At 39.6% G+C, this 57,671-nt stretch carries 47 protein-coding genes and 1 riboswitch (1 of these 48 running past the window's edge); of the genes, 14 read left to right on the top strand and 33 right to left on the bottom strand.

Going from position 1 to position 57,671, the window contains the following annotated elements:
* On the bottom strand, nucleotides 1–232 hold the beginning of the coding sequence (locus MSG95_RS11295; protein ID WP_077165903.1) for a GGDEF domain-containing protein. Its footprint begins 1,475 nt before the window's first position; only the first 232 of its 1,707 coding nucleotides appear in the window; it begins with the start codon at nucleotides 230–232; its stop codon lies off the left edge, out of view.
* Nucleotides 233–1,227: 995 nt separating this feature from the next.
* Here MSG95_RS11295 and omp33-36 point away from each other — a divergent pair.
* A complete protein-coding gene (gene omp33-36 / locus MSG95_RS11290; protein WP_004704985.1) occupies nucleotides 1,228–2,130 on the top strand; it encodes a porin Omp33-36 in 903 nt (300 codons plus the stop codon).
* Between the two features lie 58 nt (nucleotides 2,131–2,188).
* On the opposite strand, the gene MSG95_RS11285 is transcribed toward omp33-36, so the two are convergent.
* From MSG95_RS11285 to MSG95_RS11270, 4 genes are all read right to left on the bottom strand, one after another.
* Nucleotides 2,189–4,156: a choline BCCT transporter BetT gene (locus MSG95_RS11285; RefSeq protein ID WP_324624804.1), complete on the bottom strand. Its 1,968-nt coding sequence runs from the start codon at nucleotides 4,154–4,156 to the stop codon at nucleotides 2,189–2,191.
* A 166-nt stretch (nucleotides 4,157–4,322) separates the two neighbouring features.
* The gene (locus MSG95_RS11280; RefSeq protein WP_213033577.1) at nucleotides 4,323–5,015 is read right to left on the bottom strand and encodes an ion channel; all 693 of its coding nucleotides are present in this window, start codon (nucleotides 5,013–5,015) and stop codon (nucleotides 4,323–4,325) included.
* Nucleotides 5,016–5,185: 170 nt separating this feature from the next.
* Entirely contained in the window at nucleotides 5,186–6,901 is a 1,716-nt protein-coding gene (locus tag MSG95_RS11275; protein ID WP_068935262.1) for a cation acetate symporter, read from the bottom strand.
* A 1-nt stretch (nucleotide 6,902) separates the two neighbouring features.
* Nucleotides 6,903–7,235: a DUF485 domain-containing protein gene (locus MSG95_RS11270; protein ID WP_000372818.1), complete on the bottom strand. Its 333-nt coding sequence runs from the start codon at nucleotides 7,233–7,235 to the stop codon at nucleotides 6,903–6,905.
* Nucleotides 7,236–7,418: 183 nt separating this feature from the next.
* Here MSG95_RS11270 and MSG95_RS11265 point away from each other — a divergent pair, with 183 nt between their 5' ends.
* Together MSG95_RS11265 and MSG95_RS11260 are read left to right on the top strand one after the other, a co-directional pair.
* A complete protein-coding gene (locus MSG95_RS11265) occupies nucleotides 7,419–10,916 on the top strand; it encodes a PAS domain-containing hybrid sensor histidine kinase/response regulator (RefSeq protein ID WP_039251860.1) in 3,498 nt (1,165 codons plus the stop codon).
* Between the two features lie 371 nt (nucleotides 10,917–11,287).
* Nucleotides 11,288–12,055: a hypothetical protein gene (locus MSG95_RS11260; RefSeq protein WP_324624803.1), complete on the top strand. Its 768-nt coding sequence runs from the start codon at nucleotides 11,288–11,290 to the stop codon at nucleotides 12,053–12,055.
* A 43-nt stretch (nucleotides 12,056–12,098) separates the two neighbouring features.
* Here MSG95_RS11260 and MSG95_RS11255 read toward each other — a convergent pair whose 3' ends face one another.
* Nucleotides 12,099–12,749, bottom strand: a complete 651-nt coding sequence (locus tag MSG95_RS11255) for a response regulator (protein WP_004704978.1) — start codon at nucleotides 12,747–12,749, stop codon at nucleotides 12,099–12,101.
* Nucleotides 12,750–13,125: 376 nt separating this feature from the next.
* On the opposite strand from MSG95_RS11255, the gene msuE reads away from it, so the two are divergent.
* Together msuE and sfnG are read left to right on the top strand one after the other, a co-directional pair.
* A complete protein-coding gene (gene msuE, locus MSG95_RS11250; RefSeq protein ID WP_004704976.1) occupies nucleotides 13,126–13,863 on the top strand; it encodes an FMN reductase in 738 nt (245 codons plus the stop codon).
* Between the two features lie 43 nt (nucleotides 13,864–13,906).
* Nucleotides 13,907–15,019, top strand: coding sequence for a dimethylsulfone monooxygenase SfnG (gene sfnG / locus MSG95_RS11245; RefSeq protein ID WP_077165906.1), 1,113 nt, complete (start codon nucleotides 13,907–13,909; stop codon nucleotides 15,017–15,019).
* A gap of 92 nt (nucleotides 15,020–15,111) precedes the next feature.
* Here the strand turns inward: sfnG and MSG95_RS11240 are convergent, their stop codons facing one another.
* On the bottom strand, nucleotides 15,112–15,525 hold the full coding sequence (locus MSG95_RS11240; protein ID WP_077165907.1) for an Lrp/AsnC family transcriptional regulator: 414 nt from the start codon (nucleotides 15,523–15,525) through the stop codon (nucleotides 15,112–15,114).
* A 105-nt stretch (nucleotides 15,526–15,630) separates the two neighbouring features.
* Between MSG95_RS11240 and MSG95_RS11235 the strand changes: the two genes are divergently transcribed.
* Nucleotides 15,631–16,173 (top strand): cysteine hydrolase family protein, encoded by a 543-nt coding sequence (locus tag MSG95_RS11235; RefSeq protein ID WP_077165908.1) that lies wholly within the window; start codon nucleotides 15,631–15,633, stop codon nucleotides 16,171–16,173.
* 39 nt (nucleotides 16,174–16,212) lie between these two features.
* Here the strand turns inward: MSG95_RS11235 and acs are convergent, their stop codons facing one another.
* On the bottom strand, nucleotides 16,213–18,162 hold the full coding sequence (acs, locus tag MSG95_RS11230; RefSeq protein WP_077165909.1) for an acetate--CoA ligase: 1,950 nt from the start codon (nucleotides 18,160–18,162) through the stop codon (nucleotides 16,213–16,215).
* A gap of 294 nt (nucleotides 18,163–18,456) precedes the next feature.
* Between acs and MSG95_RS11225 the strand changes: the two genes are divergently transcribed.
* Both MSG95_RS11225 and MSG95_RS11220 read left to right on the top strand, forming a co-directional pair.
* Nucleotides 18,457–19,032 (top strand): DUF805 domain-containing protein, encoded by a 576-nt coding sequence (locus MSG95_RS11225; protein ID WP_077165910.1) that lies wholly within the window; start codon nucleotides 18,457–18,459, stop codon nucleotides 19,030–19,032.
* 112 nt (nucleotides 19,033–19,144) lie between these two features.
* Entirely contained in the window at nucleotides 19,145–20,116 is a 972-nt protein-coding gene (locus tag MSG95_RS11220; protein ID WP_077165911.1) for a mechanosensitive ion channel family protein, read from the top strand.
* Here MSG95_RS11220 and MSG95_RS11215 read toward each other — a convergent pair.
* The 5 genes from MSG95_RS11215 to prfB form a co-directional block, all read right to left on the bottom strand.
* The gene (locus MSG95_RS11215; RefSeq protein ID WP_077165912.1) at nucleotides 20,105–20,812 is read right to left on the bottom strand and encodes a 16S rRNA (uracil(1498)-N(3))-methyltransferase; all 708 of its coding nucleotides are present in this window, start codon (nucleotides 20,810–20,812) and stop codon (nucleotides 20,105–20,107) included. The genes MSG95_RS11220 and MSG95_RS11215 overlap by 12 nt on opposite strands.
* Nucleotides 20,809–22,101 carry a 3-deoxy-D-manno-octulosonic acid transferase gene (locus tag MSG95_RS11210; protein ID WP_077165913.1) on the bottom strand — a complete coding sequence of 431 codons (1,293 nt, stop codon included), beginning with the start codon at nucleotides 22,099–22,101 and terminating at the stop codon, nucleotides 20,809–20,811. Before MSG95_RS11210 ends, MSG95_RS11215 begins: the two co-directional genes overlap by 4 nt.
* 168 nt (nucleotides 22,102–22,269) lie before the next feature.
* The gene (locus tag MSG95_RS11205) at nucleotides 22,270–23,328 is read right to left on the bottom strand and encodes an alkene reductase (RefSeq protein WP_077165914.1); all 1,059 of its coding nucleotides are present in this window, start codon (nucleotides 23,326–23,328) and stop codon (nucleotides 22,270–22,272) included.
* A gap of 28 nt (nucleotides 23,329–23,356) precedes the next feature.
* Nucleotides 23,357–23,659: an ArsR/SmtB family transcription factor gene (locus MSG95_RS11200; protein ID WP_002053977.1), complete on the bottom strand. Its 303-nt coding sequence runs from the start codon at nucleotides 23,657–23,659 to the stop codon at nucleotides 23,357–23,359.
* Between the two features lie 199 nt (nucleotides 23,660–23,858).
* A protein-coding gene (prfB, locus tag MSG95_RS11195) for a peptide chain release factor 2 (protein WP_099143691.1) occupies nucleotides 23,859–24,954 on the bottom strand; the annotation gives its coding sequence in 2 pieces (ribosomal slippage) (nucleotides 23,859–24,881 and nucleotides 24,883–24,954; 1,095 coding nt in all).
* 391 nt (nucleotides 24,955–25,345) lie between these two features.
* On the opposite strand from prfB, the gene MSG95_RS11190 reads away from it, so the two are divergent.
* Complete coding sequence (locus tag MSG95_RS11190) at nucleotides 25,346–26,113, top strand: putative porin (protein WP_077165915.1); 768 nt, start codon at nucleotides 25,346–25,348, stop codon at nucleotides 26,111–26,113.
* A gap of 43 nt (nucleotides 26,114–26,156) precedes the next feature.
* Here MSG95_RS11190 and recJ read toward each other — a convergent pair whose 3' ends face one another.
* The 6 genes from recJ to MSG95_RS11160 all read right to left on the bottom strand — a co-directional run bounded on the left by recJ (nucleotide 26,157) and on the right by MSG95_RS11160 (nucleotide 32,865).
* Nucleotides 26,157–27,857, bottom strand: coding sequence for a single-stranded-DNA-specific exonuclease RecJ (gene recJ / locus MSG95_RS11185; RefSeq protein WP_324624801.1), 1,701 nt, complete (start codon nucleotides 27,855–27,857; stop codon nucleotides 26,157–26,159).
* Nucleotides 27,858–28,514, bottom strand: a complete 657-nt coding sequence (pdxH, locus tag MSG95_RS11180) for a pyridoxamine 5'-phosphate oxidase (RefSeq protein ID WP_077165917.1) — start codon at nucleotides 28,512–28,514, stop codon at nucleotides 27,858–27,860.
* Between the two features lie 10 nt (nucleotides 28,515–28,524).
* Nucleotides 28,525–29,862 carry a phosphoglucosamine mutase gene (gene glmM, locus MSG95_RS11175; protein ID WP_077165918.1) on the bottom strand — a complete coding sequence of 446 codons (1,338 nt, stop codon included), beginning with the start codon at nucleotides 29,860–29,862 and terminating at the stop codon, nucleotides 28,525–28,527.
* Nucleotides 29,863–30,011: 149 nt separating this feature from the next.
* Nucleotides 30,012–31,478 (bottom strand): IMP dehydrogenase, encoded by a 1,467-nt coding sequence (gene guaB, locus MSG95_RS11170; RefSeq protein WP_002121951.1) that lies wholly within the window; start codon nucleotides 31,476–31,478, stop codon nucleotides 30,012–30,014.
* 135 nt (nucleotides 31,479–31,613) lie between these two features.
* The gene (locus MSG95_RS11165) at nucleotides 31,614–31,979 is read right to left on the bottom strand and encodes a YkgJ family cysteine cluster protein (protein WP_077165919.1); all 366 of its coding nucleotides are present in this window, start codon (nucleotides 31,977–31,979) and stop codon (nucleotides 31,614–31,616) included.
* Between the two features lie 88 nt (nucleotides 31,980–32,067).
* Entirely contained in the window at nucleotides 32,068–32,865 is a 798-nt protein-coding gene (locus MSG95_RS11160) for an MBL fold metallo-hydrolase (protein ID WP_004704946.1), read from the bottom strand.
* 227 nt (nucleotides 32,866–33,092) lie between these two features.
* Between MSG95_RS11160 and MSG95_RS11155 the strand changes: the two genes are divergently transcribed.
* Entirely contained in the window at nucleotides 33,093–35,231 is a 2,139-nt protein-coding gene (locus MSG95_RS11155; protein ID WP_077165920.1) for a TonB-dependent siderophore receptor, read from the top strand.
* 59 nt (nucleotides 35,232–35,290) lie between these two features.
* On the opposite strand, the gene MSG95_RS11150 is transcribed toward MSG95_RS11155, so the two are convergent.
* The 5 genes from MSG95_RS11150 to MSG95_RS11130 all read right to left on the bottom strand — a co-directional run bounded on the left by MSG95_RS11150 (nucleotide 35,291) and on the right by MSG95_RS11130 (nucleotide 42,160).
* Nucleotides 35,291–35,866 (bottom strand): TMEM165/GDT1 family protein, encoded by a 576-nt coding sequence (locus MSG95_RS11150; protein ID WP_004704943.1) that lies wholly within the window; start codon nucleotides 35,864–35,866, stop codon nucleotides 35,291–35,293.
* 15 nt (nucleotides 35,867–35,881) lie between these two features.
* Nucleotides 35,882–36,068, bottom strand: a riboswitch (yybP-ykoY riboswitch).
* 28 nt (nucleotides 36,069–36,096) lie between these two features.
* Nucleotides 36,097–36,375: a hypothetical protein gene (locus MSG95_RS11145; protein ID WP_077165921.1), complete on the bottom strand. Its 279-nt coding sequence runs from the start codon at nucleotides 36,373–36,375 to the stop codon at nucleotides 36,097–36,099.
* A gap of 148 nt (nucleotides 36,376–36,523) precedes the next feature.
* Nucleotides 36,524–38,497, bottom strand: a complete 1,974-nt coding sequence (locus tag MSG95_RS11140; protein WP_077165922.1) for a 2-oxo acid dehydrogenase subunit E2 — start codon at nucleotides 38,495–38,497, stop codon at nucleotides 36,524–36,526.
* Between the two features lie 2 nt (nucleotides 38,498–38,499).
* Nucleotides 38,500–41,217 (bottom strand): pyruvate dehydrogenase (acetyl-transferring), homodimeric type, encoded by a 2,718-nt coding sequence (gene aceE, locus MSG95_RS11135; RefSeq protein WP_004704938.1) that lies wholly within the window; start codon nucleotides 41,215–41,217, stop codon nucleotides 38,500–38,502.
* A 250-nt stretch (nucleotides 41,218–41,467) separates the two neighbouring features.
* Nucleotides 41,468–42,160 carry a M23 family metallopeptidase gene (locus MSG95_RS11130; protein WP_004704936.1) on the bottom strand — a complete coding sequence of 231 codons (693 nt, stop codon included), beginning with the start codon at nucleotides 42,158–42,160 and terminating at the stop codon, nucleotides 41,468–41,470.
* A gap of 107 nt (nucleotides 42,161–42,267) precedes the next feature.
* Between MSG95_RS11130 and MSG95_RS11125 the strand changes: the two genes are divergently transcribed.
* Nucleotides 42,268–42,711 carry a DciA family protein gene (locus MSG95_RS11125; RefSeq protein WP_077165923.1) on the top strand — a complete coding sequence of 148 codons (444 nt, stop codon included), beginning with the start codon at nucleotides 42,268–42,270 and terminating at the stop codon, nucleotides 42,709–42,711.
* A gap of 97 nt (nucleotides 42,712–42,808) precedes the next feature.
* Here the strand turns inward: MSG95_RS11125 and lpxC are convergent, their stop codons facing one another.
* The 8 genes from lpxC to gshB form a co-directional block, all read right to left on the bottom strand.
* Nucleotides 42,809–43,711 (bottom strand): UDP-3-O-acyl-N-acetylglucosamine deacetylase, encoded by a 903-nt coding sequence (gene lpxC, locus MSG95_RS11120; protein ID WP_019458528.1) that lies wholly within the window; start codon nucleotides 43,709–43,711, stop codon nucleotides 42,809–42,811.
* A 110-nt stretch (nucleotides 43,712–43,821) separates the two neighbouring features.
* Entirely contained in the window at nucleotides 43,822–44,997 is a 1,176-nt protein-coding gene (gene ftsZ, locus MSG95_RS11115; protein WP_004704930.1) for a cell division protein FtsZ, read from the bottom strand.
* Nucleotides 44,998–45,161: 164 nt separating this feature from the next.
* Nucleotides 45,162–46,424 carry a cell division protein FtsA gene (gene ftsA, locus MSG95_RS11110; RefSeq protein ID WP_004704928.1) on the bottom strand — a complete coding sequence of 421 codons (1,263 nt, stop codon included), beginning with the start codon at nucleotides 46,422–46,424 and terminating at the stop codon, nucleotides 45,162–45,164.
* Between the two features lie 60 nt (nucleotides 46,425–46,484).
* On the bottom strand, nucleotides 46,485–47,339 hold the full coding sequence (locus MSG95_RS11105) for a cell division protein FtsQ/DivIB (RefSeq protein ID WP_019458529.1): 855 nt from the start codon (nucleotides 47,337–47,339) through the stop codon (nucleotides 46,485–46,487).
* Nucleotides 47,340–47,341: 2 nt separating this feature from the next.
* The gene (locus MSG95_RS11100; RefSeq protein WP_077165924.1) at nucleotides 47,342–48,268 is read right to left on the bottom strand and encodes a D-alanine--D-alanine ligase; all 927 of its coding nucleotides are present in this window, start codon (nucleotides 48,266–48,268) and stop codon (nucleotides 47,342–47,344) included.
* A 38-nt stretch (nucleotides 48,269–48,306) separates the two neighbouring features.
* Complete coding sequence (murC, locus tag MSG95_RS11095; RefSeq protein ID WP_004704924.1) at nucleotides 48,307–49,755, bottom strand: UDP-N-acetylmuramate--L-alanine ligase; 1,449 nt, start codon at nucleotides 49,753–49,755, stop codon at nucleotides 48,307–48,309.
* Between the two features lie 11 nt (nucleotides 49,756–49,766).
* Complete coding sequence (murG, locus tag MSG95_RS11090; RefSeq protein WP_077163722.1) at nucleotides 49,767–50,864, bottom strand: undecaprenyldiphospho-muramoylpentapeptide beta-N-acetylglucosaminyltransferase; 1,098 nt, start codon at nucleotides 50,862–50,864, stop codon at nucleotides 49,767–49,769.
* A 237-nt stretch (nucleotides 50,865–51,101) separates the two neighbouring features.
* On the bottom strand, nucleotides 51,102–52,046 hold the full coding sequence (gene gshB / locus MSG95_RS11085) for a glutathione synthase (RefSeq protein ID WP_077165925.1): 945 nt from the start codon (nucleotides 52,044–52,046) through the stop codon (nucleotides 51,102–51,104).
* 160 nt (nucleotides 52,047–52,206) lie between these two features.
* Between gshB and MSG95_RS11080 the strand changes: the two genes are divergently transcribed.
* Together MSG95_RS11080 and MSG95_RS11075 are read left to right on the top strand one after the other, a co-directional pair.
* Nucleotides 52,207–52,419, top strand: a complete 213-nt coding sequence (locus MSG95_RS11080) for a DUF1737 domain-containing protein (protein ID WP_077165926.1) — start codon at nucleotides 52,207–52,209, stop codon at nucleotides 52,417–52,419.
* A gap of 226 nt (nucleotides 52,420–52,645) precedes the next feature.
* Complete coding sequence (locus tag MSG95_RS11075; protein WP_216069811.1) at nucleotides 52,646–54,838, top strand: TonB-dependent receptor; 2,193 nt, start codon at nucleotides 52,646–52,648, stop codon at nucleotides 54,836–54,838.
* Nucleotides 54,839–55,077: 239 nt separating this feature from the next.
* Here the strand turns inward: MSG95_RS11075 and MSG95_RS11070 are convergent, their stop codons facing one another.
* Complete coding sequence (locus MSG95_RS11070) at nucleotides 55,078–55,482, bottom strand: hypothetical protein (protein WP_077166356.1); 405 nt, start codon at nucleotides 55,480–55,482, stop codon at nucleotides 55,078–55,080.
* Nucleotides 55,483–55,637: 155 nt separating this feature from the next.
* Here MSG95_RS11070 and MSG95_RS11065 point away from each other — a divergent pair, with 155 nt between their 5' ends.
* Complete coding sequence (locus tag MSG95_RS11065) at nucleotides 55,638–57,494, top strand: N-6 DNA methylase (RefSeq protein WP_077166357.1); 1,857 nt, start codon at nucleotides 55,638–55,640, stop codon at nucleotides 57,492–57,494.
* Nucleotides 57,495–57,671 lie beyond the last annotated feature (177 nt).

Genomic DNA, 57,671 nt, shown 5'->3' with positions numbered 1-57,671 from the left:
CAGAGTTACTCGACATTAATTTATTTGCTGGCGCACGTTCTTTTGATACTTTATTTGCAACTTCAGCAATTAATTTTAAGCTTTTGATTTCAATCAAAGCTTGTTTGGTTTTTAAATATTCTTGATAGCTACTGACAATAAGAGGCACAGCCATAAACAGTAACGACAGAATAATGACCAACATAAAGAAAAATAGTCGATTACTGATATGTTCTGAACGTAATCCTGACATTTCTAGTTGGTACTCCGTAAATGTCCTACCATAATCACTGCTAAGGAATGAAGTAAGTAATGCGCATCCTAGCACTTTACTGAACAGAAGTTCAGCAACAAAGCTCAGGTAATATGATTAAGGGCGTCATCTTTACATTTCATAAAATATCTCATCGAATATGTAAATGATGGAATGACTATATTAAATCTCTATTTTACAAATACAGTAAGCTTCATAATTTTATAAAAACCTGCTTTTGTTGTTAAATGGCTCTCCAAACATCAGAAACCCAAGATTAAATTGGATTTATTTTTATACAAAGAAAAAACGTTAAATTTCATGTAATTTTTTTAACAAATATTAATGTTTTCTTATAGATAAAAAAAAGCTCAACCTTGGGGAAAGCTGAGCTCGTAAAGTCTGATGTGATGCCACATCGTATCTGGTAAAGTCTTACTAACTTTAAAAATGTTAGGTAGTAAACTTTGCAATTGAATTGTGTGACTTATCTCTAATTTTGTAAAGTTGATTAAATTGATCAGAATTAATTTTTTAATCGTTTTTTTGATTTAAAAACGTATTTTTTTGCCTTATTCAATTATATAATAATTCAAAATAGATAGATTATTTAGATAAACTTATCAAAATAGTGTTAACCATTACTCAAAATTTATAAAAACTGAAACAAGAACAATATTTGAGTGGTTATTTAATAAACAAATCGACACATTGGTTAACGTTAAAACCGATTAACAAAATCATTTTTTCCAATTGTAAATGTAATTATTTTTAAATCATTTGATGCTAATTCCTTATGAAGCTTAAGGTTTAGCTTCTTGTTAATGCTAATTTTTTTACTTGGTTGACATAAACCAATTCAATTGATGGTTATTTAACCATTTTTAACATAAGTGTCAAATTTCCTTAACATTACAATTCAACTATTATTGACTTCATAAATTGTTACAATACAATGACCCCAGCTTTATCTCTTGTTAACGCTGGAAATGATTATGAAAAAACTTGGTTTAGCCACTGCTGTATTATTAGCCATGACCGGTGCTCATGCTTATCAATTTGAAGTTCAAGGTCAATCTGAATATGTTGACACAACTGCAAACGATAAAAACTTCACTGGTGACGTTGCTGGTACATACTACTTAAAAAATGTTGATACCACTAAAGGTCCTTTAGCTGAAGCAGCTTTCTTGAACCAAGCTTCTAGCGTGTCTTTAGGTTACAGCTACCAACAATATGACCAAAACAACGGCTTAAACTACCGTGTAGGTACATACGGTGTTAAAGGTGAGGCATACGTTCCAACTCCTTACCTTCCTGTATATGCTAGCGCTACTTATAACCACACTGACGTTGATGGTAAAAACGCGATTTCTCGTGATGACCAAGGCGACCGTTATGCATTAGAAGTTGGTGCAATGTTGTTACCTAACTTCTTGATGACTGTTGGTTATACAAGCGTTGCTAATCAATTCGCTTTAGATAACTTCGGTATCATCAGCAACGGTATCTACTCTGCTGTTAACCAAACTGCTGCAATCCAAAACGATCAAGATGCTGTTACAGCTCGTGCTAAATATGTAGGTCCAATCGACGGAACTAACATGGCAATCGGTTTTGAAGCTGCTGGTGCTTTCGGTCAAGAAAACCAATACGGTTTAAAAACTGACCTTTACTTAACTCCTAAGTTAAGCGTTGGTGCTGCATTCATCGGTAACGATGGCGTAGCAAACATCAAAGGTAACGACCTTGGTGAATTCCGCCAAGCTTGGGGTGGTAACGTAAACTACTTCATCACTCCAGCAGTAGCTGTTGGTGCGTCTTACATGAAAGCTGACGTTAAAAATGCAAGCAACGATACTCAAACTATCGGCTTAAATGCTAAATTCCGTTTCTAATTTAATTTAGAAATTGAATTCAAAAAAAGGACTCAATTGAGTCCTTTTTTTATGGTTGTTAACTTCGTACGATATTTAAGAAATGTAAATGACGCTCATACTGGTCAATAATATCCTGAATCAAATCTTCTTGAGTCCAGTCCATTACATCATAGTTTTGTCCACCCTCTCTCAAAAATACCTCGGCTTGGAAATATTGCCCGTCTTCAGCTTCTGTACGTCCAATTAAAAAACTTGGGGGTACTGTTTCACGTGAAACAACTTTATAAATAAAATTAATTTCATGATGGTGATCGACTCGAAGTTGCATACCATCTTCAACTTCACTAATCGATACCTCAAGGTGACGACGCTTAAACTCATGCTTAATATTTTCAAAAGCACTATAAACTTGCTTTTCAATATATTGCTTCACCTCTTCTTCACTATGTGGATAGTGCATGATTAGGCCTAAACGTTGCTGCCAGCTTCTCGGATTATGAATTGCACGTGGGGTAATTCGAGCTTCCTGAATTGCTTGCATTTTCGTGACATCAAGATGCAAAGCTTTTATTAATCCCCAGCTCATTAAAAGCATGACCACAGTAAATGGCAATGCACTCATAATGATTGAAGACTGCAATGCAGCAAGTCCACCTGCTAAAAGTAAAATAATAGCCAGCACTGCCATGAGTACTGTCCAAAACAAACGTTGCCACGTCGGTGAGTTATCAGTTTTTGCTGTTAAGTAATCAGTAACCAGCGCACCAGAGTCAGCCGAAGTCACAAAGAAAAGAATAACTAATATTGTTGCAATAACATTCATGACACCAGACCAAGGTAAGTGTCCTAAAAATTCAAATAATGCAACTGAAGAGTCTTGCTGAACAGCCTGAATGAGAGTGGTTTGATGTTCCTGAATAATACTAAATAATGCAGCATTTCCTAAAAAACCCATCCAGATAATGGTAAAACCAGTCGGAATAAGTAGGACACCCATAATAAATTCACGGATAGTACGTCCACGTGAAACCCTTGCGATAAACATACCCACAAATGGTGACCATGAAATCCACCAAGCCCAATATAAAATAGTCCATCCCCCAATCCATCCATTTGGCTGATAAGCATATAAATTGAATGTCATGGTAAATAGGTTAGAAATATACTGGCCCGTGTTTTGAATAGTAGTTTGCAGTAAATAAATACTAGGCCCGGCGATAAAAACAAATACTAATAAGATTAAAGCTAAAACTAGGTTTAGCTCTGATAAACGTTTGACTCCTTTATCAAGTCCTAAGAACACAGATAATGAAGCTAAAATACTCACAAAAATAATGAGCAAAACTTGAATATGAGTGCTTTGCTCTATACCGAGTAAATAATGTAAACCAGAGTTAATTTGAGTAACACCAAAACCCAGAGAAGTCGCTACACCAAATACAGTACCAATGGTCGCAAAGATATCAATGCTGTCACCCCACGGCCCATAAATCTTTTTACCAATGAGTGGATAAAGAGCAGAACGGGTCTTTAGGGGTAAATTATGACGATAAGCAAAATATGCTAATGCTAAACCAACCACTGCATAAATTGCCCACGCATGTAAGCCCCAGTGGAAAAAAGTCACACGTAAGGCTTGCTGGGCTGCATCAATAGTCTGTGCATCTCCACTTGGTGGATTGACATAATGCATGACAGGTTCAGCAACACCGAAAAACATTAAGCCAATACCCATACCCGCAGTAAACAGCATGGCAAACCATGAACCGTTACCATATTCAGGCTGGCTATGGTCAGGCCCTAATTTAATTCGTCCAATCGAAGAACAGGCAATATAAATGAGCAGAATAAGAAAGAAAGCAACCGATAAAACATAAAACCAGCTAAATGAATCAGTGATCCACTGTTTTAAATGCTGCGTTAGAAGTTCGAAAGAACTCGGAGCAATCACAACTACTGCCAAGAACAAAGCAATAATGATGACCGTACCCAAAAAGACATTGGGATTAACATTTGCGAACCAACTCGTTTGTTTGGAAGGCATAAATCCTCCATGTTATTTTTAATGAAAATGACAGGCATAAAGCCAATAAAGACATTCAGGAATGAATAAAGCTATATCTTTCAATAGAGAAAGCTGATAATACTTTAAATAAACTTAAAGAATATTGCAGTTACAAAGGTGTAAATAAATTGAAACACCTCCTTCTTTATTTATCAGCATTCTTTTTGGGTGCATGTGAGATGTACTGTAATGCAATTAAACGCGTAACGATAAGTGCTAGATACATGACTCCACAGAACATTTGTAGCATTGCTAAAACACGTGCTGGTGAACTAAGAGGCATTAGGTCGGACAGCCCTGTTGCTGACTGCAAACTAAAGCTTAAAAACAGTAAATCTAGCCAGGTTTGTATGTGATGAACATGGTTTGGATTTTGAAAGCTATTGGGAATTAATAGCTGACAAATGTTGTATAAAAGCGCAAAACCCCAAGCAATTAATGTAAAAACAGCTGCGGCTGCAAACAGTTCATCTCGTGTTAAATATCGGTCGGCAAACATATAACGAAATAAACCATAAGCTGCCGAAAAATAAGCTAAAGCTTCACAAGTATGGGCAAAAATTTGGATCGTTAAATTGCCATAGCCTAATAAAATAAATGCTGAAGATAGAATTGCTCCACCTACAAATGTGAGACCTAAAAAAGTGAACATCGGAGTTTGACGAATAACCTTAGCAATAATAAGTAAAGCAAGAACTCCCAACGCCCAAGTGAAGGTTCTATATACCTCATTATCAAAAGTCAGCATGGCCAAAATAAGTAAAATGAATTGCACAAACAGCAACCATGCCGAAGGCAGCAATCGAAAGCTTGCCCAGAACTCGATGATAGATCGCATTTAATTATTTTCCGTTTTTTCGTTATGTTTTGAATTATAGAAAATCATACTGTACAAAAAATAGGATAAACAAGTTGTTCTTTATTAAGGAGCTTCTTATTAATAATTATATGGGAGAAACAAAAAAAGCCCCGCAGGGCTTTTTATGAAATATTTAATACGTTTTGATTTTAGTGATCTGATGCACCAGAAGCACCAATACCTGTCATTGAACGTACATATTGTGCATCGAAAGCAGCGCGTTCTTTTTTCGCACGTGCTGAGTTATCAGTCACGGAGAAGAACCAGCAGCAAAGGAATGACAATGGCATAGCAAATAACGCAGGACCGTTGAATGGGTTAATTGGTGTATCAGAGATCTTTAACGTATCTACCCAAACTGCTTTAGATAAGATAATCAGTACAACTGCGGTTACTAAACCAACCACCCCACCGATAACTGCTCCACGAGTGGTTAAACCTTTCCAGAACATTGAAAGAACAAGTACTGGGAAGTTTGCACAACACGCTACAGAGAACGCTAAGCCCACCATGAACGCTACGTTTTGCTTTTCAAACAAGATACCCAAAATCATGGCAAAGATTGCTAAACCAAGTGTTGCAATTTTTGACATACGGAGTTCAGAAGCTGGAGTCGTTTGACCTTTCTTAAATACGTTAGCGTATAAGTCGTGAGAAATTGCAGATGCACCTGAAAGTGTTAAACCAGCAACAACAGCAAGAATCGTTGCAAACGCTACCGCTGAAATGAAGCCCATAAATAAGTCACCGCCTAAAGCGTCACTTAAATGCACGGCTGCCATATTGTTACCACCAACAAGCTCAAGCTTGCCTGTCATAGCCATTTTTGCAACATCAAGGAACTGTGGATTGTTTGATACAAACAGGATCGCACCAAAACCAATAATGAAAGTTAAAAGATAGAAGTAACCAATGAAACCTGTTGCAACTACAACCGACTTACGCGCTTCTTTTGCATCTTTCACGGTGAAGAAACGCATAAGAATATGTGGAAGACCTGCTGTACCAAACATGAGTGCTAAACCAAGAGATAAGGCATCAATTGGGTTTGCTGCAAGTTTACCCGGACCCATAATTTTAGAAGCGTCTTCAAAGCTGATGCTATGAACTTTACTAAAGACTTCAATTGATTGGGTAAACATATTGCTGAAACTAAATCCAACTGCTTTCATGACCATAAATGCCATGAAGGTCGCACCGCTCAGTAACATCACTGCTTTAATAATTTGTACCCATGTGGTTGCCAACATGCCACCAAAAATTACGTATGCCATCATTAAGAGACCAACGATGACAACCGCAATGTTGTAGTTCAAACCAAATAGCAATTTGATGAGCTGACCTGCACCTACCATTTGCGCAATTAAGTAAAAAGCGACCACAACAAGTGAACTCAAAGCAGCTAAAGTACGAACCGGTTTTTCTTCAAGACGGAATGACACGACATCGGAAAGGTTATATTTACCGAGGTTACGTAAGCGCTCTGCTACCAAGAATAAAACGATTGGCCAACCGACCATGAATCCGAGTGAATAAAGCAAGCCATCAAAACCAGAGCTAAACACCATTGCGGAAATACCAAGGAAAGACGCCGCTGACATATAGTCACCTGCAATCGCCAAACCATTTTGGAAACCACTAATTCCCCCACCCGCAGTATAGAAGTCTTGTGCTGATTGAGTTTGTTTTGCAGCCCATTTAGTAATGAACAGTGTGAAACCAACAAAGATGACAAACATGATAATAGCATGCCAGTTGGTTGCTTGTTGCTCTGCTTCACCTAAGTCTGGGCTTGCCATAGCAACAGTTGAATAGAGCGATGCTGCACCCATTAGGGCTTTCGCTTTTAATGAATTCCATTTCATATTAGTGTAATCCTTTCTCGTGCGTGATGGCTTCAACTTCCTTCAACGCTTCTTCACTCAGTTGGTCAAGGGTATTATTTGCGATATAGGAATAGACACCACAGAGTAGGAAAGATAAAACAATAATTCCTAAACCTAGCGGGATACCCCATGTCGTTACACCACCACTAAAGGAACTCATCAAAAATTCTTTGTTGTAGCCCACAAGTAGCATAAAGCCCACATAAAGCACTAACATGATGATTGTGAGCGTCCAGCTTAATGCACTTTTTTTCTTGACCATTTTTTGAAACTTTGGATTGCGTAGAATCTGTTCTACTTGGCTCTGATCCATAACCAAACTCCTTACCTAGTGCCCAACCTTGGTCACTTTTTTTTAATGTATTTTTTCATAATTAAAGTTAGCAAGATTCGAGCTTAGTCGTAACTTAGACTTTGGTCGTTAAAATTTAATCAATTTATAGCTTTGTTTCGGCATAGGTTATGATAGACACAAGGTTTCACTTACGTAGGTCATATGAACAGCTGGCTGATTATTGGGGTTCTCACTCTTTATATTGCGCTTTTATTTGTCTGTGCTTTTTTTGGTGAGAAGCATGCCAGTCGTCTCGGCACACGTGGCCGCATGTTTTTATTTAGTCTAACTTTAGGTGTTTACTGCTCTTCATGGACATTTTATGGTGCAACTGGCGCTGCCGTACGTGAAGGCGTCATCTTCTTGCCTATTTATTTAGGACCACTTTTATTTGTCTGGTTTGGTTATGACATCTGGCGACGTTTAGGCCGAGTTCGTCAGCACCATGCGATTTCCTCGATCGCTGACTTTGTCGCAGCACGCTATGGTAAAAGTGGTGTACTCGCCTCTCTAGTCACTATTCTTGCCGTTATCGCGATTATTCCTTACCTCGCATTACAGCTACGTGCTATTGCTTTAAGTACTTCTGTCATTATGGAGCAAAACTCGCACATTCATACCACTACTAATAGCGTGTTATTACTCACCAGTGTACTCGCAATTTTGGCCATGATTTTTGGTACACGGCAAATTGCAAACACGGAACAACACGGCGGCCTTATGCTTGCTGTTGCATTTGAGTCGTTCGTGAAGTTATTTGCCTTACTTTGCGTCGCTTTATTTTTTATTTTTGAATCACCAGCTAACCTGAGCCAAATGACCTCTGATGTAAACCAGACTTTTCAGGAAGTACAGCTCTTTGGTGTCCCTGAAACTTTCTGGATTCAAACTTTGCTGGCAGGTTTAGCGATTATTTGTTTACCACGTCAGTTCCACGTGGCAGTGGTTGAACTACGCGATGAAAAGCATATTCGTGGTGCGCGTAAGTGGTTCGCGGTTTATCTCATTTTGACTATTCTTGCGATTATTCCAATCGCAAGTTGGGCTTTGCATGCTGCACCCAAATTCCTGACCGTACCCGATGTGGCTGTACTGTCCTTACCTTTAAGTTATAACCAAGAGTGGCTCGCTTTATTGGCCTTTTTGGGCGGCTTTTCAGCCTCCACAGGTATGTTACTGGTGTCATCAGTTGCCTTGTCTATCATGCTCAGTAACGATTTGATTATGCCTGCCTTATGGCGTTTTAAATTGCTGTCGCGTCATGATAAACATTTACCTAAAGTTCTTAAATTCAGCCGTCGTATTAGTATTGTCGCAGTAATGCTACTCGGCTTCTTATTTTTCCATTTCTTTAATGATATTAACCAGCTTTCAGTATTTGGATTATTGGCGTTTAGTGCTGTAGCTCAGTTTGCACCTGCACTGATTGGTGGGCTGTATTGGCGAGGTGGAAGTCGTCAAGGAGTTTATGCAGGGCTCATCGTTGGATTTTTAATGTGGAGTTACACCTTACTCTTTCCAACCATATTACGTAGCTTACCAGAAGCCTATCAGGAAACTGCACAAAGTATTTTGCTCTTCGGCCCATTTGGCATAAATGCTTTACGTCCAGAGTCACTTTTTGGTTTTGAGTCATTTGCTCCTTTAACTCATGGCGTGATTTGGTCGCTCGGTTTAAATATTCTGTTATACATCTGGATTTCAAAAATTTATCGACCAAGTGTGGCAGAACAAATTCAGGCAGAAAGCTTTTTTTATTATGAAACCAAGCCTTTACCTTCACCGCATACCTCTACCGATTTAACTTACCTTCCACATGACGCAGCTCGCTTAAAAGTGGGTGATCTATTTGCCTTAGCCAAAAGAATTACAGGTGAGCAACCAACCACACAAGCATTCGAGAACTTTTGTGAGCAAAACCATCTCACACTCAATCCAAATACGATTGCCAATGGCATGTGGTGGCGTTTTACCGAGCAATATCTAGCAGGTATTATCGGTGCAGCTTCTGCACGTACCTTGCTAACCACAGCAATGATCAATAACGGCCTCGCTTTAGGCCAAGTCGCTAATATTTTAGACCAAGCCTCACAATGGCAACGTTTTAATCAAAATCTGCTCATGACCATGATTGACCACATGACCCAAGGAGTGAGTGTAGTTGATAAAAATATGTGTTTGGTCGCGTGGAACAATCAATATTTAAAACTATTTGGCTATCCAAAAGACCTTGTTTATGTGGGCTGTCCTATTGCCGACCTAATTCGTTATAACGCTGAACGTGGCGAATGTGGTCCCGGTTCAGTCGAAGAACATGTGCGCAAACGTCTTCACTGGATGAAAGTCGGCAGCGCTCATGAGTTTGAACGTATCCGTAAAGACGGCCGCGTAATTCAAATGCGAGGTAACCCAATTTCAGGCGGTGGCTTTGTCACCACATTTGCTGATATTACCGCTTTCCGTGCGAACGAAGCCGTACTTGAAGCTCGCGTAAAAGATCGAACTCAACAGCTTGCTGATGCTTTATCTGAGCAACAACTTGCACGTGAGCAAGCCGATATGGCCAATATGTCCAAGAGTCGATTTATTGCCGCGGCAAGCCACGATCTTTTACAACCCATGCACGCTGCTCGTCTATTTAGTACTGTTCTTGAGCAAAGTATTTCGACAGAAGAAGACCGCCAAACCTTACAACAACTTGACCGAGCACTCTATGGTGCCGAGAGTATGCTGTCTGCCCTGCTCGATATTGCTCGTTTAGAAGGTGGTAGTATCCAGCCAAAAAGACAGCCTTATCCTTTGCATGATTTACTCAGTGACCTTGAGTTGCAGTTTAAATCGATCGCTGCACAGCGAAACATTTCCCTAAAAGTTCATGATGTATCGTTCTGGATTGATACCGACCCACAGTGGATTCGTCGTATTATTCAAAACTTTGTCAGCAATGCCTTACGCTACACCGCCAAAGGTCGAGTAGTCGTAGGTGTGCTCCGTTCTGCACAGCAGCCGAATCATATTCGAATTGGCGTTTGGGATACTGGCCCTGGTATTGCCGAAGAACAACGAGTTAAGCTGTTCCAAGAATTTGAACGTTGTGGGCATTTATCACCTTGGGGTGAACAAGGCTTAGGACTAGGGCTTGCGATCGTACAACGTATGACTGGCTTGCTCAATTACCCAGTTCACGTTTACTCAGAGTTGGGCAAAGGCTCATGCTTTATGATTGAGGTACCTATTGTCGAGCCACCAAAAGTTACAACACCAGCTGTACAAGCTGTGCCTTTAAAAACCAAAGCGTACCGTATTTTGTGCTTAGATAATGACGAAACGATTTTAGAGGGTATGAGTAGTTTATTAGGGCGATGGGGTTATCAGGTATTCAAAGCTACTGAACCTGAACAGGCTTTAGACATTATTCAAAAAGAGAATATTCAGGTTTGGCTCATCGACCAACACTTAAATAACAATCAACTTGGTGTTGATTTTATTAATCAAAATCGTCAACACGATGTTCCAGTTGCTTTAATTACTGCTGACTCCCATCCTGAGTTACCACAGCAATTAAAAGAATTAAATATCGTTTTACTGAAGAAACCACTTAAACCTGCCTCATTAAGAGCTTGGTTATCTGGACTTAAAATTGCCAACACAGCTGACTAATTATTTTCATCTCTCAAGCTTTTTATAGGTTTGGGAGATATTTTTTGGCAAAAATTATGCGATTAATTTAAGCAAATAGGCAGAACTGCTCAAAAAGTCTTCTTTTAGGCCATGAATGATTGACCAAAGTTTCCAATGCTTACTTTCCTATGGCAAAGCTCACCTTTTTTGTAAGTGAACACGTGTACACCTAGTTACAATTTAATAAACCAATGTTTTTTAAAAATATTATTTACTTAAAAACACCATATAAGACTTTAGTCGTATTCTACTTGCATTCTTCATGGCACATAAATATTCCAAACGTATTTTATATTTGAACTTACTTCTGCCTATAGCCAGCTCTTGAATTAAAGCAAAGGACAACTGCCATGAATATTTCTGATAACAACCCGCAAGGGCAACTTTCATCTCAACAGTTTTATCGTCAATATAGTGCTAATGCCTTACTTCCAGAATTAGATTGGCAAAGTATTTTTCCTCATAGCAAGCTTAGCGAATCGCATATCAAAGCACTTAATACAATTTATCAGTGTGCTGTACCACTCGCGCTTAATGTATTTCATGATCTAAATTTTGATGTATTTGCACCTGCTGCTTATCATCCTCAAGGTTTAGGTTTATTTGATAAGTTAGCTCAACAGGAAGAGAATTTTCTAAAAGTTCTTAGTACTGAAAGTGAAAATCTTGACCATGACACACGTCATCAAATCTGGAGTATGCTTCTACGTGGTGGCGCTGTTTTAGTTTTCAAAGCTTGGCTAGGTCATGTCAAACTTGGCGAAAACCAGTTAGATATGACTCAGTTTGATGAGCTTTCTGACTTACTGTTTATTAAAACACCTCCTCATCAACTTGCTGAACGTCTGCATGTTGATGAAAAAGCAAAACTCGACCATATCTTCTTAATGTATGGCAATGACATTTTCCTTGATCGATTCAACAGTCTCGAAACAGCTGCTCTGTTTGTTGATTTAGGTGTTTATGATGCAGCTTTCTTAAGCTTGCGTGATGACCGTGTAGCTGAATATTTAAAAAGTAAAGGCTATGTGACCCAAGAACAGATCGATGATTTGCAATGTGCGCTTAACCCACTGTACTGCGACAGCCTCACACCTAAGCAAGATTGTCTTGCCTAAGTGGAACATAAAAAAAGACCTCAATTGAGGTCTTTTTTTATTTTTAAATTTTCTTATCTTCAATATTTAATGCGCTAATTGCCAGTACAGCTTGGGTACGATTTTGCACACCTAATTTTCTAAAGATAGCTGTCACATGCGCTTTAATCGTTGCTTCCGAAACATCGAGTTCGTAGGCAATCTGTTTATTTAGCAAACCTTCAGCAACCATCATCAAAACACGGAATTGCTGTGGTGTTAAAGACTGAATACGTTCTGCTAAAGCAGTTTCATCTGCCGCTCTTGGATCAAGATTAAGATTTGACGGTAGGTTTGGTGGTAACCAAATTTCGCCATCTAAAACTTGACGAATCGCCTCACCAATATGACTTGGATGAGCCGATTTAGGAATATAACCCATCGCGCCATGCGCAATTGCACGCTGAATAATTGAAGTTTCTTCATGCGCAGAAACTACAATAATTGGAATAGCAGGATACTGAGCTCTTACATAAACAAGAGCGGAGAAACCTGAAGCACCCGGTAAATTTAAATCGAGTAACACTAGGTCAGGTTCTGCCCCATTTTCCAAACGCTCATAAAACTCATCAACCGAAGCTGTTTCATGAATTTGTGCCTGTGGCAGGCTATAACGTACTGCTTGAATTAAAGCATGACGAAACAAAGGATGATCATCAACGATTAAAATATTCATAAGCGATTAAAGTAATCTTGAGCATAAGTATGGCCTATTGTAACCCTACTATTTAGATGAAAGATACGTTCATCGTATCCATTTTTATGCAAAATATTGATAAATGCATAACTTAGACAAAATTTTTCAGATGTTTTTTAACTTTTAATAAAAATTAATCTGTTTTTTATATAAGCTTCTTTTTTATTATAAAAAATATATCACCTATAATTATATAAAATAAAAACAGTAGCTTAATAGAAAACCAAACTATAAAAATCCATGATTAATCTTTTATATTTAAAACTGATAAGGTTGACCAATTTCGTTATTTTACAGTTTATCGTTGATGTTGATTAATAAGTCCAATGTTCTTTTTTAGGCTTAGGACCAAATTATGACTGGTATCACATCACCAAAACCTTTAAATATTGTTGCCGTTTCTGGTGGCTTAAATACCCCATCTAAAACCGAAAGTCTGGTTCAAGCCATTCTTGATGAATTATCAGAAGCAATCGATGTTAAAGTTCATTTTATTAAATTAAGCGAAATTGGGCCATTACTTGGTGGTGCATTTTATCGCAATCAACTTCCGCAGCGTGTACAAGATGATCTTGCAGCGGTTGAAGCAGCAGATGCTCTAATTGTCGGTACTCCTGTTTACCGTGCTTCTTTTACAGGTCTTTTCAAGCACTTCTTCGATTTTGTTGAACAAACTGCGTTGGTTGACGTGCCTGTACTTTTAGCAGCATCGGGTGGTAGTGATCGCCATGCTTTAGTACTAGAGCATCAGCTTCGTCCATTATTTAGCTTCTTCCAAGCACAAACTTTACCAATTGGCGTATATGCAACAGATCGCGACTTTACCCCTGAATATACGGTGAAAAGCGAGCAACTAACTGACCGTATTACGCTAGCAGTGGCTCGTGCATTACCAATTTTAGAATGGGCACCAGCAAAAGGTAAACGTGCAGAAGTGATCAAATCTAAGACTCAGCAAGCAAATCAAGAACTTGGTATTAACAAGCAAATTGAGCAAGAAGAAGTATTACCTTCAGCAGCTGTACCAAACCTTGATGCAGCAGAGTCTCGTTTGCATCACAAGTCTGGTAAATCATTAACGCATGTTGCCTAAGCGCAATATAGCTAAATAAAAATAACGAATGGGAGAGCGCACCATGACGCAATTACAACAACCGATTAAATTTGCTTATTGGGTACCGAATGTAAGCGGTGGCCTTGTTGTGAGCAACATCGAACAGCGTACAGACTGGAGTTATGACTACAATGTTCGACTTGCTCAGGCAGCCGAAAACAATGGTTTTGAATATGCGCTCACTCAAATTCGTTTTACGGCGGGCTATGGGGCAGAAAACCAGCATGAATCCGTGAGTTTCAGTCATGCATTACTGGCAAAAACTGAAAAGCTTAAGGTGATTGCGGCGATTCTGCCCGGCCCTTGGAAACCGGCACTTGCAGCTAAACAGCTCGCGACAATTGATTATCTAACTGAAGGCCGTATTGCGATTAATGTTGTGAGTGGCTGGTTCAGAGGCGAGTTTGATGCGATTGGTGAGGAATGGCCAGAGCATGACGAGCGCTATGTCCGCTCTGAAGAGTTTATTCGTACGCTAAAAGGAATCTGGACCACCGATAACTATAGTTTCGATGGTAAATACTACCAGTTCCAAAACTACACACTTAAACCAAAACCTCTGCAAAAGCCTCATATTGAAGTGTTTCAAGGAGGTAGTTCACGGGCTGCACGTGACATGGCTTCACGCGTATCTGACTGGTATTTCACTAACGGCAATACGGTAGAAGAAATTCAAAAACAAGTAGAAGACATTCGTACCAAAGCAAAAGCCAATAACCATCAGGTCAAAATTGGTGTGAACGCTTTCATTATTGCTAGAGATACTGAAGAAGAAGCAAAAGCGGTACTTCAAGAAATTATTGATAAAGCCAATACTGAAGCCGTAAATGCCTTTGGCGATGCAACTCGTGAAGCAGGTGCAGCTTCTCCAGAGCAACAAGGTAACTGGGCAAAATCAAGTTTTGAAGATTTAGTGCAGTACAACGATGGCTTTAAAACCAATTTAATTGGCACACCTCAGCAAATTGCAGAGCGTATTGTGGCGCTTAAGAATGTAGGTGTCGATTTGGTTCTTTCCGGATTCTTACACTTTATTGAAGAGGTGGAATATTTCGGAGAAAAAGTTCTACCGCTCGTTCGTGAGTTAGAACTTCAACAGGAAAAGGAGGTAGAAATCCAAGCGAAATCAGCCTAAAAAACTCTAGTTAAAAACAGCGCAAGATAATAAAAACAACAAATTAAAATAAAGATTTATTGGCTCCAAGACTCGGCTTGGAGCTTTTATTTTTAAGGTTTCTCAACTTCTCGAATCACTGTTTCAACTGAATAGCGACACCATTTCGAAAGTACCTCAATGAATTCGTTCAATGCTGTGGGCTCAAAATGACTGACAATCATGTAGCAAGCATTGCCCATGACTTTGAAACATTCATCTATTTGTTCATATTGCTTCACTAAATTTTCAATTTCTTCAAAAGCGCGTTGTTCATTTAAATGCAAATGAATAAATTGTTTATACGAATATTGAACAGCAATGGTGTAATTTTTGATAACCCCTGCATCCATTAATTGAGCAATTCGAGTACCCACCGCCTGCCCCGTCCGGTGAACTCGCTGCCCGATTTCTTTATTGGTTAAGCGGGAATCTTGCTTGAGTAATGCAATAATTTTTAGATCAATCGGGTCTAATTCAATATTCATTTTTCATGGCGAAAGAAAACTGGCGTTAATGCTTTCATAGGACTATAGCCGATTTTGCCAGTAGAGAATAACCTTGTTTTATCTTATACAAACAAGAGTGTTCTCATGAAACAAGCACTATTAGTTATCGATGTTCAAAATGATTATTTTAAAAATGGCAAAATGGAATTGGTTGGACCAGATCAAGCGCTCGATAAAATAAAGCAGCTTGAACAATATTTTAACGAGAAAAATTTACCGATTATTTATGTGCAACATATTAACCCGCCACAAGCGAGTTTCTTTCAAGAAAATACAGATGGGGTTTTACTTCATCCTGAACTTAGTGCTGGCAGTGATTCATTAATCGTGACAAAGCATTATCCAAATAGTTTCTTAGAAACCAATTTAGAAGAACTTTTAAAAGCACATCAAATTGAACAACTCGTGATTACAGGCATGATGACACATATGTGTATTGACTCAGGGACACGTGCAGCCAAAGAACTTGGCTATCAACCCATATTAATTGCAGATGCTACTGCAACACGTGACTTAAGCTATGCTGGAAAGACTACAAAAGCTGAAGATGTACAAACAGCTTTTTTAACTGCGCTGAGTACATTTGCAAATGTACAAAATACTGCTGACTTTTTAGCAAATTCTTAATGGATCTCAATAAAAAGCCCCAAATGGGGCTTTTTAAAATTAGTTTTGCTTATCGGGATAAACCGTTGCAATTAACTGATCTACTACAGCCGGTTCAGCCAAGGTTGAAGTGTCGCCTAAACTATCAAGCTCGTTTGCCGCGATCTTTCTTAAAATACGGCGCATAATTTTACCAGAACGCGTTTTCGGTAATGCAGGTGCCCAATGCAGTGCATCTGGCGAAGCCACAGGCCCAAGCACTTTACGCACCCAGTTGATTAACTCTTTACGCAGTTCTTCCGACTCTGGCACACCCGCCTGTAAGGTCACAAAAGTACAAATGCCCTGTCCTTTAATGTCATGGGGCATGCCCACTACCGCTGCTTCTGCTACTGACTCATGCGAAACAAGAGCACTTTCAATTTCAGCCGTACCTAAACGATGGCCCGAAACGTTTAAAACATCATCAACACGACCTGTAATCCAGTAATAACCATCTTGATCACGGCGAGCACCATCACCTGTAAAATAAGTATTTTTAAAGGTAGAGAAATATGCCTCAATAAAGCGATCAGGATCGCCCCAAATGGTACGCATCTGACCCGGCCATGAATCTTTAATTACAAGGTTACCTTCAGCCGCACCTTCTAACTCATTACCTTCACCATCTACAATGGCGGGTTGAATACCAAATAACGGACGTGTTGCCGAACCCGGTTTTAATGCTGTTGCACCCGGTAATGGCGCAATCAAAATACCACCTGTTTCAGTTTGCCACCATGTATCAACAATCGGGCAGCGGCCTTCACCAACAACGTTGTAGTACCAGTTCCAAGCTTCTGGGTTAATTGGCTCACCAACCGAACCAAGTAAACGCAAACTGCTACGATTACTTTCACGTACAAACGAATCACCTTCTCGCATCATGGCACGAATCGCGGTTGGCGCTGTATATAAAATAGAGACTTTATGTTTATCGACCACATGACCAAGACGTGCCCATGTTGGATATTGAGGTACACCTTCGAACATTAAGGTCGTCGTACCATTTGCTAGTGGACCATAAATCAGATAACTATGCCCTGTAATCCAACCAATATCGGCTGTACACCAGTAAACATCATCTTGTTTTAAATCGAAGACCTCTTTAAAGGTACTGGTTACATAGACTAAGTAACCACCCGTAGTATGCAATACCCCTTTCGGTTTTCCTGTCGATCCCGAAGTATAAAGAATAAATAAAGGGTCTTCTGCCTTCATTGGTTCTGGAGGACAGTTTGCATCTACCTCCATAATAATGAGGTGATACCACAAATCACGGCCCGGTTTCATTTCAATCGGGTTTGCATTGCGGTAAACCACAATCACATTTTCAACGCACTCAGTACCCGGCAACGCTAAAGCCAAATCAACGTTTTCTTTGAGCGGCAAAAGTTTTCCAGCACGTAGGCTTGAGTCTGCAGTAATTACAAGTTTAGCTTGGCTGTCTTCAATACGACTTGCCAACGAGTCTGGCGAGAAGCCACCAAATACCACGCAGTGCACCGCACCAATACGAGCACAGGCTAACATGGCAATTGCAGCCTCCGTCACCATTGGCATATACAGCACAACGCGGTCACCTTTACCAATGCCATATTTCTTTAAAACGTTGGCAAAGCGGCACACTTCATCGTGTAATTCTTTATAAGAAACGATTTTATGACGAGAAGGATGGTCACCTTCCCAAATAATTGCAGGTTTATGTGGATGTTCTTTTAGATGCCTGTCTAAACAGTTTGCTGATACGTTCAACTCACCATCAGCAAACCATTCAATCTTGAAATTGTCTTTGTCAAAACTGGTATTTTTAACTTGGGTAAATGGCTTTATCCAATCGACAATTTTAGCTTGCTCTGCCCAGAATTCATCTGGGTTCTCGATAGAGTGTTGATAACGTTTAAAGTAGTCTGCTTCAACAGTACGAGCTGTTTTTTTAAATTCCTCTGGTACCGGATAGATCTCATTCATACGCAACTTCCTTGATCTTGTGCATCCCATCTCGAGACTGTGGCTATTATTTTACTGGATCTTATTTGTATGCCTTTTCAGTATGATGACTGTTTCAAAGCCTAGACAATCCGACTTTGGTCACATATTGACCACTTACTCAAACATACGAAATTGTGAACATTTTTATAAAATTAAGTTGATTTAAAACATTTGTCTATAGCTTTTCCTTTTATAATTTTTTGAAGATTTGATGGTTTTGATCATCAACAAAGATTATTTTGTCTCTCATATGCAATACAGGAATAAAATAATATGTTTGCCGAAACGTCCTCTTCACGTCCACCACAACTTCCATTTAAAGACAGCCCTTTTTCAATTCATGGTCGCTTTAACCGCATGAGTTATTTGGGTGGCTATGGCCTAATTTATTTAGTCACCCTCATAGGTTATTTCATTTTGGCTTCATTTCTTGGAAGTTTCCAGCTTTCAAGTAATCTATTTAATTTTGAGTTTTACAGTTCTCTTTCTGGCGTAAGTGCTTTAGTGGTCTGGGCTTTTTGGCTATTTTTGATTTATTTAAATATTGTACTCGTTGTTCGACGTTTGCACGATCTAAATAAAAGTGGCTGGATGGGGCTGCTGTTATTTATTCCAGTTGTACAGTTCTTTTTCATGATCTATTTATTGCTTGCTTCCGGTACAGCAGGTCCAAATCAATATGGTCCAGCTCGACCTTCAACCTTTATAGAAAAACTGATGGCTTGGTTTATTTTATTCGCTATTTTGATTAGCCTTATTTCTACCGCAGGCTTTTTTTACTACTTCTCTGGTACCGATACTCTTCAAACCCCAACACAAATTTTACAAAAAGGAACGCAATACTTTTAATTAAAAAACACTTTATTATTTAGTTGAACTCATTATAGTAGGCGCACATTTTATCTCCTACTATGATGAAAGCTAAAAGAGCTTTCATGAATTTATTCAATCGAGACTTGTCGTGGCTGATGAACAAAAATCCTTAACGGATGTTGCAAAAAATACAGGCGAACTTTTGCAAGAAGCAGGTACTAAAACCACCCAAACGGTTTTAGCACATACCGAAAAATATCATGATGCCTATACTACTATCGACAAAATCGTAGATAGTTTTTGGGAACGTGTACCTTATATCTGCATTGCGATTACCGTTTTTATTATTTTTTGGCTACTGACCAAATTATTTAAATTCTTTGTTCGTAAGACTTTAGAAAATCGTTCTTATACTCGCCAAAATTTGGTTCTTGTTTTAAACCGTGTCGGCAGTACAGCAATTTTATTCTTTGGTTTCTTAATTGCGCTTGTCATCATGATCCCAGGGTTCACGCCGGGCCAACTCATGAGTGCCTTAGGGATTGGTTCGGTCGCAATTGGTTTCGCATTTAAGGATATTTTCCAAAACCTACTTTCAGGTATTTTGATTTTATTGAGCGAGCCATTCCGTATCGGTGATTCGATTGTGGTGAATTCACTTGAAGGGACTGTTGAAGATATTCAGATTCGTGCAACGTTCCTGCGCTCACCAGACGGCCGTCGTATTGTTATTCCAAACGCAACTGTTTATACAAGTGCCTTAACGGTAAATACAGCCTATCAACAACGACGCTGTGAGTTCGTAGTCGGTATCGGTTATGATGACGATGAGCAAAAAGCGAAACAAATCATTTTAGATATTCTCAATAATGACCGAAATGTACTGAGTCAGCCTGCTTTCTCAGTTAACGTAACAGCTCTAGCAGACTTCTCGGTTAACCTTACGGTACGCTGGTGGATTAACACCACTGAGACAGATATTTCATCATCTACAAGCACTATTCAAGCCGAAGTAAAACAAGCCTTCAATGCAAATGGCATTAATATTCCTTACCCAATTCAGGAATTAAAAATGGCTGCAAATCATTTGCCATTGAATGTGGAGAACTCAGCTAAATAAACGCCCTAAAATATAAGAAATAGACGTTTCTGTTCTTAAAATACGGTTGCCTAAGCTCACTGCTTGACAGCCGTTTTTTGTGAGTAAATCAACTTCATAAGGAATAAAGCCACCTTCAGGCCCCACAATGACAGTACATGCATAGCCAATACCGTTCGGCATACTCTCGTCAGCATAAGGATGCGCCACATAGGCAGGAGATGTTTCTGAAATGAGGGTTGGCAAAACGTCTTCAACAAAAGGTTTAAAACGTTTATACATTTGAATTTCAGGAACGATGGTGTCACCTGCTTGTTCAAGTCCAAGCGTCACATAGTTATCTATTTGCTGTAAAAATGGAGTTTGCCAATAGCTTTTATCAACGCGATAACTATGGATCAAACTGATTCTTTCAACACCTAAAGTCACACTATCCATTATTAAACGGCGCAAAACTTTAGGTCTTGGTAAAGCCACAATTAAATGAACTGGAAGTTTTGCTGGTACCGCTTCTTCACGAATAGGGCGTATACACACTTCTTGCTCATCAATCGAAACAATTTCTGTGAAATAACGCGCGCCATTACGAATACCAACTTTCAGATTTTGGCCAACCGTAATATCAAGATGTTCACGTAAATGTTGTAATTGGCGCTTTGAATGAATCGACCAGATTTCTGACTGAGTATCTTCAGGTTCTAGTAAAACAATATTCATGGTTTTTCGGCCAAATACCGATTAATCACCCCTATATGTTTTTGTAGCGAACCTTGATTACGCTGCAATACTTTATGCGCCTGTGTAACGAGCTGTTCAGTAGCTTCAGGTTCTGCCAGACAAGCCAACCAGATATCAACGACCTGCTGTGCATCTTGAGCAATCAGCACACCATTTTCATCAATAAATTCATCAACAATCGTTTGAAAGTTGAAGTACCGCGGCCCAACCACTGTAGGTACATTTAAAACCATAGGTTCTAAAATATTATGTCCGCCACCCGGCTCATTTAAAGAACCGCCTACAAAGCACACCTGACTTAAGGCATACCATAACCAAAGCTCACCCATGCTGTCGGCCAAATAAACCTGTGTGCTGGCATGAATACTTTGTCCCATACTTCTACGATGCGTAACTAAATTTAAATTTTGAGAAATTTCAAATACTTCATCGAAGCGTTCAGGATGACGAGGCACAACTATGCATACCAACTCACGATTGGAATTTAAATGAGGCGCAAGTGCTTCTAAAATTTGTTGTTCTTCAGGTGCATGTGTACTGGCAATCGTCACAACCTGACGATTTGCCAAATACCACTGCTGGTGCAATTGGGCAGCTTGTTTAATAAAAGCCTCGGGCGCATGAATATCAAACTTAATATTTCCAACGACCTGACTTTTATGCTCATCTAAACCAAGCTCGACATAACGCTGACGGGTTGCACTATCTTGTGCTAATACCCAGTCGATTTGCTTTAACATACCGGCAGTTAAACTTGAGACTTTGCTATAACCTTTTGCTGACTTTTCAGATAGGCGAGCATTAAGCAACAAACAAGGCACATGCTGTAACTTGGCTTGATCAATTAAATTGGGCCAAAGCTCAGTTTCAACTAATGCTAAAAGTCTCGGTTGGTATGACTCAAAAAATTGTTTTAAAAGCGGTTTTTGGTCTACAGGCAAATAGACTGCTTGAAATAAATCTAGATACGGTTCTTTTAAAAAAAGTGACTTGGCACGTGCCTGACCTGTTTTTGTCGTATTGGTCACTAAAACCGGCTGCCCAAGTTTGAGATAGTGTTCGATTAAAGGCTGTGCAGCATTGGTTTCCCCAACTGAAACAGCATGAAACCAGATGGATTTTTGGTTTTTAGGATCTTCAAACGGCCCAAATCTTTCCAGACATTCCTGATGATATAATTCCAGACTTTCTGCACGTCTTTTTATCCGCCAGCGATAAAACGGTTTTAATAAATGGAGTGCTGTGTTGTACCAAAATGGGGTCGCCAAGCGGTTTGCCTCAAATAGTCAAAATTTAAAAACTGGGGAAAATATAACATAGATAAAAAAAATGGCAGAGTTTCGATACCTAAACTCTACCATATACAAGAAAAGTCATTGACTGAACTCACAAAAGAGCAAGTTCAGTAAAAAGAAAAACTTAATAATAAAATGATTTTATGAAGCTTCTAAAGCAGGATAGTCTGTATAACCTTCAGCGCCTTTAGCATATAAAGTCGTTGGTTGAATTTCATTTAATGGTAGACCTTGCTCTAAACGTTCTAAAAGGTCTGGGTTCGCAATATAAGCCTTACCAAAAGATACTGCATCTGCCTGACCTTCACGTAAAATACGTTTTGCCGACTCTGGTGTCAGATTTTCATTGGCAATCCACACACCATTAAATTTTTCACGTAATTGCGGACCAATACTATCGGCAGCTTCGTATTCGCGAGAGAAAATGAAAGCTACATTACGTTGACTCAATTGTTCAACCACATAACCAAACGTCGCTAATGGATTTTCATCCCCCATATCATGAGAGTCGCCACGCGGTGCAATATGTACACCCACTCGGCCAGCGCCCCACACTTCAATAAAGGCATCAACCACTTCTAATAACAAGCGAGCACGATTTTCAACAGGACCACCATACTCATCATCACGTTGGTTGGTATTACTTTGAAGGAACTGGTCAATTAAATAACCATTTGCAGCGTGCAACTCAACACCATCAAAACCAGCGGCTTTAGCCAGTTCTGCTGAATGTTTATATTGAGCTACAACTTCTTGAATTTCTTCAATTGAAAGTGCGCGCGGTTTTACAAATGGGCGTTTAGGGCGTAATAGACTCACTTCACCCGCAGGTTGAATCGCACTTGGTGCAACTGGAATATCACCATCTAAGAGTTCAGGGTCTGAAATACGGCCCACATGCCAAAGCTGAACTACAATTTTTGAACCTTGCGCATGAACTGCTTCAATAATCTTATTCCAAGCTTGTGCCTGCTCTTGTGACCATAGTCCCGGAGTATCTGCATAACCCACAGTTTTTGAACCAATCACAGTTGCTTCCGTGAGAATGAGACCAGCATTTGCACGTTGCTGATAATATTCCACCATTAAGTCGTTTGGAACACGGCTTTCGCCACTACGTGCACGTGTTAATGGGGCCATTACCAGTCGATTTTTAATTTCAAAATCACCAACTGTTAAGGGAGTATTGAGTTCAGCCATGATCGCCTCGACTTACACTTTATTTGTTTTAAAGTGTTTGTTTTAAATGTTCGATATATTGCTGAATCAAAGCTTCGTTACGTGAAAAATAAGACCATTGTCCATATTTTTGGACCTGAATGAGACCGGCCTGCTGTAATACAGACAAATGATTGGACATTGTAGACTGAGCTACTTTACCCAAACGTTCAATATGACCTGCGCAAACCCCTTTTTCAAAACTACCACCACACTCTTCTACCGGTAAATAATGCGCAGGTTCTTTTAACCATTGCAGAATCTGCCGACGCAGAGGATTGGCTAGGGCTTTGCTAATTGCATCAATATCCATAGGCTCAACACGTCTTTTAAACGAACAAAGCTTCGTTCAGCATTTCGAAAACATAATATCGCATTTTTTCGATATTCATATCCATTTTTTTCGATATTCATATCGTATTTTTCCGATTAACTTCCGATCACTGAACTGCTTTGCCGTTTTAATCGCTAAAAATTTAAGAGTTTTAGAGAACTAAAAGTTCGAAAGACTCTTATAACCCCTGCTTTAAACTCGCTTCAATGAAACGATCGAGGTCACCGTCAAGAACTGCACCAGTATTTGAGTTTTCAACACCTGTACGTAAGTCCTTAATACGAGAGTCATCAAGTACATAAGAACGAATTTGGCTACCCCAACCAATATCAGACTTCGAGTCTTCAAGTGCTTGAGCCGCTTCATTACGCTTTTGCATTTCTAGTTCATACAATTTTGCACGTAACTGTTTCCATGCATGATCACGGTTCGCATGTTGTGAACGCTGGTTCTGACACGCAACCACAATACCAGATGGAATGTGCGTCAAACGAACTGCTGAATCTGTTTTGTTAATGTGCTGACCACCTGCACCAGATGCACGGTAAGTATCAGTACGAACATCAGAAGGATTAATATCGATTTCGATATTGTCATCAACTTCCGGCGAAATAAACACCGCAGAGAATGAAGTATGACGGCGGTTACCACTGTCAAATGGCGACTTACGCACTAAACGGTGTACACCTGATTCTGTACGTAACCAGCCATATGCATATTCACCTTCAACACGAATCGTTGCAGATTTAATCCCTGCTACGTCACCATCAGATACTTCCATAAGCTCTGCTTTAAAACCGTGACGTTCAATCCAGCGCATATACATACGTAATAACATTGAAGCCCAATCTTGTGCTTCTGTACCGCCTGAACCTGCTTGAATCTCGACATAGCAAGGATTCGGATCCATTGGATTGCTAAACATACGGCGGAATTCAAGTTTTGCTAATTCTTCTTCGGCAGCGCCAAGCTCAGATTGGACATCTACCAGCAAGCTTTCATCATCAGCTTCAACAGCTAAATCCAGCATTGCTTTGGCATCTTCAAGCTGTGTAGACAAGCCATCTAATACATTAATAACGTTTTCTAGTTCGCCCTTTTCTTTTGCCATTGCCTGAGCACGGTTTTGATCATTCCAGATCGCAGGGTCTTCTAACTCACGTAAAACTTCTTCTAAACGCTCTTTTTTCAGATCGTAGTCAAAGATACCCCCGTAGTGTTTGGCTACGATCAGTTAAGTCTTTCAATTGGTTTAGATAAGGATTAATTTCCACGCGAGTGTTCCCATAAAAGCAGATAAACAGTCGAATATTTTATCATAGCTATGGTTATCTTCGAACCTGCTTTAATCTTTAACTCATATTTTCAATTTAAAAAGTTTTTATTTCTTTCAGAAGATTTTAAGCTTTATTCGTAACATCCCCATACAAAATTGGGTGCTTTTCCAGCATTTTTGAGTTTCTACACAAAATATCCTCAATTTTAATAAAATAAAACATTATGTATTTATATATTTAAATCAATAACTTAATTTAATTAAATTTACAAAAAAAGCACATAGTTACAGTCCAGTTACTCGTGCAAGATTGACGCTAAATGATTTTGCTCTAGACTGAAAGTTGTAACAAAACATTTATAAAATCGTTTTTAGAGGGGAGAGATTCCATGAAAAAACTAGCAATTGCATCAGCTCTTTTATCTGCGCTTGCAGTAAGTGGCGCGGCAAACGCTTACCAAGCTGAAGTTGGTGGTTCTTACACTTATCTTGATCCAGATAACGGTAGCAGCGTAAGCAAATTTGGTGTTGATGGTACATATTATTTCAACCCTGTTCAAACACGTAATGCACCGCTTGCTGAAGCAGCATTCTTAAACCGTGCAAGCAATGTTAACGCACACGTTAACTATGGCGATAACAGCGGCACTAAAGATACTCAATACGGCGTAGGTGTTGAATATTACGTTCCTAACTCGGATTTCTACCTTAGCGGTGATGTAGGTAGAACTGAACGTGAAATTGATAATACCAATATTGATAGTAAAGTAACTACTTATGCAGCTGAAGTTGGTTATTTACCAGCTCCTGGTTTATTACTTGCTCTAGGTGTCAAAGGTTACGACGAAAAAGACGGTAAAGACGGTGCAGACCCTACCGTTCGTGCAAAATACGTAACTCAAGTTGGTCAACATGACGTAAACCTTGAAGCGTTCGGTGCGTTTGGTGACCTAGACGAATATAAAGTTCGTGGTGACTACTACATCGACAAAACTTTAAGTATTGGTGCTGATTACTACAACAACGACTTAACTGATAAAGATGAATTTGGTATCAATGCTAAAAAATTCTTAAATCAGCAAGTAAGTGTTGAAGGTCGTATTGGTTTCGGTGATAACGACAACACTTATGGTGTTCGTGCAGCATACCGCTTCTAATCTTACCTAGATTTAAAAAATCCGCTCAATTGAGCGGATTTTTTTATTGATTTAAATGCACAATTCGTAGCTGTAAGCTCACATTGCCATTAAAAATATTACGGTCTATTTCATAAACTAAATGTACATGGTCACGCATTGGATCAAACTCGAAGCGGCCTGCTGCGTTAAAAGCAATCGCATCGAAACTGTATTGATCTATCGCTAGTCTAAGTTTCAGGTGTGTCTCTTTGAGCCAACGGAAATCGATAACTTTAAAATGTCCCTCAAATTGAGGCAGTGGAAATTTTTGTCCCCATGGCCCTAACTGCTCAATCCAGTTCAAGGTATCTAACTGCAAAGCAGAGACAGGTAACTCACCATCAGTCCATAATGTCGCTTGAAAGATTGATTCATCCATCGCAGCGACACAATCATTAAATACTGTCTTAAAAGCTTCAAAGTTTTCTTTACGAATCGTAAGGCCAGCTGCTGCAGCATGTCCACCAAAATGGCTGACCAACTCAGGATGTTGTTCAGCAACTTGCTCAATAGTATCTCGAATGTGAACACCATCGATTGAACGCGCAGAACCTTTAATATGAATGCCATCTTCATCAGGTGCAAAAACTATCGTTGGTCGATGGAACTGCTCTTTTAAACGCCCCGCAACAATACCAATCACACCTTGGTGCCAGTTTTCTTCAAATAGAACAAGCGCCGCAGGAATATCTTGCTGTGAAAGTTGCAGAGTATCTAAGGCCAATAAAGCTTGTTGCTTCATCTCTCCTTCAATTTGACGGCGATCTATATTTAGCTGGTTTAATTGCTGAGCAATGGGATAAGCCGTTTCCATCGTCTCTGCTAATAAACACTCGATCCCAATACGCATGCTCTCCATACGCCCTGCTGCATTAATACGCGGGCCAAGAACAAATCCTAAGTCTTGAGCACGTATTGAAGTAGCTTCCCGACCTGCGATATCGAGTAAGGCTAAGATTCCTACTCGACACTGATGTTGCTGAATGCGTTTTACACCCGCATCGACCAATATACGGTTGTTATAGTCTAGAACAGCCACATCGGCATAAGTGCCCAAAGCGACTAAATCTAAATATTGTGTGACTTTACTGGTACTTTTGCCTTGTCTACTACGTAAACTCGCCAAATTGGCAAGTACATAAAAAGCAACACCAACACCAGCAAGCGCTTTACTTGGAAACTCACAGCCTAATTGATTTGGGTTCACCACCGCCTCAGCAAGCGGGGTTTCTTTAGTCGTTAAATGATGATCGGTAATAATGATTTGCATACCTAGGGCATGTGCTGCATCAACACCAGCATGGCTAGAAATTCCATTATCTACCGTAATTAATAAATCGGGTTTATAAGTTTGATGTGCAAGTTCAGCAATAGCAGGAGTAAGTCCATAACCGTATTTAAATCGGTCTGGAACTAAATAGTCGACTTGTGCTCCCATATCTCGAAGCACGAGCATCATTAAAGCTGTGCTGGTTGCGCCATCGGCATCATAGTCGCCTACAATCACAATTTTTTTCTGCTCATCAATGGCTTGATCCATTAATGCGACAGCAACATCCATTCCTTTGAGCTCTGGTGCAAGCAGGTTCTTAAGTTTTAGCTCTAGTTCTTGTTCAGATTGCACTCCACGTCTTGCCAAAATCTCGGCAATAAACGGAGGCACGCCCTGAAACTGTTCAGGGCGTGTCAATAAAGGTCTTTGTTTAATTTGTATTTTTGTCATTTAAGGCATCAGTCGGTGCAACGTCCATTGACCGTCGATTTTTTCATAACTCAAGCGGTCATGTAAACGATTTGGTCGCCCTTGCCAGAATTCATAATAGTCCGGTTGCAGACGATATCCACCCCAAAACTCTGGCTTATCGAGTATTTCACGGCTTTGAACTTGTTGTTGCAAGTCTTGGAAGCGCTGTTGCAATAACTCTCGACTTTGGATCTTTCCGCTTTGAGGCGTACTAATATGAGCTGCAATTTGGCTATCACGTGGACGCTTATGGTAATAATCGGTAGATTCCTGTTCAGGAATTTTGACGACATGCCCACCCACACGTATCTGACGCTCTAAACTCGGCCAATAAAATAACAGTTCAGCATATGGATTTTCTGCCAAATCTGCACCTTTCTGGCTGTCATAGTTGGTATAAAAATCATACCCTGCTTCTGTGGCACCACGTAATAATACAGTTCTGACATGTGGGCGACCGCTAGCACTCGCAGTTGCTAAAGACATTGCATACGGTTCGTGCAAGTTCGCAGCTAAAGCATGATTAAACCAACCTAAGAATTGCTCATGTGGATTGCTAGCAACTTGTGTCTCGTACAATTCACCTTGTTCATAACTTAAGCGTAATTCGCTTAAATCTTTAATGACATCACTCATGCCATACACCTTATGCGACTTGTTCTTGTGAACGAACTGCATTTGCTAAATGTTCAGCCAAAGCATTCACTTCTTGTTCGTCATCACCTTCAACCATGACACGAATGACTGGCTCAGTTCCTGACTTACGAATCAGGATACGACCACGACCTTTAAGCTGTGCTTCTGCTTTATCAAATTCAGTAACCAATGCAGGAATAGAATACGGATCAAGCATTTGTTCTAAACGTATATTTACCAGCACTTGTGGGAACAATTTAAAGTCCTGAACTAATTCATGAAGCGCTTTATTCTGCTCAACCATTACAGTTAACACTTGAAGTGCTGCAATAATCGCATCACCTGTTGTGCTCTTATCTAAAGTTAAAATATGACCAGATGGTTCTCCACCTGTAACCCAACCATTTTCTTCTAATGCTTGTAGTACATAACGGTCACCGACTTTCGCACGGACAAAGCCAACTTTTGCTTTTTCAAGTGCAATTTCAAGTGCCATATTACTCATAACAGTACCGACCACGCCCACAGGTTTTTTCTGAACTTGAGTCGCTAGAATATATAAAATATGGTCCCCATCAATTAATTTACCAAACTTATCAACCATCACCACACGGTCAGCATCGCCATCAAAAGCAATACCTAAATCTGCTTCATGCTCAACCACTGCTTTTTGTAAGTGTTCTGGATGTGTTGAACCACAGTTCTCATTAATGTTTAAACCGTCTGGTTCGTTGTATAAAGCAACAACTTTGGCGCCTAGTTCACGAAAAACTGAAGGGCCAACACTATAGGCTGCACCATGTGCACAGTCCAACACGATCTTTAAATTATTTAAATCAAAGTGGTAAGGAAATGTAGATTTACAAAATTCGATATAACGACCATTTGCATCATTTACACGAACACTTTTACCTAAATTTGCAGTGTCCTCAATGAATAAATCGTTTTCTAATTCTTTATTAATTTCTTCTTGTAATGAATCCGGTAGTTTTTTTCCTTCACTTGAGAAGAATTTAATCCCATTATCATAATATGGATTATGTGATGCAGAAATTACAATACCTGCATGAGCATGCAATGCACGCGTAAGATGTGCAATCGCAGGTGTCGGTAATGGGCCTAGTAAATGAACATATACGCCAGCTGCGTTTAATCCAGCCTGTAAAGCAGACTCTAAAATATAGCCAGATAAACGAGTATCTTTTCCTAATACAACAAGCGGTTTATTTTTTGGACTTTTTCGTTTTAATACCTTCCCTGCGGCAAACCCGAGCTTTAAAGCAAACTCTGGTGTAATGGGCATTTGCCCAAATTTTCCACGAATACCATCCGTTCCAAAATAACTCATAGCTTATCTCATTTTTACGCCACTTCAACCGTGGCCTATTTCATATATGGCTATTTTGCCATATCTCTTTTCATCAGATTTACTTTACACCAAAAACAAAAAGCCGTCAGTGTACTGACGGCTTTCTTACTTGATTTAGTTACTAAAAGCTAACCAACACGATAGTTTGGAGCTTCTTTAGTAATCGTTACATCATGAACATGTGACTCAGACATACCCGCTGAAGTAATTTTCACAAATTTCGCATTTTGGCGAAGATCTTCAATCACAGCTGAACCTGTATAGCCCATTGATGAACGTAAACCACCCATCATTTGATGAACGATATTACCCATTGGGCCTTTATATGGAACACGACCTTCAATACCTTCTGGTACTAATTTTTCAGCACCCGCTTTTGAGTCTTGGAAGTAACGGTCAGCAGAACCAGTGGCTCCAGCCATTGCACCTAATGAACCCATACCACGATATGCTTTGTAGTAACGACCTTGGAAGAATTCAACTTCACCAGGTGCTTCTTCAGTACCAGCTAGAAGTGAGCCGACCATGATTGTGCTTGCACCAGCACCGATCGCTTTAGCCATATCACCAGAGAAACGGATACCGCCATCTGCAATTAAAGGAATTTGATCTTTTAGTGCGCTAGCAACGCTGTCAATCGCAGAAATTTGTGGCATACCAATACCTGCTACAATACGTGTAGTACAGATAGAACCAGGACCAATACCTACTTTTACAGCATCTGCGCCTGCATCTAATAACGCCAATGCAGCATCACCAGTTGCAATATTTCCACCAATCACTTGTACTTGAGGGAAGTTTTGTTTCACCCAACGTACACGTTCAATTACACCAGCAGAGTGACCATGTGCTGTATCAACAACAATAACGTCAACACCAGCTTCAACCAATGCTTCCACACGACTTGGTGTATCAGCACCAGTACCTACCGCGGCACCAACACGTAAACGACCAAGATCATCTTTACAACTGTTTGGATAACTCTCAGCTTTACGGAAATCAGTTACCGTAATTAAGCCTTTAAGTTCATTGCTCTCGCCAACGACCAAGACTTTTTCAATACGGTGTTTTTGCAATAATGCTTGAATATTTTCTTTAGACTCGCCTTCACGTACAGTGACCAAACGATCTTGACCTGTCATGATGTTGCTAACAGGTTGTTCCAAGTTAGTTTCAAAACGCGTATCACGGCCTGTCACAATACCAACAACCTTGCCGTCTTTAACAACAGGTACACCACTAATGTTATTAGCGCTGGTAATTGCAATCAGTTCACGTACTGTAGTTTCAGGCGTTACAGTGATAGGATCTTTCACCATACCCGCTTCAAATTTTTTCACACGGCGTACTTCTGCAGCTTGAGCAGCAATATCCATGTTTTTGTGCAAAATCCCGATACCACCATTTTGTGACATCGCAATCGCCATACGTGACTCAGTCACTGTATCCATTGCAGCTGAAACTAATGGGATATTTAAATGAATGCCGCGAGTTAAACGTGTCTTTAGAGAGACATCTTTTGGGAGAACAGTAGAGTAGGCAGGAAGTAATAAGACATCATCGAAGGTTAGCGCTTCTTGAACGATGGTCAGCATAACAATCTCACTGGTAAATTCCGTGAGCTATTATAAACAAATTTCAATGCAATTTTCATATTATCTTTGCCTTTTTCAGCAATAGATATTCACCTACTCTAAATATTTCTCACTTATTATCGTGTTAGTTCATATTTAACTCACCTGATCATAGTCATGATCATTTTCTGAATCTGCTGGGTTTACTTCAATCAGAGGAATCAACTGGTGCGCCAAGCGTGCTTTGTTACACTGTTCATCAGCAACCTGCACCTCTTTACAGGTAGAACTACGCACAGCATAAATAGAGCAGCCCACCTCTTTACCAATTTCACCCTTCAAAGCCTGACATCTTGGCTGAGCCTGATTAGTTCCACGCATACACGAATAAACGGATGTCAATGGTTCAACGAGATGTTCATCTATGAAGTCGGCCTCAGCCCAGTAAAATGAAACCCGAAAATGTGCACAACATGCCCCACAGCGAAGGCACTCATCTGGAGTCGCAACTTGAGATAACATTTTTATTCAAATTCTCGTCATCAATATTTTCTGTGACGCAAAATCCTAAAAAAATTTCAAATTGGACTCAAGATATTGAACTTAACTTTTATGTTGGACAGCTGAAAATTTGTTCAGTCATTAAATCTACACCACATGGCAAGGTCTCAATCCAGTCTAAAAACTGCTTAATCATTTCTTTGCCAATAAATGGAGTACCATGCTGAGGTACAATCATTTCAATATCCATTTGACGAACCATGTTGACCCATAAACGGATGACTTTATTGGAGCACATATAGCGCTGATGAAAAGCCTTCATTTTCATCACATGGGCATCGAAATCTTTGAGAGGCTGACTTGCATCTTCAACAATAGAAGCCCCCATATCGCCTGAAAATAAAATTTTGGCAACTGGATCATAAAACTGAAAATTACCCACCGAATGTAGAAAATGTGCAGGAACCATGACAAGCTTTGATTCGCCCAATTGAATCACTTGACCACGATCTGGCAGCTCAATGAGACGATCTTCCCAATTACCTTTCATACGCTCACTCATAAATGATGAATTTAAGTGAGGTAAAAATCGTGCCCATAATTTAGAGGCAACCACCTTAGCATCGGTATAAACTAACCAACGAGGCATTGAAGTAATAATATCTGGGTCTTGATGTGAAGCAATTACATAGTCCAGATTTTTAAGACGAGTATATTTATTAAGTTCCATCGTTAATGGAACGTAGGTCAAATCACCACCTGGATCGATTACAGCTGCTCGTTCATGATCAATAATTAAAAATTGATTGGCTTGTATGCCTTCCCCTTTAACCAAACTGGTAAAACTAATACATTTATGTACGCCATTATCAAATAGTATCTGCGATGTTGTTTTTTCAAACCCCATACAATTCCCCAAAAAAACTTTAAATATTAGATATTTTTATATCCCTACTAAAATAAAGGGATTCTATAACTCTTGCAATGAATTGCTTTATTTTTCTCATAATATTTTAAAATAGCTTTTGCTTTTCTTATTTTATAAATGAATCATAATGTTATTTAAAATTTACACGCAATAAATTAAAATAATTCTCATTATCAGTTTTGTCTTTTGCGCTGTCTAGGCCCCCCATGAACCAAGCACCTTATTTTTCAAGCTCCAAAACATTTTTAGCAGCTGCTATTTTTAGCTTAATGACAGCAAGTCATGCTGATGAAACAGCAGAACAACAAAATTCAGCCAGTGTGCTACCAACAATTTCTATTCAGGCACAAAAAGAATCTACCTCTTCCTATGTCGCAACAAAAGCAACCTCTGCCTTAAAATCTGATGCACCCTTGTTTAAAACGGCTCAATCGGTTTCGGTGGTGACTCGTGAACAGCTCGACCAGAAACAAGCAAAGACACTTGCAGAGGCACTTGAAGGCGTTGCAGGTGTTGAAGCTGGAAAACTTGGTCGTCGTGGTTGGGATGATTTTGTTATTCGAGGCCAGACCTCTTCCGATTCGGTTTATGTAGATGGTTTAAGAGTTGGACAAAATACTTATGTTGCCACTGAACTATCAGGCATGGATCAGGTCCAAGTCTTAAAAGGCCCTGCCTCTATTAATTTCGGTTTGGTTGCACCAGGAGGTATGGTCAATTTAGTTACTAAACGCCCAGAAGCAGAAAACTTTGCACGTGCTAGCATGACTTATGGCAGTTACAACCTTAAAGAAGGCACATTCGATTTAAACTATAGTCCTAATAATAGTGAAAAAGGTGCTTTCCGTTTAAATGGCCGCATCGCTGACCAAGATGACCCGACAGATTATGTATATTTTAAAAATTACTATATCTCGCCTTCTTACAATTTTGACTTAGGTGATAACACTGACCTCTCCGTAATCGCAAGTTATCAACATCGCGAATATATTCGTCAGCAAGGCTTGCCTGTTATTGGCACTTTAAAAGACAATCCTAACGGCGCTATAGACCGAAGTTTATATATTGGCGATCCTAATTTTGGTAAATATGAAGCAGATGTTTACCGCACTGGTTATACGTTTAAACATGCCTTTGATAACGGTTGGAGCTTTAACCAGAATTTTGCCGTCCAAAAAACCGAAATGGATGGTACTGCGGTTTTTGCTCAAACCAAAAAGTTTTGGGCAGACTCATCTTACACAACCATTAACCGAGCTAATAATAGTCGACATCAAGTGATTGATAACTTAAGTTTCGCCATCGATAACCGTTTAAACAAACAGTTTGATTTATATGGCATGCAGCACGACATTAATATTGGCGTAGATGCTTTTCAGGAAAAAAGTGACTACACCAATGATAAATATGATATTGGTAATTTAAATATCTATGACCCCGTTTATGGTCAAAAAGTGACATTAAAACAAAATGTTCGGGATATTAATCGTCTCAAATATTTGGGACTCTATTTACGTGATCGCATTCAACTCAATGACCAATGGCTTTTAAGCTTGTCTGGACGCCAAGACTGGGCACAAACCCAAAGCACAAGCTTAGTTACAAGTAGTGCAAGTAAACAATCAGACAATGCTTTTACGGGTAGCGCCTCTGTCATGTATACCCTTAATGACATTGTTGCCCCTTATGTCAGCTATGCCACTTCATTTACACCTAACAGTGGTACTGATGTAAATAATAATCCGTTCAAACCTGAAGAAGGAAAACAGGTTGAAGTCGGAATGAAATTACAAAGCCCTGATCAACGAGTTCAAGGTGCTATCGCTTGGTATGATTTAAAACGTCAAAATGTTTTAGTCACTGATACTGCGAATAGTGGCTATAAAGCTCAGCGTGGCGAACAGTTAACACGTGGTATTGAAACTGAACTCAGCGCAGAAATTTTAGAAGGTTTAAAATTAACAGCTGCATATACTTACACGATTGATGCTGAAATTAGTAAAGATGCAAACTCAAGCAATGTAGGAAAAGCACTCGATAATATTCCTGAGCATGCTTATAGCTTGTCAGCACGTTATAAATTTGACCCAGCTTCAAAACTTGGTTGGTATGTTGGTGGTGGATTCCGTGGTGAAACATATAAAACTGTCGATGGCTTAGATGTCCACATTCCAGGCTATACAGTCTTTGACACTGAAGCTGGCTACGATGCAGGACATTGGGGTGCTCAACTTGCGATCCGTAACCTATTTGATAAAGATTACTATGCCGGTGCGCTGAACGAGAATTTGGTGACGCTCGGTAACCCACGCCAAATTAACTTCACAGTGAAATTTAACTACTAAAATGACCTACAAAAAACGCACTCGAATTGAGTGCGTTTTTTGTAGCAGCTTAAAATGTGTTAAAAGAAATAATGTTGTACTAGCGTAGACACACCTACAATTAAGAAAATGGCAGCACCAATTTTATGAATAAGTGAGATAGGTAAACGTTCTGCCAGTTTATTGCCGATAAATACAGCAGGAGCATTGGCAATCATCATACCAACTGTTGTACCTAGCATTACCCAGAAAATACTGTCATAGCGTGCAGCTAAAGCGACAGTTGCAATTTGTGTTTTATCGCCAATTTCAGCCAAGAAAAATAAAATAAAGGTTGCACCAAAAACACCAAATTTTTGCCATTTATTAATACTATCAGTTTCATCATCGAGCTTATCTGGAATAAGCATCCAGAACGCCATACCAATAAAACCAACAGCAAGTACCCAAACCAAAATCTCAGGACTTAACACAGTTGTAATCCACTGCCCAAGCACAGCCGAAATACCATGGTTAATGAGTGTGGCTAAAAGAATCGCAATTAAAATAGGAATTGGCTTACGGAAACGCGCAGATAGTAGCAGAGCCAATAGTTGAGTTTTATCACCCATTTCAGCGAGGGCAACAATCGATGTAGAAATCAGAAATTCTTGCATGTCGTTTCTCTGGCTAGCATAAATGCCCATGACCTACCGCTCCTGCTAGCCAAATATCTGCAGAGTGGTAAATCAAAGGTCTTGCCAACTCAGGAACGATGAGACGTTTAAGCTATGATGACCATGTTCTGTTGAACAATTATGTTGACCATCACCTATTCACATTTGCTGTGAATAGCGGCTACTCCCCAATGAAGTATGTGCTCATTATATTCGAGCAGTTCTATTTTTCAAACAAAAAATTTTATCCATGCCCATACTAACAGACGCCCCAAGCCTAATAGTAAAGCTAAACAGATACTTAAGTTAATAAAACCAAAATTGTTAATACCAGCTATATGTTGTGATTGAAATTCAAATGGCAAAATAAGCGTTGCCACAAATACTTCCAAACCGATTGCAACGTAGGTCATCCACTCCCAAGGAAAGTGCAAAAAACTGACCCATATTCCCATCAATAAAAATACAATCAACAGTAAGGGCAACATAATTTTCAGGAAACCCAACATTTACTATTTCTCCTTTACCCAATAACGAGAAATTTCTCCTCACGCTCAATAAGCATTGCTTAATCTGTAGATTAACCCAAAATTTAATTAAAGAGATATCAAAACAAAACCCCGCCGAAGCGAGGTTTTATTTAATCATTTCAAAGTATTAGATTAATAAAGTACGAATATCTTTAAGAAGTTTCGTAAGTTTATTTGTAAAGCGAGCTGCATCTGCACCATTAATTACACGGTGGTCATAAGACAATGACAACGGCAACATTAAGCGCGGATCAAAGTCTTTACCATTCCATACTGGCTGCATTGTTGCAGGTGAAATACCTAAAATTGCAACTTGTGGCCAGTTCACAAGAGGTGTAAATGCTGTGCCACCTATTGCGCCTAAGCTTGAAATGGTGAAATTCGCACCTTGCAAGTCTTTCGGTGTTAATTTCTTATCACGCGCTTTTTGACCTAACACACCCAATTCAACTGCAATTTGCTTAATTGATTTTTGGTCTGGGTTACGAAGGACTGGCACAGTTAAACCATCAGGTGTTGCTACTGCAATGCCCATATGAATTTCATTGCGCAAGAGCACTGATTTACCGTCATCAGATAGATGACCTGCGAACTCCCGCTCTTCTTTCAACAAGTACGCAACCGCTTTGATAATGAATGCCATAATCGTCAGGCTGATACCTTCTTTTTTGAAGTTGCCTTTTAGCTCATTACGCCAATCTTCTAACTCAGTAATGTCAGCCAAATCAAACTGGGTGACTTGCGGAATAAAGTTGTTCAACGACAATTGCGGAATTGATACTTGCTGCAAACGCGTCAGTGCTTTTTCTTCCACGCCACCAAACGCTGTGAAATCAGGAAGCTTTGGCAAACCTGAAACTGCTGGTGCAGTCGCAGCAACTGGTGCAGCTTGTGGCGCAGTTAAACGACTCTTCACATAGGCAAAGATATCTTCTTTAACAACACGACCATGCTCACCAGAAGTTTTAACTTGTGACAAAATCACACCAAGTTCACGAGCAAGCTTACGTACAGCAGGGCCTGCATATACTTTAGCATTTTCGGCTTCTTGCTCTTTGGTTAACTTGTCACTACCAGACGCTGGAGCAGATACAGCCTGAGTCGGAGCAGGAGCTGCCACTTTAGGTGCTGCTGCCTGTGGAGCTGGAGCTACTTCTGCTTTTGCCGCTGGTGCCGCAGCAGGTGCTTGGCCTTCAGCTTCAATTGTTGCAAGCAATATACCTTGTGAAACCTGTTGGCCTGCTTGCAAGTGAATCGCTTTCACAACACCCGCAACAGTACTTGGAACTTCAACAGTCGCTTTATCTGACTCAACCACAACAAGGCTTTGGTCTACATCAACTTTATCGCCAACTTGTACCAAGATTTCAGCAACAACTGCTTTATCTACACCCAAGTCAGGAACGTTAATATCAACTGGTCCAGATTGAGTAGCAGCCGCAGCTACAGTTTCTTGTTGAGCTGGTGCAGGTGCTGCCGCAGGGGCTGCTGTAGAAGCAGGAGCTTCAACTGGCGCACTTGATGCAGACGTTGTTTTCACTTTAATGAGCACAACACCTTCTTTAACTGTATCGCCTTCTTTAACTTGAATGCTTTCTACAATACCAGCAGTACTGCTTGGTACTTCTACAGTTGCTTTGTCAGATTCAACTACAACGATGCTTTGCTCAACATCAATCTGGTCACCTACTTTAACAAGGATTTCGCCAACTAATGCTTTTTCAACACCAATGTCAGGGACAGTTACGTCAACAGTTGCAGTTGATGTAGTGGCAGCAGGTTGAGCTGAAGCTTGAGCTTGTTGTGCAGGAGCTGGAGCAGCTGGCTTTTCAGCCGCAGGAGCTGGTGTTGGTTCTGGAGCAGCTTGCGCTGCACCTTCAGCTTCAAGTTCAAACAATACCGTACCTTCAGTTACGCTATCGCCTTCCTTGATTAAGATGCTTTTTACCACACCTGCTGAAGTACTAGGCACTTCAACAGAGGCTTTATCAGACTCAAGCAAAACAAGACTGTCATTTTCAGCAATGCTGTCACCAACTTTTACTAAAATTTCAGCAACAACTGCTTTATCTACACCAATATCAGGGGTCTTAATTTGCATGCTTAGTTCCCCTCACCTGTTTGCGTTTCATTGTATTCAGCAACTGGCTGAACTTCCGGATGTGCTTGTGGAGCCCATGCAACCGGACGGTCAGTATCTAACTCAAAGTTAGAAATTGCATCTTTCACTAAACGTGCATCTACTTCACCTTCGTCAGCTAATTTTTTCAAAGTAGCAACAACGATATGTGCAGCATCAACACCAAAGAAACTACGTAAGTTAGCACGCGTATCTGAACGACCATAACCATCTGTACCTAATGCGACAAATGGACGACCATCTGGAAGATAAGCACGAATTTGTTCGCTGTACGCACGCATATGGTCTGTAGCAGAAACTACAATACCTTCTGTACCACGTAATTGCTTAGATACCCAAGATTCTTTCACTTCTTCAGCAAGTGGGTGTAGGCGGTTGTATTCTTCACATGCCATACCATCACGAGATAACTCATTGAAGCTTGTTACACTCCAAACGTTTGAATGGATTTGGTATTCATCACGTAAGATTTTCGCAGCTTTGATCACTTCACGAAGAATTACACCTGAACCAAGTAATTGGACAGTTGCTTTTTCGTCTTTTTCGAATAAGTACATACCACGTTTAATGCCTTCCTCAGCGCCTTCAGGCATTGCAGGATGCTCGTAGTTTTCGTTCATTACAGTTAAGTAATAGAACACACGCTCTTGGTTCACATACATACGTTGTAAACCGTCATGTACGATTACAGCTAATTCGTAACCAAAACATGGATCGTAAGATACGCAGTTTGGAATCGTGTTTGCCAAGATATGTGAATGACCATCTTGGTGTTGTAAACCTTCACCGTTCAATGTAGTACGACCAGCAGTTGCACCTAACAAGAAACCTTGAGCTTGTGCATCACCAGCTGCCCATGCAATGTCACCAATACGTTGGAAACCAAACATTGAGTAGTACATGTACATTGGAATCATTGGCAAGTTATTCGTTGAATAACTTGTTGCCAACGCAGCCCATGCGCTCATTGCACCAGCTTCGTTAATCCCTTCTTGAAGCATGTGACCATCACTTGCTTCACGGTAATGCATTAACTGTTCTTGGTCTTCTGGAGTATATTTTTGACCGTGAGCGGCATAAATACCAAGCTGACGGAACATACCTTCTAAACCAAAAGTACGTGCTTCGTCTGGAACGATTGGTACTACGCGGTCTTTAATTGCTTTCTCTTTAAGTAAAGCAGCAATTAAACGAACCATTACCATCGTAGTAGATTGTTCTTTACCACCTGAACCATTTAATACAGCATCAAATACAGATAATTCAGGGATCGCTAAAATTTCACTCTCTTTACGACGTGCAGGAAGGTAACCACCTAATGCTTCACGACGCGCCTTCATGTACTTCATTTCTGGAGAGTTTTCACTTGGGCGGTAGAATGGGAGCTCTTCTAATTTATCATCTGTAAATGGCAGGTTAAAACGGTCACGTACATATTTTAAAGAGTCGATCTGCATTTTCTTGATTTGGTGAGTTTTGTTCACCGCTTCAATTTCTTCAGATAAACCGTAACCTTTAACAGTTTTCGCAAGAATAACTGTTGGTTGACCTTTGGCTTTCATTGCTTCTGCATAGGCAGCAAAAACTTTGTAAGGATCATGGCCACCACGGTTGAGATTATCGATGTCTTCATCACTTAAATCTTTTACAAGTTCAGCAGCTTCTGGGTACTTGCCAAAGAATTTCTCACGTGTATATGCGCCACCTTTTACTTGGTAGCGTTGGTATTCACCATCAACAGTTTCTTCCATTACCGCTTTTAAAGCGCCTGTGCTGTCTTTTGCAAGTAGCGGATCCCAATGACGACCCCATACTACTTTAATGACACGCCAGCCCGCGCCACGGAATAAAGATTCTAATTCTTGAATAATTTTACCGTTACCACGTACAGGACCATCTAGACGCTGTAAGTTACAGTTAACAACCCAAATGAGGTTATCAAGTTTTTCACGGCCAGCGAGTGAAATTGCACCAGTACTTTCTGGCTCATCCATCTCACCATCGCCAAGATAAGCCCAAACTTTACGATCTTCTTCTTTGATCAAGCCACGGTTCATCAAATATTTTTGAATGTGTGCTTGATAAATCGACATAATTGGACCAAGACCCATTGATACAGTTGGGAATTGCCAATAGTCCGGCATTAAATATGGATGTGGATAGCTTGGTAAACCGTTACCGCCAACTTCACGGCGGAAATTACTTAACTGCTCTTCAGTTAAACGTCCTTCAAGGAATGAACGTGCATAAATACCAGGAGCACAGTGTCCTTGGTAATAAATCATATCTCCGCCAAAGCTATTGCTGTTTGCGCGGAAGAAATGGTTAAAACCTACGTCATATAATGTTGCACTTGATGCGAAACTCGCTAAGTGACCACCTAAATCATCACCTGTTTTATTCGCACGAAGTACCATTGCTAAGGCATTCCAACGAATCAATGCACGAATACGGCGTTCCATATCTTGGTCGCCTGGCATTGCAGGTTGTTCTTCAACAGAAATTGTATTTAAGTAAGGTGTATTGAGACGTTGAATTGGAACATGCTTAGCAATTGCTTGTTGGTAAAGTTTTTCCAACAAGAATGCCGCTCGCTCAGTTCCCATATGTTGTAAAACTGAATCGAATGCATCTTGCCATTCTTGGGTTTCTTGTGCGTCGGAGTCACCGTAAAACGCCATAATTCACCTGTTCCTTGTTCTCTAATCTACTTTGTATTTTTACCACGTTTTGCCCCTCTCAAGTTATTGCCACGGGTGAATGTGAGGGGGCCCTATTATTTTCTGAATGAATAGTCATTGACCGAGCATGATTCAAAATAACAAAAAAACGCCAATATAGGCGTTTTTTTATACGATAATTGCGTTAAGAAAGGTTTTATCTCATTTCAGATTCAAAAATTTAATAATCCTAATTTTTAACAAATACGATTTAAGGCAACATTGCTAAGTAAGTTGATGGATTCTTACGTTGACCATCTTTTACTACTTCATAGTGTAAATGTGGTCCAGTACAACGACCTGTACAACCCACATTAGCAATATGATCACCAGCAGAAACCTGATCGCCCACACGAACCATTAAACGTGAAGCGTGTGCATAGCGTGTTAAATAACCATTACCATGGTTGATTTCTACATACTGACCATAACCTGTCCCCCAACCTGATTTAGTTACAATACCAGGACCTGTTGCATAGATTGGCGTACCACTTGGCGCAGACATATCTAAACCACCGTGATGCTCTGCACGACCACCCATGGTACGACCACCAAAGTTAGAAGAAACACGTACGCTATCAGGAAGAGGATGAGAAACTAACCAAGAATAAGGATTTGAAGAAGAGGTATTAAAAGAATTTTTAGCGGTAGTATTACCATATTTTTTTGCCAGTGAGTCATTGTTGAGCTCAACTGTTTTTGGGCGTAAAGTGACTGAAACTTTTGCACTTGCCGGAAGATCTAAATCATCAGGATGCGTATATGAACCTTGAGATAATGTTTTTGATAACTGTTCCAATCGATCTGAATCTGTAGATTGGTTAATATTTTGATAATCTGCAAAAGCAACCGATGCTGCCGAAGCGGCTAGTGAAAATGCTAATAAAATACGACGCGTGTGCATAAAAACCTCTTGAAACTGTTCTTACTCAAGTTCCTTATGATCTCTTCCTTGATATCAGTTGAAATGAACGCTTAAGATGGAGACAAGAAACCATTCGAGAATGATCAATGTCTAAACCCGATAACGTTTTTCAACAATCCGGAAAACACATAAAAACAGGAAACCTTACGTTTCTAACAACGCAAGTCGCGCAATGGCAAAGACTTACGAAAATAATCCAACCCTTATTGCCCCAACCGGAACAATGGCAGGTCGTGTGTTATCAAAATGGCACTTTAATTATTACTGGTGAAAATCAGGCAATGATTAGTCAACTCAGCTATTTACAGAGCCAATATATATCTAAATTATCTCAACTTGAAGGACTAAAAGACTTACAAAGAATTCAAGTTCGCTTGAGAAATAAGACTATTTCTAAAGCGCCCTCATCATCTGAGCCTTCTAAATCCATCCCCCCGGAAACACAAGAAATGTTACGTAGTGCCGCCGACTTCGTGAGCGACCCTAAGCTTAGCCAAGCTTTACTACGTTTGGCAAGCAATAAAAAATGATGAGCTTTCCATTTCTTAATTAGAATCGTTCTTATTTTGTGATAAAAATCACACTATTCATTGTTACATTATAACATAGATAAATAAAGACAATGACTTATGTCACACTCACATATGGAATTGGACATTCATTCTCGTCATTAAATGTTACAATTTCATAATTACTCGGATCACTTTGAACATTGCGTAACAGCTGATTATTTAAAGCATGTCCCGATTTATAGCCATCGAACTTGGCAATAATTTGATGACCAAGTAAATACAAATCACCCACTGCATCTAAAATTTTATGTCGAACAAATTCGTCAGCAAATCGTAAACCTTCTTCGTTCACAACCCCTGTATCATCTACACCAATGGCATTATCCAGACTTGCACCTAAAGCCAAATTATTTGCTTTGAGGTAATCTAAGTCTTTCATAAAGCCAAAAGTTCGTGCTTCACTAACCTCATATACAAACGTTTCGGTTGAAAAATCGATTGTCGCAGACTGGTATTCTTTAGCAAATGCAGGATGATCAAAATCAATGGTAAAGTTGAGCTGAAAACCATTATGTGGTCGAAAAATTGCTTTTTTATCTTCAATTAAAGCTTCAACTGGTTTTAATATTCTTATAAATTTTTTAGGGGCATTTTGCTCGCGCAAGCCACCTTGCATTAATAGATAAATAAATGGTCCAGCACTGCCATCCATAATTGGGACTTCGGATGCTGACACTTCTACGATTAAATTATCAATTCCTAAACCCGCAATCGCGCTCATTACATGCTCAATCGTACCTACTTTAATATCACCAGTAACAAGGTTCGAACACATAAATGCTTCTTGAATAAGCAATGCATTAGCAGGAATATCAACAGGTGGATTCAAATCGATACGGCGAAATACAATACCTCCATCCACGGTATGTGGAATGAAATTGATCATCACTTTTTGACCGCTATGAAGACCTATTCCACTCGCTTTTACCACACGATTGAGAGTACGTTGTTTCACCATGCTTTGTAACTTCTTTTTTAAAACCGCTATACGTTAGCATATTTAGTCATTGATCAAAAATAAAAAAAGGCAGTGTTTAAACACTGCCTTTTAGTAGATCAAAGACTGAATTACTTACGTTGCTGATTTTTCAAGTAATCTTGAATACTCATTGGCGAAGAACGCGGTGATGAACTTGGTGCATTATTTACATCAGTTTCAGCATTTTGGCGTTTATTAATTGCAGGAACATCATCTTCATCTACAGATTGTGCAGATTGAGTTGATGTATGGCTCACTGTATTACGCTTTCTCGGTTCTGCATCAGCAGCATTACGAGTCAAACCAGTTGCAATCACAGTTACACGTAATTCATCACGCGCATCTGGATCAAATACTGTACCGTAGAAGATTTCGCCTTCATCAAGGTCAACAATTTGGTTAACCACATCAGTAATGATTTCTGTTTCACGTAACGTGATGTCATCACCACCCGTAATGTTAATTAACACGCCTTTGGCATTAATAATATTTACGTTATCAAGTAATGGACTACGGATTGCCTGTTCAGCAGCTTGACGTGCACGGTCTTCACCACGACCCAAACCAGCACCCATCATTGCGTAACCGCGAGTACTCATTGCAGTTTTCAAATCGGCGAAGTCAAGGTTAATGTGACCGCGATTAACAACAAGATCAAAGATACTGCGTACAGCGTTTAACAAAACATCATCTGCCTTTTTATAGGCATCTTTCATTGAAATATCACCATACACGCTTAACAAGCGCTGGTTAGGAATAATAATCAATGAATCAACATGAGCTTCTAACGCTTCAATACCGCGTTCAGCTGACTTTTGACGACGACGACCTTCAAAGTTAAATGGAGTCGTTACCACACCAACAGTCAAAATCCCCATTTCTTTAGCAACTTCAGCAACAACCGGAGCTGCACCAGTACCTGTACCACCACCCATACCAGCGGTTACAAACACCATGTCAGTCCCTTCAAGGTGCTGACGAATAATTTCACGGCTTTCTTCTGCTGCAACTTGACCCACTTCTGGGTTAGCACCTGCACCTAGACCACGTGTACTTTGCTCACCTAACTGAATTTTGAAAGGAGCATTCATACAGTCAAGTGCTTGTTTATCTGTATTGGCACAAACGAATTTAACACCCTGAATATCAGACTGTACCATGTGCTGAACGGCATTACCGCCACCGCCACCTACACCAAATACAGTGAAACGGGCTTGACCGTTGCCATCGTTTAGTTCATCTTCTATAAATTCAAATGAGGCCATGACCTTTAGGGTTCCTAATACATTATGGCAGTCACTTCAGCCCGTATACTGCCTTGATTTTCAAAAACAACTAATTTTAAGAATGCTGTGCAATACAAACCTTGTCAAGTACAGTGGTTTTCTCTTACAACTTCCTAACAATTCTACCAATAAATCCATACATCCTAAAAAATGGCTTTAAGTTTGCTATTAAACGCATTCCAACCATTCACCATTCGTTCCCATACCGAACGGTCACTACCCTCTTCAGGTTCCTCAACAGCTTCTTGTAATTCGCTTTGGCTAAACATAAGCAAACCAGCTGCTGTCGCATACATTGATCGACGTAACGCAGCTTGATGCTGATCATCAGCATACACCTGTAACGGTGGATTACCTAAATGAGCAGACACACCCAACATACGACGCGCTAAACTTACCATACCCTCAATCTGGCAAGCATCACCTGTCAATACAACACCATGATACAGACCATGGATTGCACCGCTTTGTTCTAGTTCTTCACGAATTTGACCGAAAATCTCTTCGTAACGAGCAATAATAATTTCTGACAACTCAATTCGGCTAATGGTTTGAGGACCATCAATACCCTGTACCTGAATCATATGATCAGGTTTAACAGCACTTAGATCAACGCAGCCGTGTAAAATTTTAATCCGTTCAGCTTCGTCGGTCGTTGTTTGTAACACAGCAGCAATATCACGTGTCACATGTTCGCCACCACGCTGTAATGTACGCGCTAAAGCTAAACGACCATCTAAATAAACTGCTAAATTGGTAATGCCTGCGCCAATATCAACGAGACAAACACCATACTCTTTTTCATCTTTGAGCAAACTTGCTTCAGCGGTTGCCAAGCAAGAAACTACCATTTTTTCAACACCAATGTTCGCACCTTTCATGGCACGATCAAGGTTCTGCATAGTAGCGATTGGCATCATCATGAGTTGATAGTGGCCAGTCATGCTATGAGCAGTCATATTAATTGGATTTTGAACCCATTCAGCAGAGTCACCTAACTCAAACCCAAGTGGGACTGCACTCGCTAAATAATAATCAGAGGTCACATGGCTTGCTTTTGCTAACTCCAATGCACGTACAACTTCATTGGTTGTAATCACATGTGCGGGGTTAGCAACAGGCGTGCGTCCAGAAGCATAGAAACTTTGCAGCTCGGTACTTGGAATAGATACCCACGCACTATGAATGCGACATTCAGCCATATTTTCCGCTTCAGAAACGGCGTTCTTAATCGCAGCAATGACTTTATCGAGACTTACAATTTTTCCTTTGTTCATGCCTCGATTGCGAGCAGTTGCCATACCGATAACCTGAATGTTATCCGGTGCATGAATTTTTCCAATCAAAACTGAAACTTTATGCGTCCCAATGTCAATTGCAACAACTGAGGGAACAGCTTCACTCATCACTCATACCATTTCTTTGTTGTCTAATACCAGGCAAATTGCCTATTTTAAAGCCACGTATTATGGCTTTGCTTTTGTACCACCTGCAATGCTTGTGTCATCACTCGTTACAACAAACTGACCATTCACAATTTTAGGTGGAGTTGCATTCTTCCATTGAATAGATAATCCATTACGATATCGCAAATCAATGGCTGAGATTTTCGTCCACACAGGTTTTAGGTCAGATTGTGCCAAGTGACTTAAACGTTGCAATTTATTCATTGTTTGGTCTTGGTCAACAATGATGCGTAAACCAGAATCAAACTGCATAAACCAAGTCATTCGTTCTGTTAGATATAACTCTTTTAAACGCAAATTAACAGGATGGAATAACTGATTAATTTCATTATAGCGTCGCATCATCATTTTAGACTGGCTTACCGGGCCATGTAACAACGGCAGTTCAGGATGAAGTTTCGGTTCTGCCTCACTAAATACGTCGCCACCATCGCTTAATAAGCGGCCTGTTCCCCAACGGGCAATCGCATGTTTAGGCATGATACGAACACGAATACCATTGGGCCAAGCACGAGATACAACGACTCGGTCTACCCATGAAATTTCTAATGCTTTATCACGAATCTGCTCTAAGTCAGACGTAAAATAATTATCTTTTACAATCGGCTGCACATATTGCATTACTTGCTGAGATTCAACTGGAGTCGTTGAACCCACAACTTCAAGTTTTGCAACAGTTGCATCGGTAATAACCTTATATAGCCCGTAAATTCCGACTGCCAGCACTAAAAAAGCAATAACCAGCAACATCCATCCGCCAGCGTTGGCAAGCTTTTGCTTACGTGTAGGCGGTTTTTCATGAATGGATGTAATTGCCGCACGTTTACGGCGCATGGAAGCCGGAAGTTGTGCCATATTTAAGCTGTACCTTCCAATGTTTGCTCAAGAATTGCAACACACAACGCTTCAAAGCTATAACCAACTGCTTTAGCAGCCTTAGGTACAAGCGAATGACTTGTCATACCTGGCACAGTATTCACTTCTAAAAGCCAGAAAGCACCTTGCTCATCCTGCATTGCATCAATACGGCCCCAACCTTCTGCGCCTACTGCTTGGAAAGCACGCAAACTTAAAGCTTGTAATTTTTTCTCGTCTGCATCACTTAAACCACAAGGGATACCATACTCGACATCATTACGTTGATATTTTGCTTCATAGTCATAAAAAGCAACATCTGCAGGTGGTTGCAAACGAATAACAGGTAAAGGCTGACCATTTAAAAATGAAATCGTAAATTCACGACCAGTGATCCATTTTTCTGCCATGACCACTGCATCGTGCTGAGTTGCTTTTTCAATTGCTGCCGCAAAATCTTCTGCTTTCTCAACCTTACTCATGCCTACGCTTGAGCCTTCATGCACAGGCTTAATAATGACTGGTAGACCCAATTCCGCAATGACTGAATCGAGGTCAGTTTCTTTGGTAATAATTCGATATGGTGCTGTAGGTAAATCACTACCTTGCCAGATTTGCTTGGTTTTAACTTTATCCATACCAATAGCAGAACCTTGTACACCAGTTCCTGTATATGGAATATTCAACCACTCAAGCACACCTTGGATCTGACCATCTTCACCGCCACGACCATGCAATACAATAAATGCGCGATCATAGTTTACAAGTTCAGTTACACTACGGTCTTGCGGATCAAATGCCTCAGCCTGAACACCTGAACTTAACAAAGCGTCCAAAACTGCCTGACCACTATCTAAAGAAACAGCACGCTCAGCCGATTTTCCACCAAACAACACAGCAACTTTGCCGAATTTTGTAGCATTTGACACGTTTAAATCCTTAACCCGATAATTCAATACTTTTTTGTTTATTTCACATACAAATGGTGCTGTGCAAGTTCTACTGAAATTGCTCCCACGTTACCTGCACCTTGCGTTAATAACAAGTCATTTGGTTGTAACACATTTTGCATGATGTTTTGTAAATTACCGTCAACGGGATCAATCAAAATCGGTTCAACCTGACCACGCAAGCGGATACTACGCGCTAAAGTACGGCTGTCTGCACCAACAATTGGTTTTTCACCAGCAGGGTAAACTTCGAGTAATAATAATTGGTCGACTTGAGATAAAACTTCAATAAAGTCGTCAAAACAATCACGTGTACGAGAATAACGATGAGGTTGGAAAAGCATCACTAAACGACGATCTGGATGGCTCTGACGAGCTGCTTTAATAGTTGCTTCTACTTCTTTAGGATGATGTCCATAGTCATCGACTAATTTTACATTACCCTCACCAAGCTCAAATTCACCTTGTACTTGGAAGCGACGCCCAACACCACTAAAGCCTTTTAATGCACGACTAATGGCTTCGTCTGAAACACCTTCATCAGTTGCAACACCAATTGCAGCCAAAGCATTTAAAACATTATGCATGCCCGGTTGATTGATCGTTAAACGAAGCGGCTCACGTCCTTTACGCAATACCGTAAAGTGCGAACGCATGCCATCTTGCTCTACATCAATCGCACGGATGTCATTATCTTCATTAAAACCATACGTAATAACCGGACGGCCTACGCGTGGCAAAATCTCACGAATGTTCGCATCATCACCGCAAACTACCGCTAAACCATAGAACGGTAAGTTATGTAGGAACTGCACAAAAGTATCTTTTAACTTATCAAAGCTACCTTCATAGGTGTCCATATGGTCAGCATCGATATTGGTTACAATCGCTGCCATTGGCTGCAAATAAAGGAATGAGGCATCTGATTCGTCAGCTTCTGCCACAATAAAACGACTTTCACCAAGCGCTGCATTTACACCAGTACTGTTAAGCAAACCACCAATCACATAAGTTGGATCAAGGTTTTCTTCAGCCAACATTGTGGTTAACAAACTTGTTGTTGTGGTTTTACCATGTGTACCTGCTACGGCAATACCATGACGGTAACGCATCAGTTCACCGAGCATTTCTGCACGACGTACAATCGGAGTACGTTGCTCAATTGCCGCTTTAATTTCTGGATTTTCCGGATCAATAGCAGTTGAAACTACAAGCACATTAGCGTTTTTAATATTTTCTGCTTCGTGTCCGATATAGACCTTAATGCCATTTTCTTCTAATTGTTGTGTAGTTTTAGAAGCTTTAATATCTGAACCGGAAATTTTATATCCTTGGTTAGCTAACACCTCAGCAATACCACACATACCTGCTCCGCCAATACCCACAAAATGAATGTGTTTGATACGGCGCATTTCAGGCACTTTAATCAATTTTTTTGCTTGGTTTGCAGCTGTTGTTGGAGACATAGTAAATCCGATTACATTTTTTGAATAAGATCAACCACATGCTGAGTTGCATTTGGTTGGGCATGTTGACGCGCTTTCACTGCCATTTCTGTAAGTAATTGGCGGTTCATCAACGTGGTAAACAATTGATTTAAAACTTCTGGTGTCATGGTCGATTGCTGGCAAATTTTTGCAGCACCGACATCGGCCAGAAATTTGGCATTTGCAGTTTGGTGGTCATCTACCGCGATAGGTAACGGTACAAAAACTGCTGCAACACCAGCTGTTGCAACTTCTGTCACAGTTAAAGCACCAGCACGGCAAATAATCAGGTCTGCTTCGCTATATGCCTTCGCCATGTCTTCAATAAATGGCAAAACATGTACTGTTAAATTTGCAGGTGCATCTGCGTACAATGCTTGTGTTGCTTCAACTTGTTGCTGACCACACTGATGAAAAATATTCAGTGGAACCTGTAGTTGCTTTAAAGCTGGGGGTAAACGTTCATTGAGTGCTTTGGCACCTAAAGAACCACCTACAATTAAAATATTTAACGGCTTACCCGCTTGTTCACGCTCATCGTAGCGCCATTTTGGGCTTAAAATATCTGTTATTTCACGGCGCACAGGGTTTCCTGTGGTCACGACTTTGCCACCAGCAGGAAAAGTATTAGGAAATGCTTCGCACACCACTTTAGCTACACGTGATAACTGCGCATTGGTAAAACCAGCAACTGCATTTTGCTCATGAATGAGAACAGGAATACCTAATAAACGAGCAGCCAGACCACCCGGTCCTGCAACATAGCCACCAAAGCCTGCGACTGCGTCAACTTTGAGCTGTTTCATATAACGCATAGCGCTTAAAGTGGCTTTTAAAATTTTAAAAGGCGCGGTGAGTTTACGGATGACTCCGTTTCCGCGCACACCTTGAATATCAATTTGATATATTGGAATATTTTGATCTTTTAATAACCGATTTTCCATACCTGTTGGCGTGGCTAACCATGAAACCTGACAACCTTGTTGTTGAAGTTGTTTGGCTACGGCGAGGGCTGGAAAAACATGTCCACCAGTACCGGCAGCCATCATCATGACATGTTTAGGTTTGCTTTGCTGTGAATCTGTCACGGTCTAATTCTTCAACTCAAAAAACAATGGAAATTGTCATCTATTTTTGTAGCCGTTTATTTTAATCCTAAAGCTTCATTAACGAAAAGCGAATTTCACTCGTTTATAACAGAAAGATGTGCTTTTTTGAAAATATGCCTACAAAGCGCAAGCGTATTTCATATTGTGGTTTTATTAATTGATAAATTTTTAGGTGATTTCCCAATATTCGCTTAGGAAATCACCCAAAGTAGATGATTAAGCAGGACGACCAGCTTCTAATACGTCAAATAGATCATCGGCAATCGATGTACCAAATTGAGCATCAATTTCGCGGATACAGGTTGGGCTAGTGACATTAATTTCAGTGACATAATTACCAATTACATCAAGTCCAACAAATACCAATCCTTTTTCGCGTAAGAAAGGTCCGATTTTCGCTGCAATCTGCTTATCATTTTCAGTAAGTGGTCGTGCTTGACCTAAACCACCTGCCGCCAAATTACCGCGCACTTCACCATTTTGTGGAATACGAGCTAGGCAGTAAGGAATAGGTTCACCATTCACCATTAGAATACGCTTATCCCCTTCTACAATTTCAGGAATATAACGCTGTGCCATAATTGGACGCGTACCTAATTCTGTCAGCATTTCTAAGGTAGAACCAATATTTACACCATCTTGGTATAAACGGAAAATTCCCATCCCACCCATACCATCAAGTGGCTTAACAATCACATCGCCATGTTCTTTAATAAATTCACGAATTAAACTTTGTTGAGACGTTACAAGTGTAGGTACTTGTAGCTCTGGAAACTGCGTTGCAAAGAGTTTTTCATTACAATCACGCAGTGATTGAGGCTTATTAATAATCCATGAACCTTCACGCTCAGCTTGCTCAAGCACGTAAGTCGTGTAGACAAAATTCATATCAAAAGGCGGATCTTTACGCATGAGTACAACATCATAAGCCGCAATAGATTCTTTTTTCTTTTCGCCAAGCTCATAGTAATGACTGTAATCTTCAAATACTTCTAAAGGAGAAATTAGACCGTAAGCTTTACCTTGATCGATATATAAATCTTGCTGTAATGCATAACCCAATTCATGTCCACGACGGCTCGCCGCCCACAACATTGCCATGGTTGAATCCTTTTTCAGATTTACGGTTTCAATCGGATCCATGATGACAAGTACACGCATGCTCAAGCTCTTCTTAAAATTTAAATTAGCATGAGTATAACTGAGATTTTTCACTGGTTTTTCTTAATTTCAGTAAAACCTTATCGGTTATTTCTTTATCTTGAATTCAGGTAAATTCAGTTAAAATATGACCATAAAATATTATTTTTAAAGGCTAAAGATGAAACTTTATCGCTATTTAACTGGCCCCGATGACTCTGCTTTTTGCGCACGAGTGACTAAAGCGCTCAATCATGGCTGGGAATTATATGGAGCACCAACCATGACCTTTAATGGTACTCAAGTGATTGTGGGCCAAGCCATTTGCAAAACGATTGATGAAAACTATGATCCAGAAATGGATATTTTAGATGTACTTAAAAAAAATGCTTAACTCTAAGGGTGTTTTTACTAAAAAAAGCACCTCGTCAAAATCTCATTTATAAATAAAACTAATTACTTACATTATGCCCGCCCTTTAATATAAAAATTATATTTTTAAAATCAACAACTAAAAGCACACCTCAATAATTTCATAGGCAATAGTTCTTTTATTCTAAATAATTAAATGATTATAATTATCATTTATACTTTTATTTTTGTTAACAGACTTTGTTTTTATGTTAAAAATTTCTATATCTTCTCCCCACATTAAAAGCTCATTCCCGCTTAGCTTACTCAGCTTAATGATCTTGAATATTCAAGGTGTCTACGCAGAGGAATTAGCTGACTCATCATCAAAAGTTGCAGCAGTCATGCCGACTATAAAAATTGAAGCGATGAGTGAGCTCGACCCGATTAAAAGCTATATCGACTATGACAAAGCCAATGTCACACGTAATGGTTTAGACAAAAAAGATATTCCGCAAACTATTGATACCATTGATGTTCAAAAATATAAAATTTATGGATCAAATGATTTAAGCGTCATGCTACAAGGTACCCCAGGGGTATCAACCAATTACGATATGCGTGGTGATGGAATTACCATTCGTGGTTTTGGTGCAGACACAGGTGACATTTACCGTGATGGCATACGTGAAAGCGGACAAGTACGCCGCAGTACAGCCAATATCGAACGTATTGAGATTTTAAAAGGTCCCGCTTCTGTTTTATATGGCCGTAGCGCTGGTGGTGGAGTTGTAAATATGGTGAGTAAATTCGCCAATTTTGACTCTAAAAGTTCAGTTGGCGCGTACGCTGGTTCATATGACAACTACGGAACAACGGCTGACATCAACCAAGTACTTAACGACAATTTAGCAGTACGTTTGACTGGAGAATATGGCGAGTCAGATAGCTTCCGCTCAGGTATTAAAAATAAAATAGAGATGCTCTCTCCAAGCTTTACCTATAAAAATGATGATGGAACACTCACTTGGACCACACAATATACCTATGACAAATTAGGTCGAGTGCCTGACCGCGGACCAATGCGTGACAATCTACCTGCAGGTACATCTATCAAAACAGGATTTGCCCAAGATGGCGATTATGTTGATGATATTTTGCAAGTGGTTCGCACCGATGTAAATTATGAATATGCACCTGACTGGAACTTCCACTGGGCAGCAAGCTACCGCCAAGCAGAACAGAACTTTGACCACTTTTACTTTGGAACTTATTGTGGGTTAGATGGTAAAGATTTAAAAGGTAAAGCATGCAACACTAAAAAAGGCTATATCAATCAAATTTACTACTGGCAACAAACTAGCAATAAGACCACGACCAATACATTTGATATTAAGGGCAAGTTCAAAACAGGCTCGCTCGAGCACCAAATTATGGTCGGTACAGACTGGACCTATGAGCAACGAGAACCACGTCTAGCCAATAAGACTCAAAACGGTTCAGCCATTTATGGTTATGTTAATCCGCTCACTGGTGAACGTGAATATAGCCGAGGTAATGGCCCTCTTTTGATTAGCCAACATAACTACAATGAAGGCACCACTTATGGTGTATTTGTTCAGGATTTAATTGGTCTAAATGACCAACTCAAACTGATGATGGGCCTACGTTATGATTACTTTGACTTTTCGACTACCAATAAACTTAACAATGATCATCGTAATGTAAAAGACAGTAGCTTTAGCCCAAATGTGGGTTTGGTATGGCAGCCCGTTCCAGAGCATAGCTTTTATACGTCTTACTCTAAGAGTTTTGCACCATTTGGCGGGCAAATGGGTGTTAACCAAGTTACTGGCAGCACCGATGTCGCAAAAATGGATAAAGAGCCTCAATATAATGAGCAATACGAAGTGGGTGTAAAAAGTGAATGGTTGGATAATCGGTTAAATACTCAATTTTCTGTCTTTGATATTCGTAAAAATAATATTCGCTATAAACCAAACCCAGACAGTGAGCCAGATGTATGGGCAACAGCGGGTCAGCATCAATCTCGTGGTCTCGAATTTAGCTTTATTGGCCGTGTATTCGATAATGTCTTTGTCCGCGGTGGTTATGGTTATACCGATGCAAAAGTAAAAGAAGACAAGCAAAATCCTGAACGTGAAGGCAACTATTTAGCCAACACATCTAAGAACACAGGTAATTTATTTGTTCGTTATTTACCAACTGAACAGTGGTATACCGAAGTGGGCGTAACCTATGTCGGCTCTTATTATCCAAATATTAATAATCAAGTAAAAATGGAAGGCTTTAATCGTGTCGATGCAGCAATTGGCTATAGTGCAGACCCGTGGAATGTTACGCTTGCGGTAAATAACCTAACTAATAAAGAATACTGGCGTTCAGATAGCATGCCAGGCACACCACGCAATGTGTTATTACGTTTGAATTATCAGTTCTAAGTAAAAATATTAAAAAGGCATACCCCTATTTAGAGGTATGCCTTTTTCTTTTTAGATCCCGTATTTTTCGCAATAAGCTTGCATATTGGCTAGTGCTTCTTTTGCGTCTTTGATGCTGGCTAAAGGTCAGCAAGACAAGTTGAGCATGACGATGGAGTGTAAGAAGTGATTCGCATATGGCGTATTATGTTAATTGTAGATTTTCTTACAAAATCATTTTCAGTTAAATGACTTTGTATCTAATCTAAATCTTCTGGACGAATATCTTCTAATTGACCTTGAAGATCATCAATCTCTTCAACAAGAGAATCTATAGCCTCCTGTTGTTCCGCTTTTTCTATTTTTAATCTTAACTTTTCGATATCTTTTCGATATTCGGGAGCATTTTCTACATAATGCCCAAGACGAATAAGCTCTTCACCTCGTTCCATGCCTTGAACATTATCACCATCTTCATTATACGTTTCAGGACTATCTTCATTGCCATCATCGTTTCCAGCCGTATTTCGAAAAAGTGTATCTTGTCTATCAAAGCGTTCCTGTAAGTCTTCAGCTTTATCAACATCAGATTCAAAATTCTCAGCCAAATCATCTAATTGCTGCAGTAACTCATCTTTACTATAACTATCTTGTTCTTCGCTCATAGTTGTACCTTTTTAATTATTGAGGTGATATTCAAAACTAATAATGATGGGTAACTTTTTTATTTCAATATAAAAATACAAAAAAACTAAAACACTATTGTGCATTAAACACAAATGTGCAAATATGCTCCTATCTAATTTAAGTAATGATCCCTATGAACAATCCAATCAATCTAATTTCTAATTTTGAGCAAACTCTTTTATCCAATTCTGGTGATGATGCATTTGAAGTGGCATTTTTCTTATTCTCTATCAAATTGATAGATGAAATTGAAATACTTGAAGGAAAGAAAAATAGTGAGTTTATAGAAAACAACAATATTAGTTTAACTATAGAAAAAGTTTACACTCTTCAAAAGAAAGTAAATAAAAGATGGCCTACCCTAGCTTTAGATAAAAGTTCATTTAATATTTCTGATGATCATATGTATCGAGTTATTCAGTCTCTACATAAGTTTAATCTTATAGAAAGTGATTTATCTGTTATTGATGCGATTTTAGAAAGGTTAGTCAGTTCAACGTCAAAAAGCTCACTTGGTCAATATTTTACTCCTCGAGAAATCATTAAGCTGTGTGTGGAAATAATAGATCCTCAACCTAACCAAACGATTTTAGATCCTGCATGTGGTTCATCGGGTTTCTTATTCGAATCAACAATGTATGCAATAGGAAAAAATCAAATTGCACCAAATTGTCTTGGTATGGACATAAGCTCTAAATCTATCCGTGTCGCTTACTTAATGAAGTTAGCAAAGTCTTTAAACAATATTAATCTAGTACAAGCCAATAGCTTAGACAACAATTCAAATGAGCAAAGTTTTGTCGGCCTAAATAGTTTACTCTGGACTAAAAATAAAGATGAGAAAATAAGTCTAGATAACTTACAAGCCGATATTGTTTTCGCCAATCCTCCATATGCAGGGACTATTGAAAATAGCTTATTGCGTCAGTATGACTTAGCTAAAGATAAAAATAGCGTAAGTCGTGAAATATTATTCATTGAAAGATGTATTAAGCTTTTAAAGACAAATGGAAAATTAGCAATTGTTATTCCTAAAGGCGTTCTTTCAAATAGTAGCTATAAATATGTAAGAGAGTGGATACTTTCTAAAACAAAAGTACTCGCGGTGATAGGCTTGGATAGTAATGCATTTATGCCGTATACATCTGTTCAGACATCTATTCTAATCTTAGAAAACACACCATCTAAGAATGATGACGAGATATTATTTACGTGTAGTTTTAATTCTGGTCATGATTCTAGTGGCCGTAATATATCTGAAAATGATTATGCAGAATTGTCTGAAACGGTTAGATCAGTATTCTCTAAACGTGAAAATTCAGGAACTCACCCATATAAGAAATTAACTGTAAAAGATATTTTATCTAAAGATCGATTAGATGCTGAGTTCTATCTTTCTGATGTACAAGATAATCTTAAAAAATTAAATAATCTTTCCGACCAAACACTAAGTGATATTGCAATTGGATCTCATAAAAAATTTAAGAAGAAATCTTATGAGGCTATCAGATATGTTGATATTTCTAGCGTAGAACAGAAATTTGGTTATGTGTTTCCAAATAGATTAGAAATAGAAGATGTACCCGGCAGAGCTTCTTATTTACTTCAAAAAGGTGATGTACTAATTAGCACTGTTAGACCTGAAAGAAATACAGTTGCTTTAGTTAATCACGAATTAGATGAACCAATGGTTGCATCAAATGGATTTTGTGTATTACGACCAGAACAAGTAAGTCCATATTACCTATATGCATATTGTAAGAGTGATTTATTTAAAAACTCTTTGTCTGGACTAGCAACTTCATCAATGTATCCAACTGTTAGTGATAAAGATATTTTGAATATGCCAATTATTTATCCGAACAAAGAAATACAAAAAAGTATTGAAGAAAAAGTAGAGGCTAGCTTCAGAAAGATTCAAGAGGCTCAACAAGAGATCAATGAAGCAATTACATTGATCAATACATTCATAGACAGCAAAATATCATAATTAATAAATAGTCGAGGGGGAATATTCCCCCTCACTTTTAATCACCAAACATCTGATCCTAGACAGTATCGTGGACAACAAATCCCTCTAAATTCTTAAAATATTTCTTCTCAAAGGCTTCAGGGCTTAACCAGCCATTTGCAGAATGTCTTCTGACCCGATTGTAATAAATCTCAA

This window comes from Acinetobacter sp. IK23 (assembly GCF_035615275.1).
Lineage (GTDB): Bacteria > Pseudomonadota > Gammaproteobacteria > Pseudomonadales > Moraxellaceae > Acinetobacter > Acinetobacter seifertii.
This window is presented reverse-complemented; position numbering and strand designations above follow the sequence as displayed.

Coding starts and splice junctions, on each gene's coding strand:
- MSG95_RS11075 (WP_216069811.1), top strand. CDS start 52,646: ATGTTAAAAATTTCTATATCTTCTCCCCACATTAAAAGCTCATTCCCG.
- MSG95_RS11080 (WP_077165926.1), top strand. CDS start 52,207: ATGAAACTTTATCGCTATTTAACTGGCCCCGATGACTCTGCTTTTTGC.
- gshB (WP_077165925.1), bottom strand. CDS start 52,046: ATGCGTGTACTTGTCATCATGGATCCGATTGAAACCGTAAATCTGAAA.
- MSG95_RS11150 (WP_004704943.1), bottom strand. CDS start 35,866: ATGCAAGAATTTCTGATTTCTACATCGATTGTTGCCCTCGCTGAAATG.
- MSG95_RS11225 (WP_077165910.1), top strand. CDS start 18,457: ATGTTTGCCGAAACGTCCTCTTCACGTCCACCACAACTTCCATTTAAA.
- MSG95_RS11065 (WP_077166357.1), top strand. CDS start 55,638: ATGAACAATCCAATCAATCTAATTTCTAATTTTGAGCAAACTCTTTTA.
- ftsA (WP_004704928.1), bottom strand. CDS start 46,424: ATGAGTGAAGCTGTTCCCTCAGTTGTTGCAATTGACATTGGGACGCAT.
- recJ (WP_324624801.1), bottom strand. CDS start 27,857: ATGACAAAAATACAAATTAAACAAAGACCTTTATTGACACGCCCTGAA.
- MSG95_RS11260 (WP_324624803.1), top strand. CDS start 11,288: ATGAATATTTCTGATAACAACCCGCAAGGGCAACTTTCATCTCAACAG.
- MSG95_RS11255 (WP_004704978.1), bottom strand. CDS start 12,749: ATGAATATTTTAATCGTTGATGATCATCCTTTGTTTCGTCATGCTTTA.
- MSG95_RS11275 (WP_068935262.1), bottom strand. CDS start 6,901: ATGAAATGGAATTCATTAAAAGCGAAAGCCCTAATGGGTGCAGCATCG.
- MSG95_RS11215 (WP_077165912.1), bottom strand. CDS start 20,812: ATGAATATTGTTTTACTAGAACCTGAAGATACTCAGTCAGAAATCTGG.
- MSG95_RS11205 (WP_077165914.1), bottom strand. CDS start 23,328: ATGGCTGAACTCAATACTCCCTTAACAGTTGGTGATTTTGAAATTAAA.
- glmM (WP_077165918.1), bottom strand. CDS start 29,862: ATGAGTTATTTTGGAACGGATGGTATTCGTGGAAAATTTGGGCAAATG.
- msuE (WP_004704976.1), top strand. CDS start 13,126: ATGACTGGTATCACATCACCAAAACCTTTAAATATTGTTGCCGTTTCT.
- MSG95_RS11190 (WP_077165915.1), top strand. CDS start 25,346: ATGAAAAAACTAGCAATTGCATCAGCTCTTTTATCTGCGCTTGCAGTA.
- MSG95_RS11235 (WP_077165908.1), top strand. CDS start 15,631: ATGAAACAAGCACTATTAGTTATCGATGTTCAAAATGATTATTTTAAA.
- pdxH (WP_077165917.1), bottom strand. CDS start 28,514: ATGAGTGATGTCATTAAAGATTTAAGCGAATTACGCTTAAGTTATGAA.
- MSG95_RS11285 (WP_324624804.1), bottom strand. CDS start 4,156: ATGCCTTCCAAACAAACGAGTTGGTTCGCAAATGTTAATCCCAATGTC.
- murC (WP_004704924.1), bottom strand. CDS start 49,755: ATGTCTCCAACAACAGCTGCAAACCAAGCAAAAAAATTGATTAAAGTG.
- MSG95_RS11130 (WP_004704936.1), bottom strand. CDS start 42,160: ATGCACACGCGTCGTATTTTATTAGCATTTTCACTAGCCGCTTCGGCA.
- MSG95_RS11155 (WP_077165920.1), top strand. CDS start 33,093: ATGAACCAAGCACCTTATTTTTCAAGCTCCAAAACATTTTTAGCAGCT.
- MSG95_RS11270 (WP_000372818.1), bottom strand. CDS start 7,235: ATGGATCAGAGCCAAGTAGAACAGATTCTACGCAATCCAAAGTTTCAA.
- lpxC (WP_019458528.1), bottom strand. CDS start 43,711: ATGGTGAAACAACGTACTCTCAATCGTGTGGTAAAAGCGAGTGGAATA.
- omp33-36 (WP_004704985.1), top strand. CDS start 1,228: ATGAAAAAACTTGGTTTAGCCACTGCTGTATTATTAGCCATGACCGGT.
- MSG95_RS11280 (WP_213033577.1), bottom strand. CDS start 5,015: ATGCGATCTATCATCGAGTTCTGGGCAAGCTTTCGATTGCTGCCTTCG.
- sfnG (WP_077165906.1), top strand. CDS start 13,907: ATGACGCAATTACAACAACCGATTAAATTTGCTTATTGGGTACCGAAT.
- MSG95_RS11165 (WP_077165919.1), bottom strand. CDS start 31,979: ATGTTATCTCAAGTTGCGACTCCAGATGAGTGCCTTCGCTGTGGGGCA.
- MSG95_RS11070 (WP_077166356.1), bottom strand. CDS start 55,482: ATGAGCGAAGAACAAGATAGTTATAGTAAAGATGAGTTACTGCAGCAA.
- guaB (WP_002121951.1), bottom strand. CDS start 31,478: ATGCTGACCATCGTTCAAGAAGCGCTAACCTTCGATGATGTCTTATTA.
- MSG95_RS11265 (WP_039251860.1), top strand. CDS start 7,419: ATGAACAGCTGGCTGATTATTGGGGTTCTCACTCTTTATATTGCGCTT.
- MSG95_RS11200 (WP_002053977.1), bottom strand. CDS start 23,659: ATGGATATTGATGCAATTAGCAAAGCCCTAGCCAATCCTCTGCGTCGG.
- MSG95_RS11160 (WP_004704946.1), bottom strand. CDS start 32,865: ATGGGGTTTGAAAAAACAACATCGCAGATACTATTTGATAATGGCGTA.
- MSG95_RS11240 (WP_077165907.1), bottom strand. CDS start 15,525: ATGAATATTGAATTAGACCCGATTGATCTAAAAATTATTGCATTACTC.
- aceE (WP_004704938.1), bottom strand. CDS start 41,217: ATGGCGTTTTACGGTGACTCCGACGCACAAGAAACCCAAGAATGGCAA.
- ftsZ (WP_004704930.1), bottom strand. CDS start 44,997: ATGGCCTCATTTGAATTTATAGAAGATGAACTAAACGATGGCAACGGT.
- MSG95_RS11145 (WP_077165921.1), bottom strand. CDS start 36,375: ATGTTGGGTTTCCTGAAAATTATGTTGCCCTTACTGTTGATTGTATTT.
- acs (WP_077165909.1), bottom strand. CDS start 18,162: ATGAATGAGATCTATCCGGTACCAGAGGAATTTAAAAAAACAGCTCGT.
- MSG95_RS11105 (WP_019458529.1), bottom strand. CDS start 47,339: ATGGCACAACTTCCGGCTTCCATGCGCCGTAAACGTGCGGCAATTACA.
- MSG95_RS11125 (WP_077165923.1), top strand. CDS start 42,268: ATGTCTAAACCCGATAACGTTTTTCAACAATCCGGAAAACACATAAAA.
- MSG95_RS11140 (WP_077165922.1), bottom strand. CDS start 38,497: ATGCAAATTAAGACCCCTGATATTGGTGTAGATAAAGCAGTTGTTGCT.